General features: G+C 39.5%; 47 protein-coding genes, 1 other RNA gene, 1 pseudogene, 1 riboswitch and 1 other annotated feature (1 of these 51 only partly in view). Of the genes and pseudogenes, 7 read left to right on the top strand and 42 right to left on the bottom strand.

The features are described 5' to 3' along the window. Positions 1-191: riboswitch (cobalamin riboswitch) on the bottom strand. Positions 192-239: 48 nt separating this feature from the next. From T498_RS15195 to argS, 5 genes are all read right to left on the bottom strand, one after another. Next, positions 240-2,399: an EAL domain-containing protein gene (locus T498_RS15195; RefSeq protein ID WP_051524650.1), complete on the bottom strand. Its 2,160-nt coding sequence runs from the start codon at positions 2,397-2,399 to the stop codon at positions 240-242. Positions 2,400-3,135: 736 nt separating this feature from the next. Then, positions 3,136-5,706: a translation factor GTPase family protein gene (locus T498_RS15190; RefSeq protein ID WP_036978033.1), complete on the bottom strand. Its 2,571-nt coding sequence runs from the start codon at positions 5,704-5,706 to the stop codon at positions 3,136-3,138. Further along, entirely contained in the window at positions 5,706-6,572 is an 867-nt protein-coding gene (locus tag T498_RS0107000) for a YitT family protein (RefSeq protein ID WP_036978031.1), read from the bottom strand. Before T498_RS0107000 ends, T498_RS15190 begins: the two co-directional genes overlap by 1 nt. Next, positions 6,562-7,884, bottom strand: coding sequence for an RsmF rRNA methyltransferase first C-terminal domain-containing protein (locus tag T498_RS0106995; protein ID WP_028235292.1), 1,323 nt, complete (start codon positions 7,882-7,884; stop codon positions 6,562-6,564). The genes T498_RS0107000 and T498_RS0106995 overlap by 11 nt, the downstream gene beginning before the upstream one ends. Continuing rightward, positions 7,884-9,644 (bottom strand): arginine--tRNA ligase, encoded by a 1,761-nt coding sequence (gene argS / locus T498_RS0106990; RefSeq protein ID WP_028235291.1) that lies wholly within the window; start codon positions 9,642-9,644, stop codon positions 7,884-7,886. The genes T498_RS0106995 and argS overlap by 1 nt, the downstream gene beginning before the upstream one ends. A 113-nt stretch (positions 9,645-9,757) precedes the next feature. Here argS and T498_RS0106985 point away from each other — a divergent pair, with 113 nt between their 5' ends. After that, a complete protein-coding gene (locus T498_RS0106985; protein ID WP_028235290.1) occupies positions 9,758-10,135 on the top strand; it encodes a thioesterase family protein in 378 nt (125 codons plus the stop codon). Positions 10,136-10,159: 24 nt separating this feature from the next. Continuing rightward, a complete protein-coding gene (locus tag T498_RS0106980; RefSeq protein WP_028235289.1) occupies positions 10,160-11,017 on the top strand; it encodes a patatin-like phospholipase family protein in 858 nt (285 codons plus the stop codon). Here the strand turns inward: T498_RS0106980 and T498_RS0106975 are convergent. The 8 genes and pseudogenes from T498_RS0106975 to trpD form a co-directional block, all read right to left on the bottom strand. Beyond that, positions 11,014-12,018, bottom strand: a complete 1,005-nt coding sequence (locus T498_RS0106975; RefSeq protein ID WP_028235288.1) for an asparaginase — start codon at positions 12,016-12,018, stop codon at positions 11,014-11,016. The genes T498_RS0106980 and T498_RS0106975 overlap by 4 nt on opposite strands. A gap of 741 nt (positions 12,019-12,759) precedes the next feature. After that, positions 12,760-13,320 (bottom strand): anthranilate synthase component II, encoded by a 561-nt coding sequence (locus T498_RS0106970; protein WP_028235287.1) that lies wholly within the window; start codon positions 13,318-13,320, stop codon positions 12,760-12,762. Next, the gene (gene trpE, locus T498_RS0106965; protein ID WP_028235286.1) at positions 13,321-14,847 is read right to left on the bottom strand and encodes an anthranilate synthase component I; all 1,527 of its coding nucleotides are present in this window, start codon (positions 14,845-14,847) and stop codon (positions 13,321-13,323) included. It abuts the gene before it with no gap. After that, positions 14,837-15,613: a tryptophan synthase subunit alpha gene (gene trpA / locus T498_RS0106960; RefSeq protein WP_028235285.1), complete on the bottom strand. Its 777-nt coding sequence runs from the start codon at positions 15,611-15,613 to the stop codon at positions 14,837-14,839. Before trpA ends, trpE begins: the two co-directional genes overlap by 11 nt. Continuing rightward, positions 15,606-16,796 carry a tryptophan synthase subunit beta gene (gene trpB, locus T498_RS0106955; protein WP_028235284.1) on the bottom strand — a complete coding sequence of 397 codons (1,191 nt, stop codon included), beginning with the start codon at positions 16,794-16,796 and terminating at the stop codon, positions 15,606-15,608. Before trpB ends, trpA begins: the two co-directional genes overlap by 8 nt. An 81-nt stretch (positions 16,797-16,877) precedes the next feature. Next, a pseudogene (locus T498_RS17225) lies at positions 16,878-17,399 on the bottom strand (phosphoribosylanthranilate isomerase); the annotation flags it as partial. Further along, on the bottom strand, positions 17,392-18,180 hold the full coding sequence (gene trpC / locus T498_RS0106950; protein WP_028235283.1) for an indole-3-glycerol phosphate synthase TrpC: 789 nt from the start codon (positions 18,178-18,180) through the stop codon (positions 17,392-17,394). The gene trpC and the pseudogene T498_RS17225, both read right to left, overlap by 8 nt. 9 nt (positions 18,181-18,189) lie before the next feature. Next, positions 18,190-19,257 (bottom strand): anthranilate phosphoribosyltransferase, encoded by a 1,068-nt coding sequence (gene trpD / locus T498_RS15185; RefSeq protein ID WP_036978028.1) that lies wholly within the window; start codon positions 19,255-19,257, stop codon positions 18,190-18,192. A 77-nt stretch (positions 19,258-19,334) separates the two neighbouring features. Continuing rightward, positions 19,335-19,580, bottom strand: a binding site (T-box leader). 759 nt (positions 19,581-20,339) lie between these two features. On the opposite strand from trpD, the gene T498_RS16725 reads away from it, so the two are divergent. Both T498_RS16725 and T498_RS0106935 read left to right on the top strand, forming a co-directional pair. Then, positions 20,340-20,498, top strand: coding sequence for a hypothetical protein (locus T498_RS16725; RefSeq protein ID WP_155951031.1), 159 nt, complete (start codon positions 20,340-20,342; stop codon positions 20,496-20,498). Further along, the gene (locus T498_RS0106935) at positions 20,498-21,232 is read left to right on the top strand and encodes a potassium channel family protein (RefSeq protein WP_028235282.1); all 735 of its coding nucleotides are present in this window, start codon (positions 20,498-20,500) and stop codon (positions 21,230-21,232) included. The genes T498_RS16725 and T498_RS0106935 overlap by 1 nt, the downstream gene beginning before the upstream one ends. A gap of 59 nt (positions 21,233-21,291) precedes the next feature. On the opposite strand, the gene ftsZ is transcribed toward T498_RS0106935, so the two are convergent. The 16 genes from ftsZ to pckA form a co-directional block, all read right to left on the bottom strand. Further along, entirely contained in the window at positions 21,292-22,512 is a 1,221-nt protein-coding gene (ftsZ, locus tag T498_RS15180; RefSeq protein ID WP_036978026.1) for a cell division protein FtsZ, read from the bottom strand. Positions 22,513-22,677: 165 nt separating this feature from the next. Continuing rightward, the gene (locus tag T498_RS0106925) at positions 22,678-23,445 is read right to left on the bottom strand and encodes a cell division protein FtsQ/DivIB (RefSeq protein ID WP_028235281.1); all 768 of its coding nucleotides are present in this window, start codon (positions 23,443-23,445) and stop codon (positions 22,678-22,680) included. Next, complete coding sequence (locus T498_RS0106920; protein ID WP_051524649.1) at positions 23,438-24,595, bottom strand: FtsW/RodA/SpoVE family cell cycle protein; 1,158 nt, start codon at positions 24,593-24,595, stop codon at positions 23,438-23,440. Before T498_RS0106920 ends, T498_RS0106925 begins: the two co-directional genes overlap by 8 nt. Before the next feature lie 19 nt (positions 24,596-24,614). Then, complete coding sequence (mraY, locus tag T498_RS0106915; protein WP_028235279.1) at positions 24,615-25,565, bottom strand: phospho-N-acetylmuramoyl-pentapeptide-transferase; 951 nt, start codon at positions 25,563-25,565, stop codon at positions 24,615-24,617. Between the two features lie 29 nt (positions 25,566-25,594). Beyond that, positions 25,595-27,649 carry a peptidoglycan D,D-transpeptidase FtsI family protein gene (locus tag T498_RS15175; protein WP_051524648.1) on the bottom strand — a complete coding sequence of 685 codons (2,055 nt, stop codon included), beginning with the start codon at positions 27,647-27,649 and terminating at the stop codon, positions 25,595-25,597. Between the two features lie 14 nt (positions 27,650-27,663). Next, a complete protein-coding gene (locus T498_RS0106905) occupies positions 27,664-28,152 on the bottom strand; it encodes a hypothetical protein (RefSeq protein ID WP_028235278.1) in 489 nt (162 codons plus the stop codon). Between the two features lie 76 nt (positions 28,153-28,228). Next, positions 28,229-29,173 (bottom strand): 16S rRNA (cytosine(1402)-N(4))-methyltransferase RsmH, encoded by a 945-nt coding sequence (gene rsmH, locus T498_RS0106900; RefSeq protein ID WP_028235277.1) that lies wholly within the window; start codon positions 29,171-29,173, stop codon positions 28,229-28,231. Then, positions 29,173-29,604, bottom strand: a complete 432-nt coding sequence (mraZ, locus tag T498_RS0106895; protein WP_028235276.1) for a division/cell wall cluster transcriptional repressor MraZ — start codon at positions 29,602-29,604, stop codon at positions 29,173-29,175. Before mraZ ends, rsmH begins: the two co-directional genes overlap by 1 nt. A 268-nt stretch (positions 29,605-29,872) precedes the next feature. Next, complete coding sequence (lgt, locus tag T498_RS15170; protein WP_036978023.1) at positions 29,873-30,748, bottom strand: prolipoprotein diacylglyceryl transferase; 876 nt, start codon at positions 30,746-30,748, stop codon at positions 29,873-29,875. A gap of 23 nt (positions 30,749-30,771) precedes the next feature. Beyond that, a complete protein-coding gene (locus T498_RS0106885) occupies positions 30,772-31,119 on the bottom strand; it encodes a PilZ domain-containing protein (RefSeq protein ID WP_028235275.1) in 348 nt (115 codons plus the stop codon). 33 nt (positions 31,120-31,152) lie between these two features. Next, entirely contained in the window at positions 31,153-33,513 is a 2,361-nt protein-coding gene (gene pheT / locus T498_RS0106880) for a phenylalanine--tRNA ligase subunit beta (protein ID WP_028235274.1), read from the bottom strand. Positions 33,514-33,527: 14 nt separating this feature from the next. After that, on the bottom strand, positions 33,528-34,583 hold the full coding sequence (gene pheS / locus T498_RS0106875) for a phenylalanine--tRNA ligase subunit alpha (protein WP_028235273.1): 1,056 nt from the start codon (positions 34,581-34,583) through the stop codon (positions 33,528-33,530). A gap of 36 nt (positions 34,584-34,619) precedes the next feature. Next, the gene (gene queA / locus T498_RS0106870; RefSeq protein WP_028235272.1) at positions 34,620-35,666 is read right to left on the bottom strand and encodes a tRNA preQ1(34) S-adenosylmethionine ribosyltransferase-isomerase QueA; all 1,047 of its coding nucleotides are present in this window, start codon (positions 35,664-35,666) and stop codon (positions 34,620-34,622) included. Between the two features lie 69 nt (positions 35,667-35,735). Next, positions 35,736-36,599 (bottom strand): YihY/virulence factor BrkB family protein, encoded by an 864-nt coding sequence (locus T498_RS15165; protein WP_051524647.1) that lies wholly within the window; start codon positions 36,597-36,599, stop codon positions 35,736-35,738. A 74-nt stretch (positions 36,600-36,673) separates the two neighbouring features. Then, positions 36,674-36,856: non-coding RNA, 6S RNA (ssrS, locus tag T498_RS16535), on the bottom strand. 171 nt (positions 36,857-37,027) lie between these two features. Continuing rightward, a complete protein-coding gene (gene pckA / locus T498_RS0106860) occupies positions 37,028-38,641 on the bottom strand; it encodes a phosphoenolpyruvate carboxykinase (ATP) (protein ID WP_028235271.1) in 1,614 nt (537 codons plus the stop codon). Positions 38,642-38,959: 318 nt separating this feature from the next. On the opposite strand from pckA, the gene T498_RS0106855 reads away from it, so the two are divergent. Next, positions 38,960-40,333, top strand: a complete 1,374-nt coding sequence (locus T498_RS0106855; RefSeq protein WP_028235270.1) for a citrate/2-methylcitrate synthase — start codon at positions 38,960-38,962, stop codon at positions 40,331-40,333. 722 nt (positions 40,334-41,055) lie between these two features. Here T498_RS0106855 and T498_RS0106850 read toward each other — a convergent pair. From T498_RS0106850 to T498_RS0106840, 3 genes are all read right to left on the bottom strand, one after another. Then, a complete protein-coding gene (locus T498_RS0106850) occupies positions 41,056-42,630 on the bottom strand; it encodes a sensor histidine kinase (RefSeq protein WP_028235269.1) in 1,575 nt (524 codons plus the stop codon). 15 nt (positions 42,631-42,645) lie between these two features. Then, the gene (locus T498_RS0106845; protein ID WP_028235268.1) at positions 42,646-43,317 is read right to left on the bottom strand and encodes a response regulator transcription factor; all 672 of its coding nucleotides are present in this window, start codon (positions 43,315-43,317) and stop codon (positions 42,646-42,648) included. Positions 43,318-43,395: 78 nt separating this feature from the next. Then, positions 43,396-43,746, bottom strand: a complete 351-nt coding sequence (locus T498_RS0106840; protein WP_028235267.1) for a hypothetical protein — start codon at positions 43,744-43,746, stop codon at positions 43,396-43,398. An 857-nt stretch (positions 43,747-44,603) separates the two neighbouring features. On the opposite strand from T498_RS0106840, the gene T498_RS0106835 reads away from it, so the two are divergent. Both T498_RS0106835 and T498_RS0106830 read left to right on the top strand, forming a co-directional pair. Beyond that, complete coding sequence (locus T498_RS0106835; RefSeq protein ID WP_028235266.1) at positions 44,604-44,984, top strand: response regulator; 381 nt, start codon at positions 44,604-44,606, stop codon at positions 44,982-44,984. 3 nt (positions 44,985-44,987) lie between these two features. After that, positions 44,988-45,869 (top strand): hypothetical protein, encoded by an 882-nt coding sequence (locus T498_RS0106830; protein WP_028235265.1) that lies wholly within the window; start codon positions 44,988-44,990, stop codon positions 45,867-45,869. 151 nt (positions 45,870-46,020) lie between these two features. On the opposite strand, the gene thrC is transcribed toward T498_RS0106830, so the two are convergent. The 10 genes from thrC to T498_RS15160 form a co-directional block, all read right to left on the bottom strand. Beyond that, the gene (gene thrC / locus T498_RS0106825) at positions 46,021-47,511 is read right to left on the bottom strand and encodes a threonine synthase (protein ID WP_028235264.1); all 1,491 of its coding nucleotides are present in this window, start codon (positions 47,509-47,511) and stop codon (positions 46,021-46,023) included. A 21-nt stretch (positions 47,512-47,532) separates the two neighbouring features. Continuing rightward, on the bottom strand, positions 47,533-48,894 hold the full coding sequence (gene gdhA / locus T498_RS0106820) for an NADP-specific glutamate dehydrogenase (protein ID WP_028235263.1): 1,362 nt from the start codon (positions 48,892-48,894) through the stop codon (positions 47,533-47,535). A 164-nt stretch (positions 48,895-49,058) separates the two neighbouring features. Next, entirely contained in the window at positions 49,059-49,544 is a 486-nt protein-coding gene (locus T498_RS0106815) for a Gx transporter family protein (protein ID WP_028235262.1), read from the bottom strand. Between the two features lie 18 nt (positions 49,545-49,562). Continuing rightward, positions 49,563-49,940: a NusG domain II-containing protein gene (locus T498_RS0106810; protein ID WP_028235261.1), complete on the bottom strand. Its 378-nt coding sequence runs from the start codon at positions 49,938-49,940 to the stop codon at positions 49,563-49,565. A 6-nt stretch (positions 49,941-49,946) separates the two neighbouring features. Beyond that, positions 49,947-51,044 (bottom strand): FAD:protein FMN transferase, encoded by a 1,098-nt coding sequence (locus T498_RS0106805; RefSeq protein WP_036978060.1) that lies wholly within the window; start codon positions 51,042-51,044, stop codon positions 49,947-49,949. A gap of 219 nt (positions 51,045-51,263) precedes the next feature. Beyond that, positions 51,264-52,715 carry an adenylosuccinate lyase gene (gene purB / locus T498_RS0106800; RefSeq protein ID WP_028235259.1) on the bottom strand — a complete coding sequence of 484 codons (1,452 nt, stop codon included), beginning with the start codon at positions 52,713-52,715 and terminating at the stop codon, positions 51,264-51,266. Positions 52,716-52,992: 277 nt separating this feature from the next. Then, positions 52,993-54,438 (bottom strand): amidophosphoribosyltransferase, encoded by a 1,446-nt coding sequence (purF, locus tag T498_RS0106795; RefSeq protein WP_028235258.1) that lies wholly within the window; start codon positions 54,436-54,438, stop codon positions 52,993-52,995. A gap of 107 nt (positions 54,439-54,545) precedes the next feature. Beyond that, on the bottom strand, positions 54,546-55,412 hold the full coding sequence (locus T498_RS0106790; protein WP_028235257.1) for a phosphoribosylaminoimidazolesuccinocarboxamide synthase: 867 nt from the start codon (positions 55,410-55,412) through the stop codon (positions 54,546-54,548). A gap of 53 nt (positions 55,413-55,465) precedes the next feature. After that, on the bottom strand, positions 55,466-57,010 hold the full coding sequence (gene gpmI / locus T498_RS0106785) for a 2,3-bisphosphoglycerate-independent phosphoglycerate mutase (RefSeq protein WP_028235256.1): 1,545 nt from the start codon (positions 57,008-57,010) through the stop codon (positions 55,466-55,468). 38 nt (positions 57,011-57,048) lie between these two features. After that, on the bottom strand, positions 57,049-57,671 hold the 3' end of the coding sequence (locus tag T498_RS15160; protein ID WP_051524646.1) for a CapA family protein. It continues 757 nt past the right edge of the window; the window shows 623 of its 1,380 coding nt (coding positions 758-1,380); its start codon lies off the right edge, out of view; the stop codon is at positions 57,049-57,051.

The following is a 57,671-nucleotide window of genomic DNA, read 5'->3' as shown; positions in this document are numbered from 1 at the left end:
CAAAATTACAAGAAATAGGCAGGTCTCCTGACTTCGATCAACATGCATCTTTTCTTCCCAATTTAACTCAGTGATACAAAAATGCACTCCCTAACACAGTGACGGCTTCGTTCTGGATTCTCACCAGATTCCCTTTTCACCCATGCATTATAAAAACAATAACCTAGGGCACCTAAATCCTATGAATTATAAAATTTCTTTAAGAAAATACCACATTTTATATACTGTGTCAAACCACATCATTCCTTATGCACCGCGCTTATAACCACCTCGATAGCTTTAAATCCTGTAACAGGATTCTCTCCTAATTTTCTAACAAACAAGTTCAAACGAAGATCGCCTTCGGTCATATTTTCAATTAATTCCCATTTATTAACCTCGGTGCACAGATTTATCTTATCCATAAATGTCTGAGCAGGCATTCTCTTCTGTTTAATCAGTTCATTACCTAAATCTTTCTCATCTACATAACCCACTTTTAGAACATAATCAACGAATGTCCTATTGTATCTCATGATGTAAATTCCATCATCTCTGATTTCAAGTATTCCAGTTGGAATCTGTCCAAAGAATTCATCTGATTGCCAATTGTAATCTTTATTAACAAGTGGCTCTACTACATTTATCTTACTAATAGCACTATAGTATTCATTCTCTTCATAGTTCTCTATCTTATTGCCTACCTTAGCACCATAAATCGCATACCACTCCCCTAAAGGAATAGGCTTTGCAAAGAAATATCCCTGCATTTTACTACAACCAATCTCACGCAAAAATTTAACCTGCTCGATTGTTTCAACACCTTCAACAACTGTATCTAAGCCAAGCTTTGTAGCCATATTAATAAGCTCTCGCAAAATAATATGGTTGCGCTTTGACATATTAAATTCTCGCATAAACTTCATATCGAATTTGATCAGATCAAAATCGAATTTCTGAAGCATATTTAATGAAGAATATCCACTTCCAAAATCATCCATCCAGACTTTAAATCCTGCATCATGGAACCTTCTAATCTGAGTGGCTACGAAATCTCCATCCAGGCTGGAAACACTCTCAGTGATTTCTATAGTAATCATCTCTGTAGATATAGTTGAAGCCTTCACTCTCTTCGTTATCTCCTCAACAATATCGCATAGTTCAAAATCATATTTTGAAAGATTGATAGATACTGGTACTATAGGGAAATTCTTTTCAGCCACTTCCTCCAAATCTCTAAGAACGCAATCTAATATAAACAAATCCAGCTTATGAATAAGCTTAGAATCTTCAAGCACATAAATAAAATGATCAGGTGGAATAAGACCTTTTACAGGATCAATCCATCTGGCAAGGGCTTCCTCATCGCAAACAAGCCCATTGACTGAGCGCATAATCTGCTGATAATAAGGACGTATCCAGCCCTCTTCCATAGCTTTTTCAAAATTATTAATTACATATTCGTAGTGAGATGCTGTTGTATGAATGCTCTCATCATAATAAGCAAACTTAGATACATAAGCGCCCTTTTCTCTATCGCTCACGATCTTTGCCCTATCACAACCAGTGCTTGCCGACACATCTTCAAAATCCAATGAATAAATTCCTACATGAACAGGCAATGTCTTGCCCTCATTTGCGAACTTCATATCCTCGAAGATTTTATTCAGAATATCTTCGATTCCTTCCATACTGGAATAAACCGCAAAATGGTCTGAACCCATACGTCCACAATTTTCATTAGGAAAATACTTTTTAAGGATCATGGCAAAAGCCACAATTAGATTATCACCTTCACGTAATCCATATTTTTCATTGAAAAACTTCATACCTGTCAAATCAAAGAAAATTATTCCAGGTGTCTTTCCTTTTTCAATTATCCCAGCCTTGCCTGCATCTGCAAGCTGAAGGAAATATGACATATTAGGCAAGCCAGTAAGAGTATCATAGAAATTATCCCTTATAAGGCTCTCTTTAGTCATCATCCCCTTAAAGTTAGATGCCAGTTTTTCCGTCAAAGAGTTTTCTACATCTTCGCCCATACCCTCAAGCATATAAACAGTGCTTGAAAGCATCGTTCCATCAGATGTGAAGAAGTGCTCGCCATGAGAATGCAGAATTACATACTCTCCAAGAGCATGCGCCAATGTCCTATAAACACAGTCAAAACTATCCCCGCCAAACGCAAACTTATATGCAGCATCTGCCACTCTAGCTTTATCATCCGGATGAGTATCACGATACATATCATTATCTAGAAGCGTTATAACTGCCTCGCGATTCATACCCATAATATTACACATACCATCAGTAACCAGCAGGGTAACCACCCTCTTATCAATAAACTGATAAATCGCCATAGGTATGTTTAATTTTTCAAGTATAGCTCTTTCCTCTTCCCCAAACTGATATCTATCCATTAGATTGTCTCCCGAAAACATTAAGATTTTTAGAATCAATTATCTCCCATAAAACCATATATAGGCATTATAAATAATAATTATGGATATATTGTTAAAACCTATCCCCGCGAGGCTTTTTTCTTTCTCCCAGCCCTGCTCAGTGTACTAGTACTGCTGTAGGCACAGCTCCTCACCCGCCCTGGCTCCTGTGGGCATCGCCTTCAGCATAAGATTATCTAGGTGCCAATGTCGCATTTTTATGGTGTGTGTTCTTTAAATTCTTTGCAATTCTGCCGTCATAGTATGTACCACGCAGACACACCACACGTAATATAACAGTCACCAATACAATCTTAGGAATAATTGCGTGACATTTGTAGTGAACTTAGAAAAATAGAAGCAGATTTTGAAATATATAGCTATACGCCGCCATGGACGGCGGCGTAAGTGCGTAAGCGACAGGACGTCGCATGGAGCACGATAGATATATATTCAAAATCTGCTTCGTAATTTTTCTTAGTGAACGGAGTATGAGCGCAATTATCCTAAGCATTGTTTGGTGACTATATTTGTAAATCTACATGTGTCTGCGTCAGTACATACAATGACGGCAGAACTGCAAAACCAATTAAAGGACACACACTTTATGCTCCATTTTGGCACCAAGATAATCTAAATGCTTCGCGAAATCACCCACAGGAGCCAGGGCGGGTGAGGAGCTGTGCCTACAGCAGGAGCCATACACGAGCAGCGCCTATTGTATTCCGTATTCCTCGCGGAGGGATTCGGCCCTGCGGGCCACTTCCTGGATAAATTCACGAGATGATATGAGCTTAGCGCCTGCACCGCGTATGATTATTTGTTCAAGGTAGTCGGAGGTGACTACGGTGATGTCATATTTTTTGCCGTGTTCGTGAGTAAAGCGCTCAATATATGCGTCGGCTGTTTGAGCTTCGGCAGTAAATACCTGATGAATATTTAGATAGTCAGAAGCTCTTTGTTCGGAATTTTTCACTCTGTAGGCATCGAATACGGCTATTACTTCGTAGTCTGTCATGGCTTTGTAATTGCTGAGGATGTCGAGAAGCTTGCCTCGTGCTCCATCTAAATTTACGTCTAAAACTTCTTTTAATTCTGGCCATGCGTAGATCAAGTTGTAGCCATCTACAAGAAGATATTTCTGTTTAGCTTTTATTTCTTTTGGAGCCTGATACACATAGTCCGAATCGACTCTTCTAGGTCTGGATGATTCACCATAGTGCCATCCTTTTTTAGGATTCTTTCCATGATTACTGTGTGTGGCTTGTCTAAGGATATTGTCAATTTCATCTGGGTCGAGCCATTCATCTACACCGTGGTTCATTCGCTTGGAATTAATTGGTGTGTCATCAATCTCATTATCGCTTATACGACTTTCAATGCAGGGCACATGACATTTTTCTTTCACTTCATACCATGGGACAATGACTCCTGCTCCATGTGAACAGAATACTGAATCTGGCGAGTTGTCTATGTCTGCCTCCGGATTGTATTCATACTCAGCTATTACAGCTTCTGGATTCTTGCATTTATCGTAGTGAGCGTTGCTCAATGATATATGTCCCATCCCTTTTGTAAAGGTTACGATAGATGCCTGGTAGTTTCTTATCTGGGCTGCTGGCGCTGTGCCAGTGATTATGGATTCTCCATTTGAATCCATTGGCGCTTCAAAACTACCTCCCATATTTTCAATGTCTGTCATTACTCTTCCGATTTGCTCTGAAGGTACAGTAATTTCATAGTCATAGTATGGTTCAAGAATTGTAGTGCCTGCCTCCATTAAGCCCTGACGTATAGCCCTATAGGTGGCTTCTCTAAAATCGCCACCTTCAGTATGTTTTACATGGGCTCTTCCTCCTACAATAGTAAATCTAATATCTGTTATAGGCGCTCCTATTGCAGTGCCTATGTGTTCCTTCTCTAAAATATGTGTAGTTATAAGTCGCTGCCAATTTAGTGCTAGTTCATCTGTGGACACTTTCTGCTGCACTTCTATTCCACTTCCTGTATCAAGCGGCTCCATCAGTATGTGTGCTTCAGCATAATGTCTGAGAGGCTCAAAGTGGCCTACTCCCTCTACAGCTTCATTTATAGTCTCCTTGTAAAGTACACCGGCTTCTTTAAATTCAGCTTTTATGCCAAGTTCATTTTCAATTCTATTGAGGAGAATTTCCGTCTGTACCTCTCCCATAAGATTGAAAGTTATTTCTTCAAGCGATTCATTCCATGTTACATTTAATGATGAATCTTCCTCATTTAAGGCAAGCAGTTTAGGATATGCAAGTCTTGGTACTGTTTCATCAAGAATTTCTAGCTTGTATTTTAATACTGGTGTGATGCTAAGCTCTGGGCGATTATCTACGCAACCTAATCCCTGACCTGCAAAAGTTGTTTTGGGGCCTACGAATGCCACCACATCTCCAGCCTTTGCTTCATCTACCTGAGTATATTTTGCACCAGAATATATTCTGATTTGATCTATCTTTTCTCCATTAGAAAGAGTGTCTTTTACCTTAATACTTCCTGAAGAAATCTTGGCAAATGTAAGGCGGGTATCTTTGCCAAGGCTTTCTATCTTGTATATCTTTGCACCAAATTCCAGTCCTTCTAATGATGCCGTCTTATTAGCGTGATATTCGCTGATACCCTTAATAAATGTAAGCAGATTATCCACACCATCATTCTTTAATGCTGAGCCTATGAACACAGGATATAATTCCCCTGCTGTAACCATATCGTATATACGATACTCTGTGAGAGTATCTGTCTCCAAATACTCCTCCATTGCATCTTCATTTTCCATTGCAATGTCTTCATAATTGGAATGTGAGTGACATGATGTAGAAAGCTTTTCCTTAAGATTGCTAATAATTCCGTCCTGAGAAAAGCCCTCCATATCCGCCTTGTTTACAAATATGATTGTTGGCACCTTATTCTTTTTCAAAAGGGAGAATAAGGTCTTTGTATGAGCCTGCACTCCATCTGTTCCACTGATTAAAAGGATTGCAAAATCTAGAGCCCATATTGCGCGCTCTGTTTCCATTGCAAAATCTACATGTCCAGGAGTATCTAAAAGTGTAAGTTTCTGCCCTTCGTAATCAAATACTGCAGGCTTTGAAAAGATAGTAATTCCTCTATCCTTTTCCTGTGAATCTGTATCCAAAAAGGCGGACCCCTTGTCTACTCGACCAAGGTCCGCCAAAACTCCAGCGTTATATAAAATTGCTTCTGATAATGTAGTCTTACCGGCATCTACGTGTGCCAGTATTCCCCATGACATATTCATTAGTTGTATCCTCTAAATCCCTTACCTATAATTTCGCTGCTATTAGTAATTGCAATAAATGCACCTGGATGATTTTTTCTGATATAAGTCTTAAGCTCCACAGCCTGCTGTCTTTTAAGAATTGTGAGAATGATAGTCTTCTCCTTATGTCCATATGCGCCTTCTGCTTTATATACTGTTGCGCCCTTTCCCAAATCCTTTGTAATAAAATCCACTATTGGATCCGGGTCGTTACATATGATTGTAAAGTATTTAGCCAGGTTGATGTTTTCAATAGTCTCATCAACTACAAGCGACTTTGCCAAAAGGCCAACCAGTGAAAACAAACCTGTCTCAGCATTAAACACAATGCATGCCATTATTACAATCATTACATCTGAAAAGAATAGTGCTGTACCTATATCTACTTTGGTGTACTTCTTAAGTATCATTGCAACAATATCTGTTCCACCACTTGAAGCTCCCAGATTGAAGAATACTGCAGATGCAAATGCAGGCAATACAATCGCAAACATGAGCTCCAGCACTGGCTGCGTTGTAAGTGGGCCGTCCATAGGGCGAATTCGTTCTAAGATGCTTGGCCCAAATGATACTAAAAGAGTAATATATGTCGTTTTGACTCCAAAAGATTTGCCAAAAACAACGAATCCCAGAATCAAAAGTATAATATTTATGATTAAATTTATATAACTAGGTGTATATGGTATAAGCCTAGCCAAAACAATAGAAATACCACTTACTCCACCAAATGAAAAGTGGTTTGGAAATTTAAAATAATATATGCCGATTACCATAATTGCAGATGCAATGGTAAACATGATGTATTCATATATGTCCTGCTTATGCATATATATTTTATGTATCATATCTTCTCAATCCCTTCGGATAATGATTTTTTATTTGACCTTTTACAGCCTTACCCCAGCCGATAGAATAACCATCTACAGTGATCAATGTCCATCCATCACTTACGCCATCTATTCTAAGTGACTGCCCCAAAAGATAGTTTTTAATCTCTTCACTATCCTTTGAAAAATCAACGTGATTTTTCACTTCGCCACTAGAAAGAGCAAGTGCTAATGCATGGCTTGGTTCGAAACGATTTTTCTTAAGAGTACCAAGGAACAATCCGCCTCTAAGCACGTGTAAACCAGAAAAATCAAGGCTGTTTTCAGGCAACCTGTAAAGCAAGTCATTGATAACAATAAGATTATTTTTCCATTCCTTAGAATCATTAAATGTATCTTTAATAAATGAATAATAATCCACTAACATTTTATCACTAGGCTTTTTTATATTGTAGTAGTTTGGCTCAGATTTTTCTCCAGCTGCCTTTTCTAAAAGACAAGCATAGTGTCCTTCGCCTTTGACCTCATGCGGCCATAATCTACGCTCCTCAATCACCTTCATGTCTGGATGGCGTTCTATAAATGCTGCAACGGCTTCCTCATCTTCTAATCGAGCAAAGGTGCATGTGCTATAACACATTCTGCCACCTGGCACCAACATCTCATAAGCTCTATCAAGGATTTCTGCCTGTCTAGCAGCGCACATCTCAACAGATTCTAAGGACCACTCATTGCATGCCTCATGATTTTTTCTAAACATGCCCTCTCCAGAGCAAGGTGCATCCACCATAATTCTATCAAAGCACTCTGGGAAGCTTTCAGCTAGCTTATCAGGGTATTCGCTTATAACAATACAATTTCTAATGCCAAGTCTTTCCACATTTTCAGATAATATCTTAGCTCTGTTTTTCATTGGCTCATTAGAAATAAGCAAGCCCTGGCCCATAAGATATCCTGCAATCTGAGTAGACTTACCTCCTGGTGCTGCACACAAATCAAGACATACATCTCCTGGCTGCGGTGCAAGCATTTCCACTGGCAACTGAGCTGATGCATCCTGAATATAATAAACACCAGCGGCATGATAAGGATGAATGCCTGGACGCGATGTTTCATCATCGTAGTAAAATCCATTTTTGCTCCATGGCACAGGTGTTGTCACCATATCGGAAATATCATCCACCGTGCTTTCCTTGGCCTTTACAGGATTAATTCGTAAAGCCGATATTTTATTTTCATCATATGAACGCAAAAACGCATGGAAGTCAGGACCCAAGTCCTGCTCCATGCGATTAATAAAATCAATTGGTAAAAAAGTATTATCACCCATTACATACGCTCCGGTGCCTTAAAACCAAGAAGATCGATAGACTTTTCAAGAACGCTACGTGTAAGCCATAAGAGCTTTAGATAGCTGGCCTTAACAGCCTCGTCCTCTTCTGCAAGTATCTTAGTATCGTGATAGAACTTGTTAAATGCATTTGCCAAATCATAAATGTATGCGCAAATCTTGTGTGGTGCCATATCTTCATATGCTGAAGTAAGTGCTGCCATAAACTTAGTAAGCTCAAGCTGTAAAGCTCTCTCTGACTCAGAATGTGCTGGAAGGATAGCCCCATTAAGGCTTACCTCACCTGCCTTAGCGAGAATTGACTTACATCTAACAATTGTATAGAGGATATATGGACCTGTGTTTCCTTCTGCTGAAGTAAATCTGTCTATATCAAAAATGTAATCCTTAGAAGCCTGATTTGAAAGGTCTCCATATTTGATTGCTGATAATCCAACTACCTGAGCTGTCTTTTCAGCCTCCTCATCATTCATTGTACCATTCTCTTTAATCTTCTCAAGCATCTTTTCTTCTACTTCCTGTAGAAGGTACTCAAGACGCATAACGCCACCCTGACGTGTCTTAAATGGCTTGCCATCCTTGCCATTCATTGTACCGAAACCAACGAAGTAAAGGTTCTTATCTGCTGGAACGATACCTGTCTTTTTAGCACAGCGGAATACCTGTGTAAAGTAAAGCTCCTGGCGCTTATCAACTACATAGATAACTGAATCTGGATTGTAATCCTTCATACGCCATACAAGTGTAGCAAGATCTGTAGTGTTGTAAAGTGAAGCACCATCAGACTTAAGAATCATACATGGAGGAACTTCTTTTGTATCTGTCTCCTCCTTAACGTCTACAACAAGAGCTCCCTCAGAGATATAAGCAAAGCCATCATCCTTCATCTTCTGAACCATATCAGGGATGTAAGGCTGAGCATCGCTTTCGCCCTTCCATAAATCAAATGTAACATCAAGCTTCTCGTAGTTTCTCTTAAGATCATTAACTGAAACATTAAGAATGTGTGAAAGAAGTGCCTGATAGCCTTTTCTTCCGTGCTGAAGCTCATATGTAGCAGTCATGGCTGCTTCCTTATAGGCTGGATCTTCCTTTGACTTTCCAGAAGCACAAGGATAAATCTCCTCTAGCTCTGAAATTGTAAATGGTGGCTCTGCAGGATACTCACCATCAAAAGCCTCATCAAAATAGCAAAGCTCTGGCTTTCTGAGCTTAAGCTCTGTAATGATAAGTCCCATCTGAAGACCCCAGTCTCCAAGATGCACATCACCGATAACCTCGTCTCCCATAAATCTGGCAGTACGCTTGATTGACTCTCCGATAATAGCTGAGCGAAGATGTCCAACATGAAGTGGTTTTGCAACATTAGGTCCGCCGTAATCAATCATGACCTTCTTAGGTGTTGCTACTTTTTCTACTCCAAATCTCTCGCTATCTTCTGCCATCTTAGAAACAAAATCAGCTATAAACTCATCTGAAAGATTTATATTAATGAATCCTGGAGGACATGCCTCGCATTTAGAAAACATTGAATTATCTGCAAGCTTTTCTACAACTTCGTTTGCGATAGCTATAGGTGCTTTCTTATATTCTTTTGCTGCAGCCATTGCTCCATTACACTGGAACTGACATAAATCTGGACGGTTTGATAAAGTAACCATTCCGTATTTCTCGTCGTAACCAGCAGACTTAAAGCCATCTACTACAACATCCTTAATAAGCTGAAGAATTTCTTTCATTTCGTCCTCCTTAGTTTTATTTTAATGTGGAGATTTACGAACTCACGGTGTTGAATTATAGCACAAAAATGGCTAATATACAATTATATTTAAGAACGAGGAGAAGCCAGATTATGTTAGAAATTGGAATGAAAGGCAACGCTGAAACCGTTGTTACAATTGACAATACTGCTAAAGCATTCACCAGCGGAGCTTTAGATGTATTTGCTACACCTGCGATGATTGCGCTCATGGAAGAAACATGCTGGAAAATGGTTCAGCCAGAGCTTGAAGAAGGCTTAGGCACTGTAGGCACCAAAATCGATGTCAGCCATGTAGCTCCATCAGCAATCGGTAAAACAGTTATGTGCGAAGCAACTGTAATTGCTATCGACGGACGTAAGCTCACTTTCGAGGTTGTATGTTCAGACGAAAGCGGTATGGTTGGAATGGGCACACACGAAAGATTCATTATTAATAATGAAAAGTTTATGGCTAAAGCCAACTCTTAAGTTTTAGGTAATTGGAGATATAAAATGCGAAAAGGACTTGTAATGGAAGGTGGCGCCATGCGTGGCATGTTCACCTGCGGCGTAATTGACGTTTTAATGGAGAACAATATTGATTTTGATGTGGCTGTAGGCGTATCAGCTGGTGCAACCTTTGGCTGCAACATAAAATCAAAGCAAATTGGTCGTGGCCTCAGATACAACAAAAAATACTGCAACGACAAACGCTACGCCAGCGTTAAATCTCTCGTCAAAACAGGTGATATTTATAATGTTCCATTTTGCTACGGCACTCTTCCATACGAGCTGGACAAATGGGATATAGACACCTTCTATTCTAATCCAATGGATTTCTATTGTGTCGCCACAGACCTATCTACAGGTGGTCCTGTCTATCACAAATGTGACAGCTACGATGCCACCCCCGATGGTATAGATATCAATTGGATTCGTGCATCAGCTTCTATGCCTGTTGTTTCAAAGCCTGTAGACATCGACGGCAACCTATATCTTGATGGTGGCATGTCAGATTCCATCCCTATCAGATTTATGGAAAAGCAAAACTGTGACCGAATCCTTGTTATCGAAACTCAACCAGAGGACTATGTCAAAAAGCCATTTTCGCTATTATGGCTAATAAAGCTTGTACTTAGAAAATTTCCTAGAATGGTGGACACCATGGAAAATCGACACATAATGTACAACTCGCAAAAAGCCTATGTAAAAAAACAGGAAGAAGCCGGCGAAATCTTTGTCATTCGTCCAACCTCTTCCCTTAATATTGGTGCCATCGAAAAAAATCCAAATGAGCTCCAACGTGTTTACGATTTAGGAAGAAATGCCGCTATTGCAAATCTTCCCGCTCTAAAAAAATACTTAGCCTAAAATGTATTATTGCTGACTTCTCCAGCTATATTTAAAGCAAAATAATCCTTTATTTCAGCTGGGTTGTCAGTCTTTCCTAAAATCCACATAAGCTTTGTAAGTGCCGCCTCACTAGTCATATCATGGGCTTGCAGCACACCGCTTTCAAGTGCTCTTCTACCAGTCTCATACACATCCATCTTAGAACCTTCGTATCTACACTGTGTACCAACAACAACAGTCATACCATCATTGACAACCTTCTCAATTGTGCTAATGAAATCATGCTTTACAAATGGCATGCCACCAATTCCAAAGGCTTCGATATAAAGCCCCTTATACCCTTGAGCCGCAATAGATTCTATCAAGCTTCTATGAATCCCAGGAAACATCTTAATCATGCACACCTCAGAGGAAAATGCATTTTCCAAATGGAAAACTCCATTCCTGACAGGAATTGTGCTATCATCGATTTTCATCCCCAGCGAACTAATCTCCGCCACATTAGGATAATTAATACTCTCAAATGCATCAAAGCTTAAGGATCTAACCTTAGACGCTCTACACCCCAGCATAACCTTTCGATTAAAGGCAACAAAAACACCAGCTCTACCGCTTGCCGCCATATGAATTGCACATCTAAGATTCTCCATAGCATCAGCCACAGGATTTGTAATAGAAAGCTGCGATCCCGTAATCACCACAGGAATATTAATATTCTGCAACATATACGAAAGCATAGACGACGTATAGGCAAGTGTATCCGTTCCATGAATAACCACTATACCATCATACTGATTCCTAAGCTCGCTGATATGCAGTGCCAACTTACTCCAGTCTTCCGGAAAAATATTGGCACTATCAAGGGCGCAAAAATCTTCAATCTCAAAATTAATATCTCCCGACACAATATGAAGCTCCTTCTTCATATCATGTGTAGAAAGTCCCGGAGCCAATCCGCTCTCCTTCATAACCGAAGATAAAGTTCCCCCCGTATTAATAATTAACAATGTCTTACTCAATGTCTCTCTCCATGTTCTAGCATTTTACCTCCCAATTATACTCCAACTCCAATAATAAAATCCAGATTTACTATTCAAACAATCCTCCGTGCTTCACACTCCTCACGCCCGGCCCCTGGCCCCGCCAGTATTTGTTTGCGCCGGCCCTGCCCGCCTCGCCCTCAGGCTTGTGCCATGGAGACAATTTCGCAAGGTTTTTAGATTATCTTGGTGCCAAAAGGGAGCATTAAGTGCGTGTCCTTTAATTGGTTTTGCAATTCAAAGTCACTGTATGCTAGACACAGACACTTGTGATTCTAGATTAACAGTCACCAAACAATGCTTAGGATAATTGCGTTCATACTCCATTCACTAAGTAAAATTAAAGAAACAGGTTTTATAAGTTTATATACCGCCTTCAAGTTCAGTCCGTTTCACTATCAGGCTCGGGGTGCCGTCCATGGCACCCCGTATATAAACTTTATAAAACCTGTTTCTTATTTTACTAAGTTCACTCCAAAATCACGCAATTATTCCTAAGATTGTATTGGTGACATTAATAAGTTTTAGTGTGTCTGTGTCTAGCATACTGCGACTGCCGAATTGCAAAGAATTTAAAGAACACGCACAATAAAAAATGCGACTCTTGGCACCTAGATAATCTTAAACCGCAGGCGATGTCGAACTGTCACAGCCTAAGGACGGGGCGGGCAGGGCCGGTGCTTTTGTGGAAGCGTGGCAGGGCCATGGGCCGGGCGCAGACTACAGAAAGTTGCGAAGGATTGTTTCGCCATCAGGAGTGAGGATGGATTCGGGGTGAAATTGGAGGCCGTAGATTTCGTAGTCTTTGTGCTTTACGGCCATGATTTCACCGTCGGTGGTTGTGGCGATGACACTTAGGTTGCTTGGCAATTTGCCGGGATTGGCTGCCAGTGAATGGTATCTGGCAACACTGATATGGTCTGGCAGACCTTCAAATAGTTTGGCGGTGGTATCAATTGATACCACGGATTGTTTGCCATGCATAAGTTCCTTGGCGTAGGTGATTTCTGCGCCAAAGGTTTCGCATATGGCTTGATGACCTAAGCATACTCCGAGGATTGGTATTTTTCCTTTGAAATGTGCAATGACGTCTTCGCAAATGCCGGCGTCTATTGGACGACCCGGACCAGGTGAAATGATTATGTGGCTAGGAGCCAGTTTTTCTATATCGCATATACGAAGCTCATCATTTCTTACTACCTTTATGTCTGGATTTATTTTTCCGATTAATTGGTATAAGTTGTAGGAAAAGCTATCGTAATTATCTATGAGTAAAATCAATTATAATCCTCCCTCGGCCTCTTTTACTGCATTTACAACTGCTTTTGCTTTGTTGAGGCACTCTTCTGCTTCCTTTTCCGGAATTGAGTCATAGACGATTCCTGCACCAGAGCGGATGCAGATAACATCATCCTTTTTGTATACCAGTCTGATGGCAATGCTTACATCCAGATTTCCTGTGAAATCAAGATATCCTATTGCACCTCCGTAGATGCCACGTTTGCTTTGTTCAAGCTCTTCAATGATTTGGCAGGCTCTAAATTTTGGAGCACCTGATAAGGTGCCTGCTGGTAGGATTGCGTCTATTGCATCACTGGCATCCTTGTTATCTGCAAGTTCGCCAACTACTGTAGAGCCTATGTGCATTACATGAGAGTACCGCTCTATCTCCATGTACTTTTCCACATTTACAGTTCCAATTTTGCTTATTTTTCCAATGTCGTTTCTTCCAAGATCCACAAGCATGTTGTGCTCAGCAAGTTCCTTTTCGTCTGCCAAAAGTTCCTTCTCAAGGGCTTTGTCATTTTCGGCATTGAAGCCTCGCGGCCTTGTACCTGCAAGTGGAAAGGTGCTTACCTTTCCGTTTTCAACCTTAACAAGAGTTTCAGGCGATGCTCCTGCTATCTCTATATCAGAGCTTGAGAAATAAAACATATAAGGCGATGGATTGTTTGCTCTGAGTAGCCTGTAGGTATCAAATAAGCTACCAGAGGCCTTTGCTTTAAGCGGATTAGAAAGAACAACCTGAAAGATGTCGCCCTCTTTTATATAGTTTTTGGCCTTTTCTACCATCTGGCCATATTCTTCCTTTGAAAACTTAGGTGTAATTTCCGACTTTAGGTGTATTGGTTCAAAATTCTTTTTGCTACCATTTTGAAGCAGATATTTCATTTCAAGGAGCCTTTTTAAAACCTTCTCATAGCTTATTTCAAGCATGTCAAACTCTTCCGTGAAATCATCTAAGTGTTCCTTTGATTCTTCAAGTAAAATCCCTGTAATCAAATAGATTTTCTGCCTGAAATTATCAAATGCAATAACATCATTAAAAAGCATTAAATCCATATCTTTGAAATCATCTTCAGGGTCACATTTCAATCCAAGCTTAGGCTCAGCATACTTGATATAATCATATGAAAAATAGCCGACCAATCCACCTGTAAAGGTTGGGAATCCTTCTAAGCATGGTGACTTATACTTTGCAAGTATCTCTCTTAAAGTATCGTTAGGATGAGAAACCCTGCGCTCTTCTATGAGAGTTTTGCTAAGTCCATCATTTTTCTTTACGGATAGATTTCCATCCTGACAGGTTACCTCTATGTTTGGATTGTATCCTAGAAAGGTGTATCGGCCCCAGGTTTCAGTTTGGCTGGCACTTTCTAGTAAATAACACTGATGGCTGGCGTTTCTAATAATTCGCATTACCTCGATAGGTGTAAAACTATCCGAAAGCATTTCCATCATTACAGGAATTCTTTTGTACTTGCCTGTGGCTGCAATCTTTCTTACCTCATCTAAACTAGGATGCATGGTAAGCCTCCTTTATGCTCTTTGTCAGTTCTCCTACATATTTTGGTGCGTCACCTTTGTATTTTTCTACAACCTTTACTATTGCAGAACCCATGATTGCACCGTCTGCTACTTCGGCCATCTTTGCAGCCTGTTCTGGAGTCGAAATACCAAAACCTACGGCACATGGCACATCTGTATTCTTTCGTACTCTTTCAACTACTGCTTTAATATCACTTGTAATTTCATTTCTGGTTCCTGTAACCCCAAGGCTTGATACTATGTAGATAAAGCCTTGGGCATTTAATGCAATCTTATCTATTCTGTCTTCTGATGTAGGTGCAATCATTGATATGAAATCAATTCCGTATTCACTTGCTACACTTTCAAACTCTTCCTTTTCTTCAAAAGGTACATCTGGAAGTATTATTCCGTCGATTCCAACTGTCTTGCAGTTTTCAAAGAATCTTTCCATACCGTAGGAGAACACTACATTTGCGTATGTCATAAACACAAGTGGAATATGTACAGTATTTCTTAAATCCTGTACCATGGCAAAAATATCGTCAGTGGTAATTCCATTTGAAAGTGCTCTGATATTTGCCCCTTGAATTACAGGGCCTTCTGCTGTAGGATCGGAAAACGGTATTCCAAGCTCTACCAAATCTGCACCATTTTTCTCCAGTTCAATAACTATTTTCTTTGTTGTCTCTAAGTCTGGATCACCGCATGTAACAAATGGTATAAATGCCTTTTTATTCTTAAATGCCTCTGAAATCTTACTCATGGATATCCTCCCCTCTATAACGTGCGATTGCTGCACAATCCTTATCACCTCTGCCTGATACTGTCACGATTATTACCTGATCCTTCTTCATTGTAGGCGCCAACTTCTTCGCATATGCGATAGCGTGACTTGATTCTATAGCTGCAATAATGCCTTCTGTTTTTGCGATATATTCAAATGCATCAACAGCCTCATCATCTGTTACAGGAACATATTCTGCTCTACCGATATCGTGAAGATATGCATGCTCTGGACCAACACCTGGATAATCTAAGCCGGCAGATATTGAGTATACAGGTGCAATTTGACCATACTCATCCTGACAAAAATATGACTTCATTCCATGGAAAATTCCAATTTTACCAGTGTTAACTGTGGCAGCTGTTTCAAATGTATCAATGCCTCTACCTGCTGCTTCACAGCCTATCAGTCTTACTCCCTCATCATTTATGTAGTGATAAAAGCTTCCTATAGCATTACTTCCACCGCCTACGCAAGCTATTACAGCATCAGGAAGCTTACCCTCTGCTTCCAAAATTTGAGCCCTGCTCTCCTTAGAAATAACAGCCTGGAAATCTCTAACTATGGTTGGGAATGGATGTGGTCCCATTACAGAGCCTAAGCAATAATGAGTGTCATCAATTCTTGTAGTCCATTCTCTCATAGCTTCTGAAACCGCATCCTTAAGTGTGGCTGTACCAGATGTGACTGGAATTACCTCTGCCCCCAGGAGTCTCATTCTATAAACATTTAATGCCTGTCTTTCAGTGTCCTCCTTGCCCATAAACACAACACATTCCATTCCAAGTAAAGCTGCTGCTGTAGCAGTAGCAACACCGTGCTGGCCTGCACCTGTTTCAGCTATAAGTCTTGTCTTTCCCATCTTTTTTGCTAGAAGAGCCTGTCCCAACACATTATTGATTTTGTGAGATCCAGTGTGATTTAAGTCTTCTCTTTTCAGATAGATTTTTGCTCCACCCAAATCCTCTGTCATCTTCTTTGCATAGTAAAGAAGGCTTGGACGACCTGCATAATTGTTAAGCAAATCTGTAAGCTCTCTATTAAACTCTGGATCATCTTTATAATGGTTATAAGCTTCTTCAAGCTCTATAACTGCATTCATCAAAGTCTCTGGTATATATTGTCCTCCATGAACACCAAATCTACCTTTACTTCCTGTCATTTGCTTATCCTCTCGTACCGCTTTTACGAATTGCTTCATTTTGTATCCGTCTTTTAATTTATCTGTTTCTATTCCTGTGCTTACATCTACGCCGTATGGCTTTGTGATTTCTATTGCACTTACCACATTTTCCTGATTAAGTCCGCCTGCTAAAATAAATGGTCTGTCAATATATGTAAGAAGCTTTAAATCCTTTATCTGAACTCCCTCCCCATTTCCTGCATCAAACATAATCATATCCGCACTAGACTTTTCAGCCTTTATAATTTCCTCTGGGGAATTAGCTTTAAAGGTTTTGATTACAGGAATATTATTATCCATAAGCTCCTTTATATAGTTTTCATCTTCATTGCCGTGAAGCTGAGCCACATCAATGATATTTTCTTCAAATAACTCTTCTACCTCAGAAGTATCTGCATCTACAAAAACACCTACGGCCTTGATTTCAGGGTTTAGTAGACTCTTAAGTTTTTTAGCCTGAGCCTTTGTAACACTACGTCTGCTTTTGTTATAAAAAACAAAACCAACATATTCAGGCTTCAGCTCATTTGCATTTTTGATGTCCTCTTCTCTTGTCAATCCACATAGCTTTATATTAGTCATTTTTAGTCCCCCTTAATTCATCTACCATTGCCTTTTTATCATCTGCTCTCATAAGTGTTTCACCAATCAATACTGCATCCACTCTAGCATCCTCAAGCGCCTTTATATCTTCTCTATTTTTAATACCGCTCTCAGATACGAAAATTACATCTTCTGGAATCAATTTACGAAGCCTCTTACTGTTTTCTGTATCCACCGAAAAATCTTTAAGATTTCGATTGTTTACTCCAATTATTCTTGCATTTGCTGCTATTGCCATCTTTACTTCTGTCTCATCATGGGATTCCACAATAGCACTAATTCCAAGCTTATCGCAGATTTCTATGTATTCTCTTATCTGCTCTTTAGTTAGGATAGAACATATCAGCAGAACCGCTTTCGCTCCCAGTATTTTTGCTTCATATATCATGTATTCATCTACTGTGAAGTCTTTTCTAAGACAAGGCACATCTACCGTATTTGCGATATCTTTTAAGTACTCATCTTTCCCTAAAAACCATTTAGGCTCTGTAAGCACCGATATGCAATCAGCTCCTGCCACCTCATATTCTTTAGCAATATTAATATAATCAAAATCTTCCGCAATAAGTCCTTTGGAAGGAGAAGCCTTTTTGCACTCACAGATAAGTGCGATATCGCCTTTACGAAGTGCCTTTTCAAATTCAAAATCTCCCTTTGGTAGATTAAAAGCCTCTTCTTTTATTTCTTCAAGTGATTTATTTTTCTTTAACTCAGCGACCCGTTGTTTTGCATGTTCTGCTATTTCATCAAGTATGTTCATACGCTCTCCTTAACTAGCACCGTTTACTGCAGCAGAAATATCATCAATCTTTGATTCAGTGAGCTCATTACTCAATATAATAAATTTTTCAAGTGTCTCCATAGCCTTACCTGAATCAATTATTTCAGCTGCAAGCTCAACGCCTTTCTCAAAGCTTTCTGCTTTACCACCGATGTAAAGAGCTGCACCTGCATTTAAAAGAACTGCATTTCTCTTATGATTCTTTACACCACTTAAAATATCTCTTGTTATCTGTGCATTTTCCTCTGGTGTACCGCCCTTTAAATCTTCCTTACTACATTTTTCAAATCCAAAGTCCTCTGGCTCAATAACGTATGTTTTGTACCATCCGTCCTTAATCTCACAAATCTTGGTTGGAGCCGAAAGTGAAATCTCATCCAGCTTATCCATTCCGTACACAACCATGCCACGCTTAACCCCAAGATTTATAAGAACCTGAGCAAGTGGCTCTACCAAATACTCATCATAAACCCCCAAGAGCTGCATACTTGGTGTAGCAGGATTTGTAAGTGGTCCAAGAATATTAAACACTGTCCTAAATCCAAGTTCTTTTCTTATGGCCCCAACATATTTCATTGAAGTATGATACTTCTGCGCAAAGAAGAAACACATTCCTACTTCCTTTAAAAGCTCCACACATTTCTCTGGGCTTTGATTAATATCAACACCAAGTGCTTCAAGGCAATCTGCTGTTCCACAAAGGGAAGATGCTGCTCTATTACCATGCTTAGCAACCTTCATTCCTCCGGCTGCAGCAACAAGCGCTGATGTTGTAGAAATATTAAAGCTATGAGCGTTATCACCACCAGTTCCTACGATTTCAAACACATCCATGTCTGTCTTAACCTTTGTAGCATGTTCTCTCATGGCAGCTGCACAACCTGCAATTTCATCTGTTGTTTCTGCCCTTGCACTTTTTGTAGAAAGAGCTGCAAGAAATGCGGCATTTTGTGTAGGAGAGCTTTCTCCGCTCATAATCTCATTCATTACTGAATAAGCTTCATCAAAGCTTAAATCTCCCTTGTTTACGATTTTTTCAATTGCGTCTTTAATCATATTTTTTCTCCTTTGATGCGGGTCTCTATCAGCTTTTCAAATAAAAAAGTCCTTGATAGAAACCATTAACAGTTTCTATCAAGGACGAATAATCATATAATCCGCGGTGCCACCTTGAATTCATAGGACAACCTATGCGCTTATCAGGATACCATCATATCCCTGGCAACTAACGTGTGCCTTACGTCGTGCAATACTCTGGACAAATCCATTTCCTCACGCCCTCAGGAGTCCATTCCCAAATCACTATCCTACCGTATCCCACCATCACGGCTCTCTCCAAGGAATCATAAAGAGGTACTCCTCTCCCTCATCGGTTTAACACTTTATTAAGTTGAAGTAATATTACCATTATCAGAATTGTGTGTCAACAACTTTTTTCACAACAAGTATAAAGAATTGTTATACTTGTTAAAATTCACCGCTCCAATCAATAAGGCCCCGCCCTCCCCGTGCTGCTCGCCGGTTCACACACAGGGGTGATTTTGCGAATATTGCTGTTTTCCTTATGGGCCAATTTTATGCATCGCGCATGTGTCTTGTTGCGGAATGAACCGTTTGAAAAAATGTGTGGCAGGGGCGAACACTAGTATATTACTAAATATATTTTAAAAATCTTTGCAGGTAGCTTAGGCTCATATTACATTTGCTAAGAAAAATGCACGAATCAGTTTTTGCATATATAGGTACCGTGCTCCATGTGACGTCCTGTCACTTACGCACTTGCGCCGCCATCCGTAGCGGCGCATACCTATATATTGCAAAACCTGTTTCTATTTTTCTAAGCGCATTTCAAAATCGCCTAAGCTACCTACAAAAATTATTTAAAATATATTCCACAAAGCTCATGGTGTTCGCCCCTTACATACATTTTTTCAAACTGTACAGGCCTGCAAAAGACACATGTAAATAAAGATGCATAAATGGCCCATTAGAAAAACGCAATATTCATGCAATGCCCCTGTGTGTGAACCGGCGGGCAGCACGTGGGGGCAAGGCCTTAAAATACTGCGAATTGTAACAAAAAATTTTCACAATAAGATGATATTATGTCAACAGATATATGTTTACGAGGTATTTCTATGGGTAATAAAGATTTAAACAGCAAATTAATTACTGACGATGGCTTAATTTTTGATGATAAAACCAAGCAGGCACGAATATTTGTAGTTATATGTAATATTTTATCTTTTTGTCTTATTGTATTAGGTATTATCGCATTTATTAAGGGGAACTTCTAATGAATAATGATTACGATTTTAAAAGACGAATATACGAAGTATTAGAGGTCTCAAGCATCGGAGACCGTTCTAGCCGCGCCTACGATAAACTAATGACTGTTGCCATTATTGTAGGTTTAGTTCCACTTACTATGAAAGGCAGCAATATTTATACCCTGCTCATTGATTTATCTGTTAGTGTATTGTTTATTATCGATTATTTTGCACGAGTATATACAGCCGATTATAAAATGGGTTACAAAAGCTACAAGGCATATATTGCATACGTTTTCACTCCACTGGCAATATTTGACTTGCTCTCAGTTCTACCTGTTTTATATATCTTTTTCCCTGTGACTGTTATCTCGCTATTTAGACTATTTCGTGTGTTTCGCGTTTTGAAACTAATTAGATATTCAAAAACGATGGTCATTATTGCAAATGTTGTGCGCAAGGTAAAGTCACAGTTGCTTGCCGTACTGCTTTTGATTATCGTGTACATTTTTGTATCAGCCATGCTTATCTTCCAGCTAGAGCCTACACTTTTCAATTCTTTCTTTGACGCAGTTTATTGGGCAACAATTTCCATCACAACCATTGGCTATGGTGATATATCTCCAGTCACTCCTATAGGTCGTCTGATTACCATGGTTTCAGCCCTTGTCGGTATGGCTGTTATCGCACTTCCAACAGGTATTATAACAGCCGCTTATATGGCAGAGATTACCAAGAAGAAATCAAAATATGAATTATAATCGTCAAATAAAAGACCTAAAAAAGCACCGCTCATCGCGGTGCTTTTAATTTCATTTTATTATTTCTTGATTGAGTTCATAAAGTCTGGCATTTTGATATTTAGCTCAGGTACTGTGCTCTCAGTAGGAATTGTAGGAGCAGCTGGACGCTGAACTGGAGTTGGAGCTGGTGTAACTGTGCGGTTAATAACTGGCTGTGTATTTGTAACTGCAGACTGGCTAGCTGGAGCTGCTGCTCTGTTCATGCTGCCAAGAAGATCAGCGCTAGACTGTCTAGGCTGTGTGTTATATACCATACCAGTTGTGCTGCGGAAGCTTCCTGCTGGAGCTGGCTCACCAAGACCTGTTGCAATAACTGTAACAGATACTTCGTCGTCCATAGACTCATCAACAGTGATACCAAGGATAATGTTAGCATCAGCGCCTGTCATATCCTGTACGTAAGATGTAGCTTCGTTAGCATCGTTAAGTCCAACATCACCACAGATGTTAACGATAACATCTGAAGCACCCTGGATGCTTGTCTCAAGAAGTGGAGAAGCAACAGCTGCCTTAACAGCCTCAAGAGCTTTCTCATCACCCTTAGCAGATCCAATACCAACATGAGCAAGACCCTTATCCTTCATGACTGTCTGAACATCAGCAAAGTCAAGGTTGATAAGTGAATTCTTAGTGATAAGATCTGTGATACCCTGAACTGCCTGGTGAAGAACACCATCAGCCATTCTAAAGCTTTCACCAATACCCATAGACTTGTTGCAAATTTCAACAAGCTTCTGGTTAGGGATAACGATAAGTGTATCTACACTTTCTTTTAATCTTTCAATGCCGTTAAGAGCATTGTTCATACGTGGCTTTCCTTCGAACTGGAAAGGCTTTGTAACTATACCTACAGTAAGAATACCCTGTTCCTTCGCAATACGCGCAACAACTGGTGCAGCACCTGTACCTGTGCCACCACCCATACCACAAGTGATGAATACCATATCAGCGCCCTTAATAGCAGCTGAAATGTCCTCTGCGCTTTCCTCTGCTGACTTCATGCCAACTTCTGGATTAGCTCCAGCACCCTTTCCACCTGTAGTCTTTTCACCTATAGCTAAAAGAGTAGGCGCCTTGCATAAATCAAGTGCCTGCTTATCAGTGTTGATTCCAATGAACTCAACTCCCCCAATACCCTCTTCAACCATACGCTTTACTGCATTGTTACCAGCTCCGCCGACACCGACAACAATGATTCTGACAGGAGCCCCTGTCTCGTCAGTCGTAATGTTAATCAAAACGATATCCTCCTTTTATCAAACCTCTACGGGAGGTTGCAAAATCTCTAATACCAAACAATATTTATGTAAAAATAATAAAATTCATCTTATCTACATAAATACTATTATTATATTATAGTTTTTCTCCCTATTTCGCAACCATTTTCTACTAAAAAATCCATTTTATTCTTCTTCAGAATCCTCTTTCTCAAATACAATATCTGTATTTTGGCTAGAATAATTCTCAAGATGTAGTGTGCCATACATTCCATCTATCTGTGGCAAAATCCTAAGCAAACGGTCTATCTTCTCTTCAAGATAAACACTGCTTCCAAGTGATATATTATATGTATCATACCCAAGAGTTATCCTTCCTCTCTCATCATATGATATAACATTTGGCATTAATTCATTTTTCTGTAGAATTTTAATCAGTGCTGTCAAATAGCCTATCTGATCTTCTCCGATGGATAGCTCTTCTCCAATTTTTGGTTCCTGACACTCTACTCCATCGACTCGCATATAGCCTCTATCAACAAAGGCATCGCTGATTTCTACAATTATTCCATCGTAATCAAAATAAATGTATTTACCTTCTTCAGTCACCATGTAACCTAAGATTGTCTTTTCATTACATATTATCTTTAAAGAATTCATTCCAGTTAGCTCTACATCAAATGATTCGATAAATTCGGCATCTGACTTAGGGAATATCTTATTCTTAAAGAAAGCATACATTGCATTACTTGAGTATTTGTCATCTAAAATGTAACCGGTAACTTCTTCTTTCGTGTATAAATCAGTTCCTTCAACTGTGACATCCTTCAGGGTACAGAAATAAAACGCTGCGGCTGCAAATATCATTCCAAGTATAACTATCGCAAGTATAATTTCTATTAGTACCAGGATGAAGCTACCTATTCCACGTCTTTTCTTCCGTCGTCTAGACATCATCATCCTCCTTGAATTCCATATTCTTAGAAACACTAAGTGCCAATCCAAGCTCTGTTAAAAGTATCGCTACCGATGTACCTCCATAACTTATAAGCGGCAAAGTTACACCTGTATTTGGAATGGAATTAGTAACAACGGCAATATTTAAAACAACCTGAAGTGCAATGTGTGTCATAATTCCTATGCATATGTATGAACCAAACATATCCTTTGCATGACTTGCAATGAATAGAAGGCGGTATAGCATAAGTATATATAAAAGGATTATACAAACTGCACCAAATACACCTAGCTCCTCACATATGATAGAAAATATCATATCGTTTTGTGCCTCAGGAACGATATATTTTTGCATACTCTCGCCTAATCCTTTACCAAAAAGGCCGCCGCTACCTATAGCGTATAAGCCTTGTAAGGTCTGATAACCTGTACTGCTTATGTAATCCTCTGGGTGAAGCCACGCTCCAATTCTACCAGCTCGATAACTTGCAAGTGAAATGTAAACAATTACCAAAAGTACTGCTCCGCCTGCAGCTGCAGTAAAATACCAAAACTTTGGAGAGGCGATAAAAACCATAACAAAGGCAATACCCATAATAATGATAGCAGTCGAAAGGTTGTTATAACCAACGACAGCAAACAAAGGTAGTACCAATGCCAAAGTCTTCATTGAGCCCTGGAAGGAACGCTGTGCTTTTGGTGCTCTATCAATAACATTGGCAAGCAACATAATTACAGCAACCTTTCCGATTTCGGAAGGCTGAAACTGAATTCCACCTATGCTCAACCAACGGGACTGTCCATTAATATTAGTTCCAACGAATACAACTATGATACATAAGAAAATAGAAATTATATAAATTGGCCAAACAAAATGAGACCATCTTCTATAATCAATTTTGGTAGAAAAAAACATTCCAACAAAACCTAATCCTGCGGCAAACATCTGCCTCTTTAAGTAGAAAACAGAGTTTCCTTTTTTCAAGGCTGCCGCATAGGCTGATGTACTATAAAGCATTACAAGACCGAAAGCAAGGATGAATATCACGATAAGCAATAAGGTATAATCAAAATTAAGAAGTTTTTTTATTCTTTTTCTTCGCCTAGCCTCACGCCTGGAGGCGGCATACTCTTTTTCTCTTACCATAAAACTCTTCCCCGAAACCTTAAATCATGTAATACGCAAATACGCATAAGAAAATTGTAACTGTAGTAAATACTGCAACAACTTTTACTTCAGACCAGCCACCAAGCTCATAATGATGATGAATTGGAGCCATTCTAAAGATTCGCTTTCCTCCTGTAAGCTTAAAGTAGCCTACCTGAAGAATAACGGATAAAACCTCTACTAAATAAATAAGCGCAACAATAATAATGAATATTGGCATCTTAAGCATATAAGCGCTTGATGCAACAAATGCTCCAAGGGCAAGTGAACCTGTGTCGCCCATGAAAATCTTGGCTGGATGAACATTAAACATAAGGAAACCAAATAATGCGCCAATCATTCCACAGATTGCAGGAGTAATATCTGAATAAAGATGTATTGCTGCTACTCCAAAGAATGCTGCAATAGCAAGAGTAACAGATGTTGCAAGTCCATCTAAGCCGTCTGTGAAATTAGCACCATTGACTGTACCAATAACTGCCAAATACAAAACAACTACAGAAAACCATCCCATATCAATAAATGCACCAGTAAATGGAATTCTCATTTCTAATGATATATCAGAAAACTTAACCATATACACTGCAAAGCCTGTTGTAAGCAAAATCTGCCCAAGCATCTTCTGCCATGCCTTAAGTCCATCAGAGCTGCGCTTTAGTGCTTTAAGCAAATCATCAACAAAACCTAATATACCAAATCCTAATGTTAAAAATACGATTGGATAGATATGTGGGCAATACCTTGCATTGTAAAATCCAACAATAGCAAAAGCTATTAAAATCATGATTCCACCCATAGATGGTGTACCATTTTTAACTTTGTGCTCTTTAATGTATTCTCTCTCAGTGTTTCCCATCTTAAGGCGTCTTAATGCAGGTATGCATATTGGTCCTAAAACAAGTACCAATACAAACGCAACTAACATAGGTAATAAAACTTCAAACATCATAATACTCCAATTCTAAATTCCTCTAATAATTATTGTTCTTCTTCAACCTCTGGTGTTTCTGTTGGATCAGCGGTAGACTCCTCTCCCTCTGGAGTATCCTCTGTTCCTCCTTCATCTGCCTCTACTGCCTCTGGAGAATCTGTTGCTTGAGCTGCCTCAGTAAGTGCAGCTGCAGCCTCTGCTTCCTCTTCCTCTGACAATGAAGATTCAACACCTAAATATGGAAGAATCTGTTCAAATATGTTATGACAAATTTCCTGAGCAAAACTACTGTGAGCCTGATTATCACCAACAGCTCCAACACCTGGCTCATCTACAATAACATAAACTACTACCTGTGGATCATCAACAGGCGCAAAGCCTATAAATGATACCAGATATTTATGATTTCCTCTAGGTAATTTTTCGGCAGTACCTGTTTTACCACCGATTCTGTATCCTGCCACACCAGCAGTCTTACCTGTACCATCAGATACAACGTATTCAAGATAACTTCTAAGCAAGTCTCCTGTCTCGCTTGAAATAGTTCTCTTAAGCACTGTTGGCTCTATTTCCTCAACTGTGTTGCCATTAGAATCTGTAATCTTTGTAACCAAATGTGGCTCGTAAAGATATCCACCATTTATCAACGAACTAAATCCAGTAGCAAGCTGTATCATTGTGGTGTTAAAGTTCTGTCCAAATGAATTAGTTGCAAGGTTGATAGATGAATTGAGATCCTTTTCACTATATATAAGTCCTGCTGTACTTGCCTCTCCGGTAAGATCTATGCCAGTCTTTTGTCCAAATCCAAAGATAGATTGATATTTTGCAAATGTCTCTGGCCCAATAACTCTAACCATTTGCATCAAAGCATCGTTGCAAGAATTAGATAAAGCCTCGGCGATTGTCTGTGTGCCATGTCCACCCTTTCGATATGCAACACACTTTACAAGCTTAGGGTAGCCACTAATCATCTCGCCACCATCGCAGAAATATGTCTCATCGCCAGTCATAACTCCTGTCTCTAATCCCATTGCGACTGTGAATGGTTTGAATGTAGAACCCGGCTCGTATGTGTAAGTGATACAGAAATTCTGCCAAATTTTATTCAACTCATCCATTTTATCATCTGTTGACATCTCTGCAAGCTGTTCTTTTGTATAAAATGCAGATAAATCACGAGGATTATTCAAGTCAAATGTAGGATACTGAGCCATAGCGTAAATTTCGCCGTTATTTGGATTCATAACAAGAACTGCTGTATGAAGCGAACCAAAAGCCTCTGGTGCATCCGGATTAGCTGCATTATACTCAGCCATAGTCTTGTCATTCCATTCCTTAATAGCATTTTCTACTATAGTCTGGATGTTAACATCTAAGGAAAGAACTATGTTATTTCCGTTTGTGGCATCTATTGTTGTTGTCTCAAGATTGCTATCAGAATTGAGATAACCGTATGTACGACCATTCACACCATTGAGAACACTTGAATATTTGTTTTCAAGGCCAATAACACCAACATTTCCACCACTAGCATAACCAATAGTAGCAGCCGCAAGGCTTCCATATGGATACTGTCTGATATATTCCTTTTCAAACCATATACCAAACACCTTACCTTTGTAATCATCGCTTGCCTTAAGCTCCTCAAATGATGCCATTTCCTCATAGGATACCTTTTTTGCTAAAACATAATACTGAGATGTACCGTTATTAGCAAGCTGAGTCTTTATAGTCTCTGCATCGATTTCATCAAAGCAGCTTGTAACTGCTGTGATTGTTGTGGTAATAGCATCCTCATTGGCATTAAGCACCTTGCAATCAAGAATAACATTGTAGACATCTACACTTGTTGCAAGGACTGTGCCTCTAGCATCGATAATATTTCCTCGTTGAAAAGGAATTGTGGTGCTGTTGTAATCCTGCTGAGATAATACAATCTTTTCGTATTTATCCCCACTTGTGTGTTGGATGTACATTACACGTCCTATCAGAACGACAAAAAGAATACAAACAACTCCAAAAACTAACCAGAGCTTGCGTTGCATTCTTTTTAATATTTTATTATTCGGTTTTAACCTACGTCTCTTATTTTCAGCCATTATTACACTCTTACTTATGGAATATCTTTATACTGGCTCATGTAGTCTGCGCCATCCACACTATAATACACTATTTGGCTGCTAGTTGCATATACCATACCTAATTCGTTGATAGCTCTATCCTTAATCTCAGTAAGATTTGTAGTCATGGCAATTCGGCTCTCTGCTGCCTTGTTATCAGCATTTACAGTTGATAATTCGTTTTCAAGGCTTGCAATGTGATTCATTCTGGTAGTAACGTTTGTCTGTAAAGCAACATATGCAACAAGCATGAAGCAAGTAAGCATTACTGCCATAATCATATAGCCAGTTAATAATCTATTTTTTCTAAGGGCTGCCGCACGTCTTCTGTCTGTTATCTTCTGTCTACGAATAGCGTCTTCGCGCTTCTCTCTTTCTCGCTGTGCTCTTGTAGGCAGAGTTCTAGTAGGCTGTAATACAAATTCAGCCTCTTTTCTAACCGCGTTTCCCTGATTGTAGTAATAAGTTCTTACTTCCTGCATTCTCTAACTCCTATTTATTGCAATTAAAACTAGTAATTTAACTCCCTCTACCAATACTACATTCTATTGAGGTTTCTCAGGCCTCAATAACCTTCTCGAAAACTCTAAGCTTTGCGCTTTTCGATCTCGAATTCTCTTCAAGCTCCTTCTCGCTTGGTAAGATTGGCTTTCTTGTAACAACCTTACCTTTCGATTTCTTTCCACAAACACAAACTGGAAAATCCTTTGGACAAGTACATGGGTTTTCGTTTCTCTTGAAAGCAACCTTTGTGATTCTGTCCTCCAGTGAGTGGAATGTGATAATGCATAATCTTCCGCCAGGATTAAGCAAATCAATCATGTCATCTATGTGGTCTTCTAAGACCGTCAACTCCCTGTTTAGCTCTATCCTAAGTGCCTGGTAAGTTCTCTTTGATGGATGTCCCTGTCCTACCTGCGCTTTCTTAGGAATGCTTTCAGCAATTATTTTGTTAAGCTGTCCTGCTGTGAGGATTGGTGTTTTTTCTCTCTCCTTAACAATGTTCTTAACAATTTGCTTAGAAAACTTTTCCTCGCCATATGTAAAAAGAACTCTTGTTAAATCTTCTGGTGAATAAGTGTTAACGATGTCTGCTGCTGTCATCTCACTATCCTTATCCATTCTCATATCAAGTGGTGCATCATCTACTCTGTAAGTGAAGCCTCTGTCAGCTTCATCCAGCTGGAAGCTTGACACTCCAAGATCAAGCATAATTCCATCTACTGATGTAACACCCTGCTCTTTAAGCTTTTCTTTCATGAATTCATAATTGCTATGAATTGTTGTCACTCTATCCTTGAATGGTGTAAGGCGCTCTCCTGCAGCCTTAAGTGCATCTGTATCCTGATCAAATCCGTACAGATGACCAGTTGTTAAGCGACTAGCTATCTCGTATGAATGGCCACCGCCTCCAAGAGTTCCATCAACGTAAATCCCATCAGGCTTTATATTCAAATTATCGATTGTCTCATTTAAGAGAACACTGTAATGATTAAATTCCATTAGATTCCTAATCCTAACTCTGCCATATGCTCTGCTATTTCATCCATATCTTCGTAAGTGCCTTCAGTGCTCCATCTCTCCTTAGACCAAATTTCAATTCGGTTTAGGACACCCACGGAAACCACCTCTTTGTCGATTCCTGCATATTCCTTTAGCGTATTTGGGATAAGTACACGTCCTTGTTTATCCACGTCGCACTCGGCGGCTCCCGCGAAGAAGAAACGGGAGAATTTTCTGGCATCCTTGGTGGTAAGTGGAATCTCTCTAAATTTCTCCTCTATTGTCTTCCATTCGCTCAGAGGATATACAAACAGGCATCCATCTAGTCCTTTAGTGGCTACGAAGTGTTCTCCAAGCTGTTCACGAAACTTTGCAGGCATAATGAGACGATTTTTCGCGTCTATATTATGACTGTATTCACCCATGAACATACTGGCACTTCCTCCTTTCCACCACTTTGTGACACTATTCTTCCACTTTCCTCCACTTTTAACTACATTTTATACTAAAAATGCCTATTGCGCAACCCACAAACCGTGAAAAATCGGTGTTTTTCGGGCTTTTCTATATGTGGTGTAAAGTGGTGGACCAGACCACAAAAAGCACAATATCTGATAAAAAATGGCAAAAAAAAGACATTGGAAACTCCAATGTCTTTAAAAAAATACAATATATGAACAATTTTGTGTCACTCAACTCCTAATTTGGCAGCGAGTAATTTTCTGAATTGCTTTTGTAATTATAAAACATAAGCCCGGCGCCTATCACAATCATGATTGCAGCAACAAGCTGTGATACAGGTAAGCTGGTTCCCCAAAGCTTTAATTGATCAGTTCTTACACCCTCTATCCAGAATCTGCCAGCTCCATACACTATAAGATAGGTAAAGAATACATAACCGTCGAACTTCTTTTTCTTTCTTGTAAGAAGCAAGAATATCAAAAGTCCCAAGTTCCAAAGGGATTCATACAAAAAAGTAGGATGCACACTAATGTAGCTTACGCCATCAATCTGAACTAGGTTTGCAAGCATTTCCGCAGTTACATCACTTTGAGAGCGAATAGCGTCAAGAGGTAACAGCATAGCAAAAAGCCCATCTGTATACTGTCCAAACACTTCTCTGTTGAAAAAATTGCCCCAGCGACCGCAAATCTGTCCGATGATAACTCCAAAGATTGCAACATCCACAACCTTTAAAAACTTAAACTTTTTCATCTTGCAAAGCACATAGACACAAGCTATACCAGCAAGAACACCGCCATAAATTGCCAATCCACCCTGCCTGATATTAAGGGCATCTATAGGATTATCTTTATAATATTCCCAGGCAAATGCCACATAATAAAGCCTGGCGCCCAAGACTCCTACTACTATTGTAATAATACAGATATCTAAAAACTGATCTTCATCAAAGCCAACTCTTTTGGCCTCTTTTAAAATAAAACTGACCCCAATCAGCATACCAATTGCGATAATTACTCCGTAAAAAGCAATGAAAAAGGATCCAATATAGAATCCTTTTCCAACATTATCTAGTGTAATATGCAAATTAGGGAAAATAATACTAGTGTTCAATATAATTCTCCCTTAAGTAACAATTAATCTGCGTCGTTAAACAACTGGTAGATTTCGATTTTGAGCGCATCTGTATCTGTCATGCCAACAAAGATACAGCCATACTCATAAACTCCATCCTCACATGGATTAACTCTAACAACCTTAAATACAGTGTCGATAGTCTCCTTTGTCCAAATCTGAATCTTGGCATCAAAACATGCTCCAACTTCAAATTCTACATTTGGCACTTTGAATGCTAAGCCTGTCTTGGAAATATTAGTAACCTCTACCTCCATGTACTTTACAGTAGTGATATTGTCTTCATCGATACGCTCGATTTCAACCTTTACATCAATCTCCAGACGCTTATTCTTTCTCTTTTCTTCCATGCTCAGTTCCTCCCAACGCAATTAGTTAATAGATTAGTTCTTAAGATTAATTCCTTTATTCTTAAGCTTCTCAATTACATCGTCAACCTGGCTCTGAACTTCCTCGTGTGTAAGAGTACGCTCATCGTCACCAAATAATAATCTAACTGTGATTGACTTACCAGCACCGTCTGAATATACATCAGTAACTCCAACTTTCTTCAGAATATTTCCAGCGCTCTCTTTTATTGTATCATTTATTTCAGAAAATTTCTCGGCAATAAATGATAAATCTACTTCAATTGATGGATATTTTGATGGTTCCTCATAAACAATTGTCTGCTGAGCAATGTTTGCAAGAGCTTCAACATCGATTTCTGCAAAGACAATAGCTGCCTTCTTATCAATCTTCTTAGATACAAGTGGATGTGCAACACCAATCTCACCAATCTGAACCTCATCAAGGATAAGTGCATTAAGGTTCTTTGGATGTTCATAAGAATGAGTAGCCTCAAGCTTCTTGTATGTAAGAGACTTATGTCTAACATCCTCGATTGTTTCAGCAATCATATCACGAAGCTCAAAATAAAGAGACTCAAGTGACTTTGTCTTAGAGAACAATGTGATGCAAAGCTTCTTTTTCTCACTGCAAAGGCCATCTTCCTTGAGACCTTCAACAACACGTCCTACTTCAAAAATACCAAAATCTGTAGCGTAGCCAGTGTTATAGTTTACCTGGCAAAGCTGTGTAGGAATAATTGAACGACGAAGTGTTTCAATGTTAGGGTTTGTAGAATTAGCAAGCTTAATGTTCTCTTCTACTTCCATTCCAAGCTTCTTGTACTCATCAGCGTACTGCCATACATATGAATGAACCTCGTGAAGCTTGAATCTCTTAACAAGAATATCCTTTATTCTATCTTCAACATTTTTTGTCTCATCCATGCGAACTGGATAAAGAGGCGCATTTGTTGTAGATAACTCAAAGTTATCATATCCATAAATACGTGTAATCTCTTCGATGATATCTGCCTTTAAGCTGATATCCTTTGTTGCACGATATGAAGGAACATCTACATGGAAGTCCTTACCATTTTGTGTGATACCAAATCCTAAAGATGTAAGTGTATTAACAATATGCTCATCACTGATTTCAATTCCAGTGTACTTATCCACAAAATCCTTATCAAAATCAAGAGTTATATGTGGATAATGGAATGCATATTCATCTGTAAGTGCGGATACAACCTTAACACCAGGATCGATTTCAGAAAGAAGCTTCATAAATCTGGCAATTGCTACTGTTGTCATTTCTGGATCAAGGCTCTTTTCATAGCGAGCTGATGCATCTGTTCTGTGAGCAAGACGAACTGCACTCTTTCTAATAGAGGCTGCATTAAATGTAGCTGACTCAAGTGTAAGTGTTGTTGTGTCTTCTACGATTTCTGAATCAAGACCACCCATGATACCTGCGATACCAACTGGTGTATCACCGTTGCAAATCATAAGAGTGTTCTCATCTATATTTCTTTCAACACCATCAAGTGTTGTAAAAGTAAATGGCTTATCAAATCTCTTAACACGAATCTTTTCAAGCTTACGAGCATCAAATGCATGCATTGGCTGACCCATTTCAAGCATGATGTAGTTTGTAAGATCTGCAAGAAGGTTAATACCTCTCATGCCACAGTAGAAAAGACGAATACGCATATTCATTGGTGCAACATTCTTTTCAATGTTTTCTACCTTAAGAGATGAATATCTCTGGCAAAGCTCATCTTCTATTTTAATATCAACCTTTTCAAGATTGTCATACTTGCTTAAATCAAGTGTTGGAAGTTCCTTAAGTGGACGCTTTGCAATTGTAGCAAACTCTCTTGCAATACCATAATGTCCCCAAAGGTCAGGACGGTTTGTAAGTGATTTGTTATCTACTTCGAAGATGATATCATCGATTTCATATAGATCTTTGATATCAGTACCGTTTGCAACATCCTCAAGGATATCCATAATTCCATCGTTGTTATCAGAGATTCCGATTTCCTTCTCTGAGCAGCACATACCGAATGAATCATAGCCTGCTAATGGACGTGGTGCAATTGTGATTTCTCCAAGCTTGGCTCCAACCTTTGCAAAAGCTGTCTTCATACCAACGCGAACATTTGGTGCGCCGCAGACTACATCTGTAAGCTTGCCATCACCAGCATCTACCTTTAATAAGTGAAGCTTCTTTGACTCTGGATGCTCTTCTACTGATTTGATTTCAGCAACAACTACACCAGATAAGTCTTCACCTTTGTGGAAAATATCATTTTCAACCTCTGCTGTTGCAAGAGAAAACTTAGCAATAAGCTCCATCTTGTCAAGACCTTCAATGTCAACAAAATCAGAGATCCAATTCATTGAAATAAACATACTTTCGTCCTCCCTTACTGCTCATCATCAGTGAACTGAGCTAAGCTTGCAAGATTACCGCTGTTCAGATCACGAATGTCTTTAATTCCGTATTTCATCATTGCAAGTCTTGTAAGACCAAGACCGAAAGCAAAACCTGTATACTTTTCAGGATCAATGCCGCCCTCTTCAAGAACCTTAGGATGAACCATACCACAAGGACAAAGCTCAAGCCATCCTGAATGCTTGCAAGAAGGGCAACCCTTACCACCACAGTTTAGGCAGTTGATATCAAGCTCGAAGCCTGGCTCCACAAATGGGAAGAAACCTGGACGTAAACGAACCTTAATATCACGTCTAAATACTTCAGAAAGCATAGTCTTCATAAAGTAGATAAGGTTTGAAATAGAAATGTTCTTGCCAACCATAACACCTTCCATCTGGAAGAATGTGTTTTCATGACAAGCATCTGTAGCTTCATTTCTAAAGCAACGGCCTGGGAAGATAGCTTTAATTGGTGTACCATCTTCGATAAGCTGTTTACGATATTTCTTGTAAATTGCATTCTGTGCAGCTGTAGTCTGAGACTTAAGAAGCTGTCCATTTTCAAGATAATATGTATCCTGCATATCTCTTGCAGGGTGATATTTAGGGATGTTAACAGATTCAAAGCATTCGTAATCAGTAACTACTTCGCTATAATCCTCCACTGTAAAGCCCATAGACTTAAAGATAGTCTCGCACTGGCGCTGAACAAGTGTAATTGGATGAAAGCTTCCCTGATCAAAATGCTCTGGTAGAGAAATATCAAACTCAGGAACTTTATCGATTTCCTTTTGAAGCTCTAAAGCTGCAATTTCTTCTTTCTTTGCTGCGATTTTATCAGCAACAGTATTTTTAAGTACGTTAATCTTCTGGCCAAACTCCTTCTTCTCCTCAGCTGAAAGCTTGCCCATTTCCTTCATGGCAGCTGTAACACTACCCTTTTTTCCCAAGTAAGAAACACGGATATTCTCAAGCTCCTCAGAGTTTTTGATATTCTGAAGCTCTGTTTCAAACTTGGTGCTCAATTCAGATATTATATCTAACATGGCTTCCTCCCTAAATCATAAATCTAACTAAAAATTTTAACAGTTAGCATCTTCATTTTCAATAATTAACATTGCATCACCAAATGAGAAAAAGCGGTATTTTTCTCTAACTGCCTCTTCATATGCTGCAAGTACATGTTCCCTTCCAGCAAGTGCTGACACAAGCATAATAAGTGTGGACTGTGGCAAATGGAAATTAGTAATAAGGCCATCGATAACCTTAAACTCATATCCTGGGTAAATAAAGATCTGTGTCCAACCACTCTTTGGCTCTAGTGGCTTGCCTGGTTCAGCAGCCGACTCAAGAGTACGAGTACTGGTAGTTCCAACAGAAATGATTCTTCCGCCAGCAGCCTTTGTTTCATTAATAATGTCGCAGGCCTCCTGATTGAGCTCGTAGTACTCAGAGTGCATGTGGTGCTCTAACACTTCTTCTTCCTTTACAGGTCTAAAGGTTCCAAGGCCTACATGAAGTGTAACCTCGGCAATCTTAACTCCCATTGCCTTAACTTCCTCTAAGAGCTCAGGTGTAAAGTGAAGCCCCGCTGTAGGTGCAGCTGCAGAACCATCATACTTAGCATAAACTGTTTGATATCTGTCTCTATCTTTAAGCTTATGTGTTATATATGGTGGAAGTGGCATTTCTCCAAGCTTATCTAGAATCTCTTCGAAAATACCATCGTACGAAAATTCGATAATACGATTTCCTTCATCAACGATATCTACTATCTTACCTATTAAAAGTCCATCACCAAAAGAAATCTCCATTCCTGGGCGAGCCTTTTTTCCTGGCTTTACAAGACATTCCCACCTGTTATCGCTAATTCTCTTAAGAAGCAATATTTCAACTTTTCCACCGGAACCAACTCTGGCTCCGTATAATCTTGCTGGAATAACTTTTGTGTTGTTGATAACCAGGCAATCTCCTGGTCTGAGATATTCCTTGATATCATAGAAGTGACGATGACAAATATCGCCTGTGTTTTTATCCAAGACCATCAGCCTTGAATTGCTCCTCTTTTCAAGAGGGTCCTGCGCAATGAGCTCCTCTGGAAGCTCGTAATCAAAATCTTTTACTAACATAACTATTCTTTCTATATATATAAATCATTATTTGTTTAAAGCGTAAATAGTTTAGCACACAATTTTAGGTCAGTCCACTTTAGTGTTACGTGCCTTGCCGCCATGAATAAATTTGTTCCATGCCATTCCAAAGGATTGAGCAAAAAAGAAATTAGCTTCGGCTGCCATAAGCATAAAATACATACAAAAATACAGCCAAAACATAAACATCATCATGGTTGCAAATGTGCCGTACATTGAAAAATTGTTAAAAATTTTAACCCATATAGCCAAAAACATACTGAATATATACCAGCTTGCAGCACATATGAATCCACCTGGTAGCTGGCTAAAAAATGAAATATGTTTATTCGGTAGAACCGCAAATAAAAATGTAAACACTATCACAAGAAATATGAATACAAATATGCCTCTAAACAATGGCCTGATGCCCACTACATAAGCAAGCAAGCCATAATAGTTTTCTGCGTAGTACTGAAACTTCTGTGTAAAGACAAGCATAAGCATTATTACTACAATTACAGAAAGCAAAATCATAGTATAGAAAATAGCTCTTAGACGTCTAGCGACCCATCCTCTGGTCTCCTCTATTTTGTTGACCTGATTAAGACCTACCATAAGGTTTTGAAAGGCCTTACCAGATGACCAGATTGCCATGATTACAGAAATAGAGATTGTTCCAAGAGATGCCTTGGTAACCATGCGATACACCCTGGCTAAATAAGGCGAAAATGTAGCTGGCACCACATCATAAATCAGCTCATTAAGATACTCATTAATAGAAGGAACATATCCAGCAATCCACACCAAAAGCATCATGACTGGAATAGAAGTCATAATCATAAAGTATGCAGTCTGAGCAGCATAAGCTCCTATATTATCCCTGCCGCATTTATCCAAATATGTTTTTCCATATCCTAAAAATGTCCACATAATCATTCTCCTCAATGCATTGATTTTAGCAAAGAATTAGGCAAAAGAAAAGAGACCATGCAAAGCATGGTCTCTACTACCCCAAAATGCCGGGCCTATCAATTGACTCCTAGCTCTAGCTAGGTGGATCGCCGCAACTAGTCTTTTGTCTTCCACTGCGCAATGGAGGCATGACAGCCAACTAGAAATATAGGCATTCCGTTTAAAGTAAATGTAGGTTCAAAAAGGATAAGTTAAATCGTACATCCCAGGTTAGTTTTAATTCGGTATCTTTACTACCTGCAATTATATTACAACATATTTGTGACAAAATAAAGAACTGTTTTTTCACAAAGTCATCATTCAGAGTTATAAAAATCAAAAGTGTCGCAATGTACATATTTACATGTAACAATGCGACACTTTTGTTATTTAATCATAAGATTTAATTATAACTGTGGACCTGCTGAAACAAGTGCCTTACCAGCTTCATTTGTTGTGTACTTAACAAAGTTCTTGTTGAATCTAGCTGCAAGATCCTTAGCCTTCTCTTCCCACTCAGAAGCATTAGCATATGTATCTCTAGGATCAAGAATTGCTGGATCAACTCCTGGAAGCTCTGTAGGAACTTCGAAGTTAAACATAGGAATTGTCTTTGTAGGAGCATTCTTGATGTCACCATTAAGGATAGCATCGATGATTCCTCTTGTATCCTTGATTGTGATACGCTTTCCTGTTCCGTTCCAACCTGTATTTACAAGGTATGCCTTTGCTCCAGACTTCTCCATCTTCTTAACGAGCTCCTCAGCATACTTTGTTGGGTGAAGCTCAAGGAATGCCTGGCCGAAGCAAGCAGAGAATGTAGGTGTAGGCTCTGTAATACCTCTCTCAGTACCAGCAAGCTTTGCTGTAAATCCTGAAAGGAAGTAGTACTTTGTCTGCTCTGGTGTAAGGATAGATACTGGAGGAAGTACTCCAAACGCATCTGCTGAGAGGAAGATTACGTTATCAGCATCAGGACCAGCAGAAACCTTATTTACCTCAGCTGCAATATTGTTGATGTGCTCGATTGGATAAGATACACGAGTATTCTCTGTAACACTCTTATCATCAAAATCAATCTTACCATCAGCAGCTACTGTTACGTTCTCAAGAAGAGCATCTCTTCTGATTGCATTGTAGATATCTGGCTCAGATTCCTTATCAAGACCGATAACCTTTGCATAGCAACCACCTTCAAAGTTGAATACACCGTTATCATCCCAACCGTGCTCATCATCACCGATAAGACGACGCTTTGGATCTGTAGAAAGAGTAGTCTTACCTGTACCAGAAAGACCAAAGAAGATTGCTGTGTGCTTTCCATCCATATCGCAGTTAGCTGAGCAATGCATTGAAGCCATGCCCTTTAGTGGAAGGAAGTAGTTCATCATAGAGAACATACCCTTCTTCATCTCTCCGCCGTACCATGTGTTGATGATAACCTGCTCCTTAGATGTGATATTGAAAGCTACACATGTCTCAGAGTTAAGTCCAAGTTCCTTATAGTTTTCAACCTTAGCCTTTGATGCATTGTAAACTACGAAGTCTGGCTCGAAGTTTGCAAGCTCATCAGCTGTTGGCTTAATGAACATATTTTCAACGAAGTGTGCCTGCCAAGCAACTTCTACGATAAATCTAACTGCCATACGAGAATCCTTGTTAGCACCGCAGAATGCATCTACTACATAAAGATCCTTATTTGAAAGTTCTTCCTTAGCGAGTTTCTTTACCTTCTCCCAAACCTCTTCAGACATTGGATGGTTATCATTTGGATATCCCTCTGTTGTCCACCAAACAGTATCCTTTGAATTAGCATCCATAACGATGTATTTATCTTTAGGAGAACGTCCTGTATAAATACCTGTCATAACGTTAACAGCGCCAAGCTCAGTTTCCTTACCTGCTTCGTATCCCTCAAGTTTAGAGTCAAGCTCTGCCTTGTAGAGTTCCTCATAAGAAGGATTGTGAACGATGTTTGTTGTTCCTGTGATGCCATACTTTGTTAAATCAACATTAGCCATCTTGTCTTACCTCACTTTTCTAATTATATTTTTATTAGTCAACCCAATTTTATTGGGTCAAAAACTAATTTTCGCTGATTACCATTTTAAAATTTCGTTAAAATAAAGTCAATGTTTTCTGTTCTCAGATTTATACAATTTTTTTAGCTTAGTTTTTGTCACTTTGCTAAGATTTAGGGATTTCTTAAATTTTAATAAAATCTACCTAATATTCTTGAAAAAATATCATCAGAAATGGCACAATTAATCTTGTGCTATCAATTAGTTTTATGGTAACATAGCTAAAATCACTTTAGCACGTTAAAGGAGGAAATGATAATGGCTATCGAAAATTTCAGCGAAATTACTCCAGAACTAGAAAAGCTAGCTGAGCTTTCAAAACAGTCCTCATATATTGACCCAGAATTATATACAACCTACGATGTAAAACGTGGTTTACGTGATCTCAATGGTAAAGGTGTTTTAGTCGGTATCACAGAGATTTCTGAAGTTAATTCAAAAAAGTTTGTTGACGGCAAAGAAGTCCCTTGCGACGGTGAACTATTTTATAGAGGATACAATGTTAGAGACTTAGTAAAAAACATTCCTTTTGAACAGCACTTTGGTTTTGAAGAATGTGCTTATCTTCTTTTATTTGGTTCACTTCCAACTGTAAATCAGCTTGAAGATTTCAAAAAGCTTTTAGCTCAGTACCGTTCTCTTCCACCAAATTTTGTCAGAGATATGATTATGAAGAGTCCATCAAAGGATATGATGAACTCCCTTGCAAGATCTGTTCTTGCTCTATATTCAACTGATGATAGAGCAGATGATACATCAGAACCAAACGTACTTAGACAGTGTCTACAGCTCATAGCTAACTTCCCACTTCTTTCGGTATACAGCTATGCAGCCTACGACTACTATTATAATGATGCATCACTTATCATTCACCCACCAAAGCCAGAATACTCTACTGCAGAAAACATTTTGCATTGTTTACGTCCAGACAGCAAATTCACTCCACTTGAGGCGAAGCTTCTTGACGTTGCACTTATTCTTCACATGGAACACGGTGGTGGTAACAACTCAACATTCACTACTCACTTAGTTTCATCATCTGGCACAGACACTTACGCTGCTATCGCTGCAGCTTTAGGTTCCCTCAAAGGTCCTAAGCATGGTGGTGCCAACATCAAAGTTGTCCGCATGTTCGAAGACATGAAGGCTCACCTTAATGATTGGGAAGACGAAGAAGAAGTCAGCACATACTTACGTGCTTTACTTCATGGCGAAGCCTTCGACAAGGCCGGATTAATATATGGTATGGGACACGCTATTTATTCTGTATCAGATCCACGTGCTCTCACATTCCATTCATTCGTTGAAGACCTTGCAAAAGAAAAAGGAATGGAAAAGGAATACAATCTATACGAGCTTGTTGCTAAGCTTGCTCCAAAGATTATCGCCGAAGAGCGAAAAATCTACAAAGGTGTATCACCTAACGTAGACTTCTACTCTGGCTTCGTATATCAGATGCTCGGCATCCCAGGCGAGCTCTTCACTCCTATATTTGCCATCGCACGTATAGCCGGTTGGAGTGCCCACCGCATGGAAGAGGTTTGCCACCGCGGCAAGATCATGCGTCCAGCATACATGACCGTTTGCCCACACAAAAAATACATCCCAATCGAAGAACGCGTCGTAGACTAACAACGCCACAGCGCCCTGCCCTAGCGGCAGGGCTTTTTGCGCCACCCATCACCTTAAATCAGACAGCCTCGTGCTATGTTCTGGCTTGCTGCGCCTCCCGCTATAGATACATCATTTGAGCAAAATTTTAGATTTTCTTAATACTGCAGATGGAGCTTTCTGCATGTGTACTTTCGTTGGTTTTGCAATTCGTGGGTAAGTGTTTGTTGCAGTGCTGACACTATAAAGTAAATACATTGCTACCAAACAGATTTGCAGTATAATTGCATTCATACTCCATTCACTAAGTAAAATTAAAGAAACAGGTTTTATAAGTTTATATACCGCCTTCAAGTTCAGTCCGTTTCACTATCAGGCTCGGGGTGCCGTCCATGGCACCCCGTATATAAACTTTATAAAACCTGTTTCTTATTTTACTAAGCTCATTTCAAAATCATGCAATTATACTGCGAATCTGCTTTGGTAGTAATTAATAAAAGCTGTGCGTGTCAGCACAGCACAAACACTTGCCCACGAATTGCAAAGAATCGAAAGAACACCTGCTAATAAAGAACGCGACATGCAGTATTTAGAAAATCAAAATTTTGTGATTGTGTATCTATAGCGGGAGGCGCAGCAAGCCAGGATTTGGCACGAGGCTGTCTGCAGCACAAAAGTCAGTGGTGCCAAAAAGCCCCGGAATAATCCGGGGCGCTGTGGCTCATTGTAGATATAAAACGTTCTTAGAATGGATTGAGTTGTAGTTCAAACCAGAATGTGGCACCCTGGCCTTGGACGCTTGAGACGCCATATCTAGCGCCGTGAAGCTCTAGGACATTCTTTACGATGGAAAGGCCTAATCCGGTGCCTTGGATGGCGCGTTTGTGAGCACTCTTGTCCTTGTAGTAGCGATCCCATACATATGGGATGTCTTCCTGTTTTACGCCTTCGCCTGTGTCGATAACTTCGATACGGAGAATGTCGTCTGTAACCTTTTGGATTACCGTTACCTTTTTATCGTCACCAGTGTAGTTGATGGCGTTGTTTACCAGGTTGTAGAGTACCTGATACATTTTTTGTTCATCCGCATATACGATAACCTCGTCATCATATATGAAGTCTATGGTGTACCCCTCCACTTCACGAAGCTTGTTATAGCGCTCAAGGACGTGTCGAATACTTTCGGTTATGTTGTATTCTTCTGGCTGAATAGTTATGGTTCCAGCTTTGAGTTTCGAAATGTCTAGCATATCATTTACTAGGCCTGTTAAGCGCTCTGTCTCGTCAATGATTACCTGAACATTTTCAGGTGTGTTTTCGCCCGGTATGTCTCTCATTACTTCGGCGTAGCCCTTAATCATAGTAAGTGGCGTACGCAAATCGTGTGATACGTTAGCTATAAGTTCCTTTTGGAAACTATCAGTTTTGCCAAGCTCGGTAGCTGTATAGTTAAGAGTATCAGAAAGCTCTGCTACTTCTTTGTAATCCCTGGAATTGAAGTTTACAGAGTAATCTCCGGCAGCAAGTTTTTTAGCTCCATGATTAAGACTTATAATAGCTTTTGATATTCGCCTTGATGTGATGGCTGCAAGACCAAATGCAACGATTACCATAATGGCCGATATGATTCCAAGCTGAGCCTTAAGGGTAGATACTGTGGCATCTACCGGAGTAAGAACAGAGTTGACCATAAGTACTTCTTCTGTTCCATCTTTTTCTATAATACGCACATAGATAACAGATTCAGCCATGTCGTTACCAATGTTCTGTCTGAACTGCTCTTCCTTCTTTTCTTTAGGTATCGTATATGCGATTTTACCGTCTGCCTGCTCTTCGCCCTCAGCAGGTATATCTTCTCCAGCCTGTCCTGGCTCCTCTAATGGAACGTTTTGTTCTGGAAAAGGGTCCTTAGCCAGATTGCGTTGCATTTCGCTTCCCTTGTACTCTATAACCGCTTCTCCACCATTTGCTACGGCCTGCTCATAAAACAAGCTGAATAAGAACTGAGGAAGTGATGACATTTGTGAATTAGAAATATATTCAGCATTGTAAAGGGGATTGCCTTCACTGTCTGTAATATAGACACTTAAGTTGTTGCTGGCAGCTATTTTTTCAATATCCTCTGTAGGGTCATCCTCTGAAATCAAAAGCTCTTCAACCTGATTAAGGACATGTTCTGTTTCTTTTCTTTTTATGATTTTATAGAAATCTTTTAAGTAGACAATCTGAAAAAACCATAGTACTCCTAAAAGTACTATGGCAAAAATCAAGAATATTGAGAATGTCTTCCATTTAATACTAATACGACTAGATTTCACAAGTTCCTCCAAATATTATGCCTCGAATCTATAGCCAACGCCACGTAATGTAACTAGTAGCTTACGGTATTCACCAAGGCTGTTTCTAAGAAGCTTAATATGAGTATCAAGTGTTCTGTCATCACCGTAATAATCATATCCCCAAACCTCGGTAATCAGGCGTTCTCGTTCAAGAGCAATATTTTTATTTCTAACTAAGTAAAACAAAAGCTCATATTCTTTTGGAGACATATCGATACGTTTTCCATCTATAGAAACCGTTCTAGCAGTAAAATTAACCTCAAGACCTTCATATCTGAATACATCTACAGCCTCTGACTCATTCCTGCTGCGACTGGTAACAACCTTGATTCGCATCATAAGTTCCTTTGGTGAAAATGGTTTGACAACATAGTCGTCTACGCCTGCCTCAAATCCATGGATTCGATCGTACTCTTCACCTCGAGCCGAAAGCATAATAACCGGAATGTCCTTTATCTTTTTTATCTCACTACAAGCTGAAAATCCGTCAAGCTCAGGCATCATTACATCCATAATAATAACATCATAGTCGCTGTTAGCCTTTACTTTTTCTATGGCATCCATACCATCACATGCTTCAGCTACTTCATAACCTTCAAATTCACCATATTTGCGAATTATTGAGCGAATCTTCTCCTCATCATCTACCACTAAAATCTTTTTCATATCAACCTCCAATTGATTTTGCCTCGATTATTATGATACGTTGAAAATGTGAATATCTCGTGATTGCTGGATAATTTTTTAGTGAATATATGTCTTCTTTGCTTTACGGATAGCAATAGAAAAAACGACCCATACCAAGACAAATGCAATTAAAAAAACTACATTTACAGTCTGTGGGAATGACACTTTTCCTGTATCGTTAAGAAATCCTTGAGCACCAAATACTACACAAAAAGCTCCAAAAATAGCTGTCTTTGGCATCAGATACTTTGAAAGTCCTTTAATATCACTACATTTTGTCAACTCTTCTGCAGTAATCATCATCGGATCTACCTCACCCTTTTTAGAGCATTTAATGCCGATAAAAACCAAATAAGCTCCGAGCACCCCAATGACTAAATCAAATATTGTCATAAAACTCATATCCATTATTCTTTCCTCCAAATGTAAAACAATATAGTAGGATAATTATAGCTTTTTTCCCTTATATTTTCTAGACGCAATTCCCCATTTCCCACTCCATGGAGTAATACTGAAAGTCAATAAATTGTTACCATTCACAGTTGCCACACATTTATGACGCCCTCAACAAAGGCTGTGGCCTACAGTATACACATGGCGCATTGCAAGAATATTGCGTTTTTCTAATGGGCCATTTATGCATCTTTTATTTACATGTGTCTTTTGCAGGCCTGTACAATTTTGAAAAAGGTTTTTGGTTGGCGGACACACAGTCTGGTGTAATTTGTACTTCTTAGGCTGAGGGGGACTTGGTTGATTTTGGAGCGAGCTTAGTAACATAAAAGCAGGTTTTGCAATATATAAGCATGCGCTGCCATGGACGGCAGCGCAAGTGGTCACTTAAAACACGATGTTGAATGTGCCACGGTGATTATATATGCAAAACCTGCTTTGTCATGTTACTTAGCAAGCGTAATATGAAACCAAGTCCCCTCAGCCTGAGAAGTACATAAAAAACTGCAGTGTCCGCCACCTAAAAATCATTTTTCAAAATGGTTCATTCCGCAACAAGACACATGCGAGATGCATAAATTTGGCCCATAAGAAAAACTGCAATATTCGCAAAATCACGCCATGTGTATACTGGAGGCCACAGCCTTTGTTGAGGGCGTCACTCCAAAATAAACTGTGAATGGTAACAATAAATTTTAACATAAATCCATTTGAATATTAGCATTCGTTATTGTATTATAAATTTATAGAATTATGCTCACAATTTGTTCTGAAAAAGTAAAAATGTCACACTATACAGGAGGAGATGATTTATGGACATTACAGGCAAGAAAATACTGGTATGTGACGATTCGGTACTTGCAAGAAAGCAATTAATGGATGCTGTAAAAAAAGTTGCTACTGGTGCTGAATTCATTGAAGGTAAAAATGGCGCCGAAGCAGTTAATCTTTATAAAGAAAAGAAACCAGATTTAGTTTTTATGGATATAGTAATGCCGGAAAAAGACGGAACCACTGCTCTATCCGAAATTAAAGAATTTGATAGCGATGCTGTAATCATCATCGTTTCTTCAGTTGGTACACAAGATCAACTAAAGAAAGCTATTCAGCTTGGAGCAAAAGATTTTATTCAGAAGCCGTTCGAAACTAATCAAATAACTGAAATAATTGAACTTCGACTTGGAGGAAATTAATCTATGTATACACAGTTTTTGGGTAATTATCTGCTTCAAAGAGGAATAGTAACTCAAGAGCAGCTTTTCAATGCTATGTCTCGTCTTTCACAGACACATATAAAGCTTGGAACGATTGCTATTCATGAAAGTCTTATGACAGCTAAAGAAGTAGACGAATGCCTTTACGTGCAAACCCGTGAAGATAAGCGCTTTGGTGAAATTGCTGTCAATAGAGGTTATCTTACCGAAGAACAAGTAAATGACCTCCTGACTAAGCAAACACCTGATTACATTTTACTTGGTCAAAATCTTGTAGAAGACGGAGTGTTCTCCTATGAAGAGTTGGAGCGCATTTTATTCGATTATAAAAATGATACTGAGCTTTACGATTTAAGCTTAGATGTTGAAAATCAGGAAGCTGTTGAAGCTATCATTTCTAAATTCTTTATTATGGCAGAAATGCCAGTTGAAGAAACTAATGTAATGTATCTCGAGCTTATGTTTAATAGCTTGATTAGATTTGTTGGTGAAGATTTTTCTCCACTCACACCTATGGTTTTGGATGAATATCCTATTACATTTGGTGTTTCACAGAAAATTGCCAGCGATAAAAACTATCTTACACATATCGACTGTGACCGAGAAACAGCTATCGCATTCGCATCAAGATACGCAAAAGAGGAATTCCTGGAGTTTGACGAATATGTCATAGCAGCTCTAGAAGATTTCTTAAATCTTCATAATGGATTGTTCATTGTAAATGTATCGAATACTACATCCCAAACAATTTCTTTAGAACCACCAGAAATTGCTGCAGAAGGTATTCTTACCGGCCCAAACAAAGTCGTTGACTTCCCTGTTGCCTATCCATTTGGAACTATTCATCTAATAATTTGTTTCTAAGACTATAAAAAGCCAGTACGTTACGGTTACAAGCCTAATGATATCTCTAGCTTCGCATAGAAAGCTTCGCTAGAGACATATTAGAGCTTGTTACCTACGTCCTGGCTCATTTTATTTTTGTAAATATTTAACTAGATGACAACTTACGATATTAGATACCTAAGAAACGCTTCACCTCAGCACACATATCAGATACTTCAACAACTGTATCGTGACGAACTGGCGCTGTACGAATTTCCTCGATTGCATTTGGAACTGCAACCTTTCCTAATTCTGAAAGCTTATCTACAAGTACAAAATCTTCTTCATTCTCATAATCTGTATCAATTGCTCCCATTACCGCACGTGTAAACTTAAATGGGCTTGCTGTAGATGCAATGACAGTAGCCTTATCATCACCTGTTTCAGCCTTGTATTTACCATATACAGAAGCAGCAACTCCAGTATGAGTATCAATGATATATCCTGTATCCTCGTATAATTTCTTGATAGCATCTCCAGTTTCTTTTTCTGTTGCAAAATTGCCATAGAAACTAGAAAGCTTCTCTCTCATCTCTGCTGTAATTTCGTATTTACCTGTTGTCCTGAGACCTTCCATAAGCTCAGAATTCTTTTCAGCATCATTTCCAGCAATATGATAAATAAGTCTCTCTAAGTTGCTAGAGATAAGAATATCCATTGAAGGTGAGTTTGTAAGGATAAACTCTCTGTTCTTATCGTACTCTCCAGTTGAGAAGAAATCATAAAGAACCTTATTCTCGTTAGAAGCACAGATAAGCTTTTCAATAGGAAGACCCATATTCTTTGCATAGAATGCAGCAAGAATATTCCCAAAGTTGCCTGTTGGAACAACTACATTAATAGTCTCTCCATCAGAAATCTTCTCCTCTCCAAGAAGCTTAACATAAGCATATACGTAGTAAGCAATCTGTGGAACCAAACGTCCTATATTTATTGAGTTAGCAGACGAGAACTGGAAACCTGCTGCATCTAACTCAGCAGCAAGTTCCTTATCGTTAAACATTTCCTTAACGCCAGTCTGCGCCTGATCAAAGTTACCCTTAATGCCAACTACATGAGTGTTATCACCCTTTTGAGTTACCATCTGACGCTCCTGAATAGCTGAAACACCATTCTTTGGATAGAAAACAACTATACGAGTGCCCTCTACATCTGCAAAGCCTGCAAGAGCAGCCTTTCCTGTATCACCAGATGTAGCAGTTAAAATAACAATGTCATTTTTGATTTTATTCTTGCGAGCGGATGTAATCATAAGATGTGGCAATATAGAAAGTGCCATATCCTTAAATGCTATTGTAGCCCCGTGGAAAAGCTCAAGGTAATATGCACCATCAGCCATAACTAAAGGCGCAATCTCCTCAGTGTCGAACTTGCTATCATATGCACTGTTAATGCAATGCTTAAGCTCCTCTTCTGTAAAATCAGTAAGGAAAAGCTTTAACACTTCGTAAGCAACCTCCTGATATGTCATTTCAGAAAGCTCTTTTAATGACTTATCAAGTTTGGGAATGGATGTAGGAACGAACAATCCTCCATCATCTGCCAAACCCTTTAATATAGCCTGTGAAGCAGTAATCTCCTGCTTTTTAGTGTCCCTTGTACTAACGTAATTGACTACCATAGATTATTCCTCTCGTTTATATTAGTATGCAATACCCTGTGCAATCATAGCATCAGCAACCTTCTCGAAGCCTGCGATGTTAGCACCTGCAACGTAGTTACCTTCCATACCGTACTTCTTAGAAGCATCATCACATGCGTGGAAAATACCTTCCATGATTCCCTTAAGCTTAGAATCTACTTCTTCGAATGTCCAGTGAAGTCTCTCAGAGTTCTGTGACATCTCAAGAGCTGATGTAGCAACACCACCTGCGTTAGCAGCCTTAGCTGGTCCAAAGAGAACGCCAGCTGCCTGGAATGCTGCAACTGCTTCTGGAGTTGAAGGCATGTTAGCACCCTCAGCTACAGCTGTTACGCCGTTAGCGATAAGCATCTTAGCATCTTCTTCGTTAAGCTCGTTCTGTGTAGCACATGGAAGAGCAATGTCTACCTTGTACTGCCATACGCCGTGCTCACCATTCTTCTTCTCATGATATTCAGCGTTTGTTCTAGTCTTAACATATTCTGAAAGACGTGCTCTCTTAACTTCCTTGATTTCCTTAAGAAGCTCAAGATCGATTCCCTCTGGATCGTAAACCCAACCTGTAGAATCAGAACATGTAACAGGCTTAGCACCAAGCTGATATGCCTTTTCGATAGCATAGATAGCAACGTTACCAGCACCTGAAACAGCTACTGTCTTGCCTTCGAAGCTTGTGTTCTTAGCTGACTTTAACATTTCCTGTGTGAAGTAGCATACACCATAACCTGTAGCCTGTGTACGAGCAAGTGAACCACCGTATGAAAGTCCCTTACCTGTAAGTACACCTGTGAACTCGTTGCGAAGTCTCTTGTACTGACCATACATGAAACCAATCTCACGAGCACCAACGCCGATATCACCAGCTGGAACGTCAGTGTCAGCACCGATGTGCTTAGCAAGCTCTGTCATGAATGCCTGGCAGAAACGCATGATTTCCATATCTGACTTACCCTTAGGATCGAAGTCAGAACCACCCTTACCACCACCGATAGGAAGTGTTGTAAGTGAGTTCTTGAAGATCTGCTCGAAACCTAAGAACTTGATAACTGATAAGTTTACTGAAGGATGAAGTCTGAGACCACCCTTGTAAGGTCCGATGGCTGAATTAAACTGAACTCTGTATCCACGGTTAACCTGAACTTTGCCCTGATCATCTACCCATGAAACTCTGAACTGAATGATACGCTCTGGCTCAACGATACGCTCAATAACGCCAAGCTCCTCAAGCTTAGGATTAGCAGCAACAACTGGCTCTAATGACTCTAAAACCTCGCTAACTGCCTGAAGGAATTCCTTCTGTTCTGCGTTTCTAGACTCAAGGCCATCGTAAACGCGCTGTAAATAACTACTTTTAAAATTCATTACAATATATCTCCTTTCAGATTATGTAGTTCAATTTGCCGAACTAAGCCACCCGACAAAAACTAAGGCAATTTTACATCATTTATTACTTTAATGCAATAAAGTTTGTACAAGAAATCATAAAAAATAAACAAGTGGAAATACCTATTTTTTGGTTAAAATAATTAGATTTTAATTCTTGTAATTATCATGCTGGAAATGATGCCAATCACCACTCCAGATACAGTCCCTATGATAATAAGAAATGGCAAATAGTAAATCAGACTTGCCGTTTCTAAAACAAATATAGCAACTATTATCTGTCCAACATTATGAAATACTCCGCCTATTACGCTAACACCTGTAGCGGTAAACAGCTTTGTTCTTTTAAATAGAAGCATCGCAAAAAACGAAAGAACTGCCCCAGCCATTGAGTACAACATCATTGCCATATTTCCAAAAGTAAAGCCCACTAGCAAAACTCTCACAAATGAAAGCAACAAGGCGTCTTTTGAACCTATGGAATAAAGCGCTACCATAACCACCAGATTAGCAAGGCCAACTTTCGCGCCAGGAATACCTATATTAAGCGGGAGCAAGTATTCCACATATGAAAGCACAAAGGCAAGAGCCATTAACAGGCCTAGCGTTGTAAGTCTTTTAGTCTTCATTTTCCCTCCTAAGCCACATTAATGAGTCATTCCGTCTATGTCGTCTTCCTCGCCATTTTCAATGGTAACCACCAGCTTATTAGGAAGACACACGATATTTTGTCCATTATACTGGATGGGCATATGATTAACGCAAATCTGGTCCGGACAGCTTGCTTCTGATATATCGCAGATGCCATCGTGTATAGTCAGTGTATTATAGCTTCCATCCTCAAATCTAATAGTCTCTTCTGTATCTACATCAAGAGGAAATCTGCCATACTCACTTCCATCAATCGTTACAACAGCTACTGCTGCATCTGTTGTCTTGGCACGGGTCACCAGATTTGTGATTAAGGCTATCCCGCCACAAACAACCAGTATACAAATTATCAGGTATACATCATTTTTCTTCATAGAATCCTATTCTATAACACTATCCTCAAAATGCTCTGAGTAAACCACAGTTCCATCGTGATAAACCCACATTGCTTCCACTCCATCTTGAGAGTTTATAAAATCTTGTCCTTCCTCTAAAGTCATATTAAATAAAGCAGTCGATAAAGCATCTGCTTTAGCCGAATCATCTGTCAGAATTGATACTCCTGCAAAAGTCTCGCTTGGATACAATGTATCAGGATTTATAATATGACAATATCGCTTTCCATCAACCTGGTAGAATCTTTGGTAATCGCCTGATGAAACGACACACTGACCATCTGTTATAGACAGCTTTTCAATATATGGTTCTGAGCTTTCTAAATCAGGATTTTGAATAGCAATTTTAAAATTAGTGCCATCCCCTCTTGTGCCAAGTCCTGCAATATTGCCGCCAACGCTAAATAAGATATTGTTCATTCCCTGGGCCTTGCAATACTCCAACACCTGCTGCACCGCATACCCCTTTGCAATACTGCCAACATCCAACGACATATCTTTATCTGCAAGATAAACCGTGCTGGCTTTCTCATCAACAATCACATTATTTATATCTGTGTGTTCTGCTGCCGCTTGTAATTCAGCCAAATCCGGCAGGCTTGCTTTTTCAGGATTATTTATTCCGTATTCACGATACTCATGCCAAATCCTTAGGACCGAACCCATAGCTATATTAACTTTGCCATCAGTAAGGTCGTACATATCCTGTCCAAACTTAATAAGCTCTATTATCTCAGAATCAACTTCAACAGGTGCAACTCCAGCATTGTCATTGATTGTCTTGATGTTGTTCATTCCATCATAATCATTATAAATATCATAAAGATTATTGTAATAAGTAAGCTGTTCTTTTATGACAGCAGCTTCATCATTGAATTCGTCCTGGGTATTTGTAAAACCAGTAATATCTGTACTGGTATCAAATACATCTAAATAGTTAACCGTATACTTTGTCAACTCATTTGAATTACTATCAGCACTAATTTCTGCAGCTATATGATTCCCTTTATTTGATTGAACCACTACAATGAACACTATCAATGCCGCTACCGCTATAGCAGATAGTATCACACTTTTTTCCATACCTTTTTTTCTCATGATGCCATTATATACCTTACTAATATTTTCATCCACAAAAATACCATGGTCGCTTGACCATGGTATTTATTGTAAAAAAATTATGACTTTTTGTGGGCTACTTAAGGAAAAAGCCCACAAAAACTTGGCTTCGCCAAGCAACATTTTCTTTCAGAAAATATTGGTCCATCTCCGGTTCTTGTTTTTCTGAGGAAAAACAAAAACCTATACGTTAATCTCTGCTTTTACTCCAAGAACATCTTTATTAGCCTCAAGTATTGGATTAATCACATCTCTTAAGTAAACTTCAACCTGACGTGGGCTACGGCCTACATAACGAGCTGGCTCCATTGTAGCCTCAAGCTCCTCAAGTCCCATTGGGAACTCATCATCTGCAGCGATAAGTTCAAGAAGGTTGTTATCCTTACCCTCTACCTTTACATTCTTTCCTGCTTCCATAGAAAGTGTACGAATCTTCTCATGAAGCTCCTGACGATTGCCGCCAAGCTTAACTGCATCCATCATGATATTTTCTGTTGCCATAAATGGAAGCTCTGACATAAGACGCTTTGCAATAACCTTATCGTAAACAACAAGACCATCTACAACATTTAAGCAAAGATCAAGGACACCATCTGTTGCAAGGAATCCTTCTGCAATAGAAAGACGCTTGTTAGCTGAATCATCAAGTGTACGCTCAAACCACTGTGTAGCTGATGTAATAGCTGGGTTTAAAGCATCAATCATTACGTATCTTGAAAGAGATGCGATACGCTCACTTCTCATAGGATTGCGCTTATAAGCCATCGCTGATGAACCAATCTGACTCTTCTCAAATGGCTCTTCTACTTCCTTAAGATGCTGAAGAAGTCTGATATCATTTGACATCTTGTGAGCACTTGCTGCAATACCGGCAAGGATGTTGCAAACTCTTGTGTCTACCTTACGTGAATATGTCTGACCAGATACTGGATAGCAAGCCTTGAATCCCATCTTTTCTGCAATCATAGGATCAATCTTATCGATTGTTTCGTTATCCCCATTGAAAAGCTCCAAGAAGCTAGCCTGTGTACCTGTTGTACCCTTTGAACCAAGAAGCTTAAGAGTAGAAAGAACATAATCAAGATCTTCAAGATCCATTACAAACTCATTAAGCCAAAGTGTTGCACGCTTACCTACTGTAGTAGGCTGTGCTGGCTGGAAATGTGTAAATGCAAGTGTAGGTTGAGCTTTATACTTCTCAGCAAATGCCGCAAGCTCTGCAATAACATTTACAAGCTTCTTTCTAACTAAAAGAAGGGCATCTCTCATGATAATAATATCTGTATTATCGCCTACATAGCAGCTAGTTGCTCCAAGGTGAATAATACCTGCTGCCTTTGGACACTGCTTACCATAAGCATAAACATGGCTCATTACATCATGTCTTACTTCCTTTTCACGAGCCTTAGCAACATCATAATTGATATCCTCGATGTGCTGCTTCATCTCATCAATCATATCCTGAGTGATAACTGGCTTTCCGTCCTGTGAAAGGCCAAGTTCCATTTCTGTCTCAGCAAGGGCAATCCAAAGTCGTCTCCATGTCGAAAACTTCTTGTCCTGTGAAAAAATGTACTGCATCTCCTTGCTAGCGTATCTCTCTGAAAGTGGGCTTGTATATCTATCTGTACTCATTTTCTCTCCTTATTATACGTATTCTCAACGCCATACGTTACGCTTACAAGCCTGAAAATACTCCGCTCGACAACATGTCTCGCTTGAGTACTTTTCAGAGCTTGATTGCTACGTATGGCTAATTCATGTTACGCCAACATAAACTAGGCAAGCGCGAGTAGGGAGGCACCATGCCGAGCCCGGGAGGGCCTACGCCGGCGGGAGGACCCGGGCGAAGGTATGGAAGGTGCCCTACGGGAGCATAACAAACTACGATGGCGTAACAAATTAGCGGATTTTATCTCTCGTACTCACCACGTATATCGGTGGTTGGTGGCTCCATTGGGTAGTTACCATCGAAGCAGCCATGACAAATCTCGAGGCCGCCAACCATCTGAGGTAGACGATTGAAGTCTAAGTATGCCAATGAATCGGCTCCAATGATGTCTCGAATTTCTTCTACTGAATGATTGTAAGCAATCAGCTGTTCACGGCATGGTACATCAGTGCCGAAATAACATGGCCACAAGAATGGTGGCGATGATATACGCACATGCACCTCTGTGGCGCCAGCATCACGAAGCATCTTCACAATGCGATCTGATGTGGTGCCTCGTACGATAGAATCATCTATCATGATGATACGCTTGCCTTTAACCACCTCACGAAGAGCATTTAGCTTAACCTGCACAGAAGACTCTCTGCTCTTCTGCTTAGGCTTAATAAATGTACGGCCAACGTAACTGTTCTTAATGAATGCAGTTCCATAAGGAATGCCTGATTCAAGTGCATAACCTTGAGCTGCAGCGTTACCTGATTCAGGAACACCAACAACAAGATCAGCCTCTACAGGAGAATCCTGAGCTAAGAAACGGCCAGCTTTGATACGTGCATCATAAACAGATTCACCATCAAAATTACTATCAGGTCTTGCAAAATAAATATATTCAAATATACAACGAGCATGCTTTGATTTATCAATGCAACGACTCTTATCGGATTTGATTCCAAAATCTGGAGAGATAGTAACAATCTCACCTGGCTCAACATCTCGAATGAATTCTGCACCGATTGTATCAAGGGCACATGACTCAGATGCAATAACATAAGCATTATCACGCTTTCCAATGCAAAGAGGTCTGAAGCCCTGTGGGTCACGAGCTGCAATAAGCTTACGAGGTGACATTACTACAAGTGAATAAGCCCCCTTAATCTTATCGCAAGTCCTTGCCACAGCTTCTTCTACTGTTGCACTCTTTAAACGCTCTCTTGCGATAATATATGCAATTGTCTCAGAATCAATTGTGGTTTGAAAAATAGCACCTGTCATAGAAAGCTCATCACGAAGTTCTTCCGCATTGATGAGATTACCATTGTGGGCCATACCAAGTATTCCCTTAACATAAGACAAAACAAGTGGCTGTGCATTTTCTCGAGTAGATGAACCTGCAGTGGAGTATCTGGTATGTCCTACACCAATATCACCATGCATATTCTCCAAGATTTCCTGATCAAAAACCTCGTTAACAAGGCCCATATCTTTATGTAAACAATAATTGCGCTTAGGCCCGTTAGTATCAGATACGGCGATACCACAGCTCTCCTGTCCTCTGTGCTGCAAAGCAAAAAGGCCATAATAAATTGAGGAGGCAACATCTCCACCGTCAAAATCATACATGGCAAAGACGCCGCACTCCTCATGCAATCCGCCCCATGGCATGTCCTTTAAATTCAAATCTGTCATAAAATCTCCTAATACATACGGGTCGTCATACTAAAATAAGAATTTTCATCTCAAAATTCTTATTTAGTATGCCTCCCATTCATTTAATAACTTCCCTGATTAAACAATTACACTTCAAGAGACTTTCCTGTTAGTAACTTATATGCTTCAAGATACTTATCGATAGTCTTATCGATTACATCCTGTGGAAGTAAATAATCTGATTCTGGATTAGCTTTTAACCAGTCACGAACATACTGCTTATCAAATGATGGCTGACCATGTCCTGGCTCATAACCCTCAAGTGGCCAGAAGCGTGAGCTGTCTGGAGTGAGCATCTCGTCAGCAAGAACAATATTGCCATCCTCATCTAAGCCGAACTCAAACTTAGTATCTGCAATAATGATACCCTTTGTAAGAGCATAATCTGCACACTTCTTATAAAGTGCGATTGTGTTATCACGAAGAGCCTTAGCGTACCCTTCGCCGTGACCTGGAAATTCTTTTTCAAGAACCTCTATGGAACGTTCAAAAGAGATATTTTCATCATGATCACCAATTTCTGCTTTTGTTGAAGGAGTGTAAATAGGTTCAGGTAATTTGTCGGATTCCTTCAAGCCCTCTGGAAGCTTAATGCCACAAACAGTTCCGTTCTCCTTGTAGCTAGCCCAACCAGAACCTGTGATGTAACCTCTAACGATGCACTCGATTGGAAGCATTGTAAGCTTCTTGCACATCATTGACTTGCCCTTGTACTCTTCGTTCTGGAAGAACTCAGGCATATCTTTTACATCAGTTGAAAGCATGTGATTTGGAACGATGTCAGAAGTAAGTTCAAACCAGAACTTAGACATCTGGGTAAGCACTGCACCCTTATTCACAATCTTGTTTTTAAGAATTACATCGAATGCAGATATACGATCTGTGGCTACCATGATAATGCTATCCCCATTATCGTATACTTCTCTTACTTTTCCTTCTTTAATTGGTTTCATAAATCAAATCCTCTCTCTATATTTATTTAGTTTATTATAAACAGCTATGCTGTTTATTTCTTAATTAGTAGTGACTTTCCAGTCATCTCCTTTGGCTGCTCAAGACCCATGATCTCGATAAGTGTAGGAGCGATATCGCAAAGAGCTCCGCCCTCGCGAAGTGTATAATCACTATCGTAGTTAACTAAGATAAATGGAACAGGATTTGTTGTGTGAGCTGTGTGTGGCTCTCCTGTCTCATAATCAATCATCTTCTCAGCATTACCATGATCAGCACAGATGAATAATGCTCCATCCTTTTCTTTGATTGCTTCTACGGCTTCTCCTACAAGTGAGTCAACACGCTCTACAGCCTTAACAGCTGCATCTATGACGCCAGTATGACCAACCATGTCAGGGTTAGCAAAGTTGATTACGATAACATCGTACTTGTCAGACTTAATAGCCTCTACAAGCTTTGCTCCAACCTCAGGTGCTGACATTTCAGGCTTAAGGTCATATGTAGCTACATCCTTTGGTGAATTAACAAGGATTCTTTCTTCGTCCTTATTAGGCTCTTCAACACCACCGTTGAAGAAGAATGTAACGTGTGCGTATTTTTCTGTCTCAGCAAGTCTAAGCTGCTTCTTACCATTGTTAGCTAAGAACTCACCGAATGTATTTGTAATAGATTCCTTTTCAAATGCAATGTGCTTGTTAGGAATTGTCTCATCATAATCCTTGAAGCATGCATAGTAAAGATTAAGGAACTCTCTGTCGAATCCAGTAAACTTATCATCGCAGAATGCTCTAGTAATTTCACGAGCACGGTCTGGACGGAAGTTAAAGAATACAACTGAATCGCCATTCTTAACAACTGAAAGAGGCTTTCCATCAGCATCTGTAATAACTGTTGGAAGTACGAACTCATCTGTAACACCATCATCATAAGATGCCTGCATAGCATCAGGAACTGAAGTTGCAAGAACGCCCTCGCCCTTTACAAGCGAATTATAAGCCTTCTCTACACGGTCCCAGTTGTTATCACGATCCATTGCGTAATAACGACCAGAAAGAGATGCAATAGCACCAACTCCGATTTCATCCATCTTAGACTGAAGCTGTGCTAAGAAATCCTTACCAGAAGCTGGTGGAGTGTCACGTCCATCAAGGAATGCGTGAACAAATACATTTGTAAGACCATTCTTCTTGCACATTTCAAGCATGCCGTAAAGGTGCTCGATGTGGCTGTGAACACCACCATCAGAAAGAAGACCCCAAAGATGAATATCTCCGTTATTCTTCTTAGCATTCTCAATTGCTTCAAGTAAAACCTTATTTTCAAAGAACTCACCATCACTGATTGCCTTAGTGATACGTGTTAAATCCTGGTAAATAATACGGCCTGCGCCGATATTCATATGGCCTACCTCAGAATTTCCCATCTGACCATCAGGAAGTCCAACAAACATTCCAGATGCCTGACCAGCCACATAAGGGCACTCAGCCATTAGCTTGTCCATAACAGGTGTGTTTGCCATAGCGATGGCATTTCCCTTTGGATTGTCATTAAGACCATATCCATCAAGAACCATAAGTACAACAGGTTTCTTACTCATAGTTAATCCTCCTTGATTCTAGCTGCGCTAGAAAATATTTATTTTTTACTAATATGTCCATCCTTATCTATTGTCGCTGTCTGCGACATAAGATTTAGACTATCAATAATGCTTGTATATTTTGAATCCCCTGAGCTAAGCTCGCTGGTAACTCCAGCATCAAAATGACAAGGGATGAAATATGACTCTATCTTTCCTTCAGGTGTAATATGAAGCTGTGCTAAGCCTGTGTCATATCCAATTGGCATATTGCCTGTGGTTGAAAACCAATAATTGCCAAGGCTGTAGTAAATAGGCACATCATCCATATATTCAACTGTCTGTAAGCAGTGAGTATGCCCTCCTATGATTGCATCTGCTCCTGCCTCTACAAATGACCTGGCTAAAGCTGTCTGGTCTGCACCGTAATTGGCGTTGCCCTCAGTACCCCAGTGTACAAATGCTATTACAAAATCAGCATTTTCTTTTGCTTCAGCAATTGTCTTGCAGAATTCTTCCGGGTGAAGACATTTCATAACACCAGGTGAAATCTCAGTAGCTTCTTTAGTGTAATTAAGTGTGCGTTCAATCTGAGTAGCTGATACAATAGCTATCTTTCTGCCACCGATAATAAAATACAGTGGCTTTCTAGCCTCAGAAAGATTGACACCCGCTCCTACAT

Source organism: Pseudobutyrivibrio sp. MD2005 (assembly GCF_000621865.1).
Lineage (GTDB): Bacteria > Bacillota > Clostridia > Lachnospirales > Lachnospiraceae > Pseudobutyrivibrio.
Note: the sequence above shows the minus strand (reverse complement) of the source record. Positions and strands in the feature narration are given on the sequence as shown.

What these genes read in the sequence shown, in the direction of transcription:
- T498_RS0106925 (WP_028235281.1), bottom strand. Translation starts at nt 23,445, where the DNA reads ATGTCTAGACGACGGAAGAAAAGACGTGGAATAGGTAGCTTCATCCTG.
- trpE (WP_028235286.1), bottom strand. Translation starts at nt 14,847, where the DNA reads ATGCATCCTAGTTTAGATGAGGTAAGAAAGATTGCAGCCACAGGCAAG.
- T498_RS0106810 (WP_028235261.1), bottom strand. Translation starts at nt 49,940, where the DNA reads ATGAAGAAAAATGATGTATACCTGATAATTTGTATACTGGTTGTTTGT.
- mraY (WP_028235279.1), bottom strand. Translation starts at nt 25,565, where the DNA reads ATGATGTTTGAAGTTTTATTACCTATGTTAGTTGCGTTTGTATTGGTA.
- purF (WP_028235258.1), bottom strand. Translation starts at nt 54,438, where the DNA reads ATGACAGATTTGAATTTAAAGGACATGCCATGGGGCGGATTGCATGAG.
- T498_RS0106885 (WP_028235275.1), bottom strand. Translation starts at nt 31,119, where the DNA reads ATGGAAGAAAAGAGAAAGAATAAGCGTCTGGAGATTGATGTAAAGGTT.
- T498_RS0106995 (WP_028235292.1), bottom strand. Translation starts at nt 7,884, where the DNA reads ATGGGTGATAATACTTTTTTACCAATTGATTTTATTAATCGCATGGAG.
- rsmH (WP_028235277.1), bottom strand. Translation starts at nt 29,173, where the DNA reads ATGGAATTTAATCATTACAGTGTTCTCTTAAATGAGACAATCGATAAT.
- T498_RS16725 (WP_155951031.1), top strand. Translation starts at nt 20,340, where the DNA reads ATGGGTAATAAAGATTTAAACAGCAAATTAATTACTGACGATGGCTTA.
- pckA (WP_028235271.1), bottom strand. Translation starts at nt 38,641, where the DNA reads ATGGCTAATGTTGATTTAACAAAGTATGGCATCACAGGAACAACAAAC.
- trpA (WP_028235285.1), bottom strand. Translation starts at nt 15,613, where the DNA reads ATGAGTAAGATTTCAGAGGCATTTAAGAATAAAAAGGCATTTATACCA.
- T498_RS0106790 (WP_028235257.1), bottom strand. Translation starts at nt 55,412, where the DNA reads ATGAAACCAATTAAAGAAGGAAAAGTAAGAGAAGTATACGATAATGGG.
- T498_RS15165 (WP_051524647.1), bottom strand. Translation starts at nt 36,599, where the DNA reads ATGTGGACATTTTTAGGATATGGAAAAACATATTTGGATAAATGCGGC.
- T498_RS0106985 (WP_028235290.1), top strand. Translation starts at nt 9,758, where the DNA reads ATGTTAGAAATTGGAATGAAAGGCAACGCTGAAACCGTTGTTACAATT.
- T498_RS0106815 (WP_028235262.1), bottom strand. Translation starts at nt 49,544, where the DNA reads ATGAAGACTAAAAGACTTACAACGCTAGGCCTGTTAATGGCTCTTGCC.
- trpB (WP_028235284.1), bottom strand. Translation starts at nt 16,796, where the DNA reads ATGACAGGAAGTAAAGGTAGATTTGGTGTTCATGGAGGACAATATATA.
- argS (WP_028235291.1), bottom strand. Translation starts at nt 9,644, where the DNA reads ATGAAAGAAATTCTTCAGCTTATTAAGGATGTTGTAGTAGATGGCTTT.
- T498_RS0106980 (WP_028235289.1), top strand. Translation starts at nt 10,160, where the DNA reads ATGCGAAAAGGACTTGTAATGGAAGGTGGCGCCATGCGTGGCATGTTC.
- mraZ (WP_028235276.1), bottom strand. Translation starts at nt 29,604, where the DNA reads ATGTTCATGGGTGAATACAGTCATAATATAGACGCGAAAAATCGTCTC.
- gdhA (WP_028235263.1), bottom strand. Translation starts at nt 48,894, where the DNA reads ATGAATTTTAAAAGTAGTTATTTACAGCGCGTTTACGATGGCCTTGAG.
- T498_RS0106830 (WP_028235265.1), top strand. Translation starts at nt 44,988, where the DNA reads ATGTATACACAGTTTTTGGGTAATTATCTGCTTCAAAGAGGAATAGTA.
- T498_RS15175 (WP_051524648.1), bottom strand. Translation starts at nt 27,649, where the DNA reads ATGGCTGAAAATAAGAGACGTAGGTTAAAACCGAATAATAAAATATTA.
- T498_RS0106805 (WP_036978060.1), bottom strand. Translation starts at nt 51,044, where the DNA reads ATGGAAAAAAGTGTGATACTATCTGCTATAGCGGTAGCGGCATTGATA.
- trpD (WP_036978028.1), bottom strand. Translation starts at nt 19,257, where the DNA reads ATGATTAAAGACGCAATTGAAAAAATCGTAAACAAGGGAGATTTAAGC.
- T498_RS0106835 (WP_028235266.1), top strand. Translation starts at nt 44,604, where the DNA reads ATGGACATTACAGGCAAGAAAATACTGGTATGTGACGATTCGGTACTT.
- trpC (WP_028235283.1), bottom strand. Translation starts at nt 18,180, where the DNA reads ATGAACATACTTGATGAAATAGCAGAACATGCAAAACAACGGGTCGCT.
- T498_RS0106840 (WP_028235267.1), bottom strand. Translation starts at nt 43,746, where the DNA reads ATGGATATGAGTTTTATGACAATATTTGATTTAGTCATTGGGGTGCTC.
- gpmI (WP_028235256.1), bottom strand. Translation starts at nt 57,010, where the DNA reads ATGAGTAAGAAACCTGTTGTACTTATGGTTCTTGATGGATATGGTCTT.
- thrC (WP_028235264.1), bottom strand. Translation starts at nt 47,511, where the DNA reads ATGGTAGTCAATTACGTTAGTACAAGGGACACTAAAAAGCAGGAGATT.
- T498_RS0106845 (WP_028235268.1), bottom strand. Translation starts at nt 43,317, where the DNA reads ATGAAAAAGATTTTAGTGGTAGATGATGAGGAGAAGATTCGCTCAATA.
- T498_RS0106920 (WP_051524649.1), bottom strand. Translation starts at nt 24,595, where the DNA reads ATGGTAAGAGAAAAAGAGTATGCCGCCTCCAGGCGTGAGGCTAGGCGA.
- T498_RS15190 (WP_036978033.1), bottom strand. Translation starts at nt 5,706, where the DNA reads ATGAATATGTCATGGGGAATACTGGCACACGTAGATGCCGGTAAGACT.
- T498_RS15195 (WP_051524650.1), bottom strand. Translation starts at nt 2,399, where the DNA reads ATGGATAGATATCAGTTTGGGGAAGAGGAAAGAGCTATACTTGAAAAA.
- T498_RS0106855 (WP_028235270.1), top strand. Translation starts at nt 38,960, where the DNA reads ATGGCTATCGAAAATTTCAGCGAAATTACTCCAGAACTAGAAAAGCTA.
- pheS (WP_028235273.1), bottom strand. Translation starts at nt 34,583, where the DNA reads ATGTTAGATATAATATCTGAATTGAGCACCAAGTTTGAAACAGAGCTT.
- T498_RS0106935 (WP_028235282.1), top strand. Translation starts at nt 20,498, where the DNA reads ATGAATAATGATTACGATTTTAAAAGACGAATATACGAAGTATTAGAG.
- purB (WP_028235259.1), bottom strand. Translation starts at nt 52,715, where the DNA reads ATGAGTACAGATAGATATACAAGCCCACTTTCAGAGAGATACGCTAGC.
- T498_RS0107000 (WP_036978031.1), bottom strand. Translation starts at nt 6,572, where the DNA reads ATGATACATAAAATATATATGCATAAGCAGGACATATATGAATACATC.
- T498_RS0106905 (WP_028235278.1), bottom strand. Translation starts at nt 28,152, where the DNA reads ATGCAGGAAGTAAGAACTTATTACTACAATCAGGGAAACGCGGTTAGA.
- pheT (WP_028235274.1), bottom strand. Translation starts at nt 33,513, where the DNA reads ATGTTTATTTCAATGAATTGGATCTCTGATTTTGTTGACATTGAAGGT.
- queA (WP_028235272.1), bottom strand. Translation starts at nt 35,666, where the DNA reads ATGTTAGTAAAAGATTTTGATTACGAGCTTCCAGAGGAGCTCATTGCG.